This window comes from Peptoniphilus gorbachii (assembly GCF_016908115.1).
Classification (GTDB): domain Bacteria; phylum Bacillota; class Clostridia; order Tissierellales; family Peptoniphilaceae; genus Peptoniphilus_A; species Peptoniphilus_A gorbachii.
Window position 1 is genome coordinate 288,358 of record NZ_JAFBDH010000001.1, and the last position, 57,671, is coordinate 346,028.

Below are 57,671 nucleotides of genomic sequence, written 5' to 3' on the forward strand. Positions count from 1 at the left end.
ATTAATCTCTTTAAGTTCATTTAAAGTTTCGAGTAAGAGATTTTTACTTTCTTCCCCTTGAAGCTTTTCAATATTTTCCAAGATTTTATTTTTTTTCTTTTGGAGATAATTTTTCTCTACAGTTGTAATTAATTCATCGACAACTTTGTCATTTACCTTGATTTTTTTAATTATTTCTAAAATATTTTCTTTAAAATTAAAATCTATTAGTCTATTTTTTTCCAATAAATTTAAAAATTCAGGTATTTCCATTTCATCTTCAAACATCTTAGGAATCTCCTCAAAAACAGCTCTTGTCATTGAACTGGTAAAATAATAAACTTGAACTTTATTTTTGATATAAGTATAAATATCATTATCAAGTAAAGAATAAGATAATAATTCCTCTTGTGCTTTAGTTTTAGAACTTTTCACAACATTTGTATTTTTCTTTATCTTGAACTTTTCTTTTTTAGCACTATTAATTTTATTTCTATTTAAATAATTTATATAATTTTCAATTGCTTTATAAGAAATATTATAGTTCTTCGAGAATTCTTTTACATAAATATCCCTTTCAATAGGATTTTTAATGCCAGATAAAATTTTTGAAGACTCAACAGTAAAATTACTAAGACCTTCAGAATCTTTTAAATTAAAATTTTCCCTTAGTTTTTTTATTTTAAAGTCGATATAGGAAACAGCTTCTTTGATTTTATTTTCGAAGCCCTCAATCCCATATTTTTTTATAAAGTCATCTGGATCTAAGTCAGCTCCAAGTTCAATGATTTTAGGCTTACAAGATTTAGATAGAAATATATCAATTGCTCTTGTAGTTGCGTTTATACCAGCCTTGTCGCTGTCATAACAAATGTATATATCTTTCGCCATCTTCTTAATTCTAGCTGCTTGCTCTTCAGTAAGAGATGTACCAAGGCTTGCTACACTATAATTTATACCACTATTGTATAAAGAAATAACATCCATATAGCCTTCAACTAATATAATTCTTTCGCGGCTTGATTCTCTGGATATAATATTCATATTAAAAAGATTGCTACCCTTATGAAAAATTGGTGTTTCTTTTGAATTTAAATATTTGGGTTTAGCATCACCAAAGCCTCTAGCACCAAATCCTATTACCTTATTATTTCTATTTATAATTGGAAACATTACTCTGTCACGAAATCTATCTATATAATTTCCATTTTTGCTTTTTGAAATTAAATTAAGCTCCAAAAGTTCTTCTTCTTTGTAGCCTAACTCTTTTAAGTGATCGTATAAATCTGTCCAAGTATCTTTAGAATAGCCAAGTCCGTAGGCCCTTATTGTCTTATCATTTAGACCCCTGTCCCTTAAGTACTTTTGTGCCTTTTGTGAGGATTTGAAATTATTTAAAAAATGCATAGCTGCTTCACGATTTATTTCGTAAAGCCTATTTCTTTTTTCTTTAGCTTCTTTATTTTCATCTTTGTATTCAGATAGTCTAACATTATATTTATCAGCCAAAAATTCTACAGCTTCAGGAAAGTTTAAGTTTTCCCTTTTCATAATAAAGGTAATGACATCTCCGCCTACACCACAGCCAAAACATTTGAAAATAGATTTTGAAGGAGAAACAGAAAAGGAAGGAGTCTTCTCAGAATGAAAAGGACAGAGTCCCATATAGTTAGAACCTGACCTTTTTAAATCAACATATTCTCCAATTAAATCAACTATATCTGCTCTGTCTCTTATTTCATCAAGAACATTATCATTTATAACATACAATTAAATGCTCCATCCCTTCGGTATAAAAATATTTTTTATCTGTTTCATGGCATAAGTATCTGTCATACCTGCAATATAATCTGAAACAATATCTTCATCACTGTGAACTCTTCCTTCGTAAAGATCCAAATGATTTTTAGGTATTCTATTTAAATCTTCCATGTAATAATTATATAGCTCTGTTAGTAGTCTCTTTATTTTTACTTCTTCACTTTTGACAATAGAATCCATGTAAACTGTTTTAAACATATACTGTCTAAGTTCCATTGTGGCTTCATAAATCTCTTTTTCCATTTCGATAATAGGCTTGCCATAGGAATTTTTTACTATACCAATAATCATAGTATTTATTCTTTCAGATGACGTGTGCCCTAGGATATCAGTAAGAGACTTTGGAAGTGAATCGGAGGAAATTATGCCAGCTCTAATGGCATCATCAATGTCGTGATTTATATAGGCAATTCTATCGGCAAATTTTATTATTTTACCTTCAAGAGTTTTAGCTTCGCTAGAGCCTGAGTGATTTAAAATCCCATCACGAACTTCTTCTGTTAAATTTAGTCCAATCCTCTTGTCAGATCTTTCTAAAAAGTCTACTACCTTTAGTGATTGCTCTCCATGAATAAATCCACTACTTTTTAATTCATTTAAAACAGCTTCACCAGAGTGACCAAAGGGAGTATGCCCCAAGTCATGGCCAAGTGAAATTGCCTCAACTAAATCTTCATTAAGTCTTAATGCCCTTGCTATCGTTCTTCCAATTTGGCTGACTTCAAGAGTGTGAGTGAGTCTTGTTCTAAAATGATCGCCTTCAGGAGAAATAAATACCTGAGTCTTGTGTTTTAATCTCCTAAAACTTTTTGAGTGAATAATTCTATCTCTATCCCTTTGAAACTCAGTTCTAAGATTACATTTTTCTTCTCTTTCATTTCTTCCCAAAGTTGAATCTGCAAATGTCGCAAAATCAAATAGCATTTTATGTTCAAGTTTTTCTCTCTCAACTCGAAGATTCATCTCATCACATCCTAGATTCCATATGATTAATTATAATTTCAGCAGTTTCTTCAATTGCCTTATCAGAAACATCTATTACAAAACAACCTAGTTCTTCCATAACTTGTTTTGAATAATTTAGTTCTTCCCTTATTCTATCGTAATTTGCATATTTTGCACCTGAAGTAAGTCCAAGGGATTTAAGTCTTTGTTCTCTTACAGAAATAATTTTTTCAGGATTTGCAATAAGCCCAATTACTCTATCCACATCCTTTTCATAAACTTCCTTTGGTACTGGAACTTCAGGAACAAGTGGAATATTTGCCACTTTATATAATTTATTTGCAAGATACATGGAAAGTGGAGTCTTTGAAGTTCTTGAAATTCCAACAAGACAAATGTCCGCTTTTTTTGCACCACGAGGATCCTTTCCATCATCATACTTTACAGCGAATTCAACACATTCAACTTTCTTAAAATAATTTTCATCAAGTCTTCTTATTAGACCAGGTTCTCTAAGAGGTTCATAACCTAAAATATCTTGAATTTGACGCATTGGTTCACCCATAACATCTACTGTATGAAGATTTAGCTCATGAGTTTTTCTTTCAATAAATTCTCTAGTCTCCTTTACTACATTTGTGTAAACTATTAAACTATTGTGAATTTTTGAAGCTTTTTCAAGAACTGGCTTAATTTGCTCAATACTATTGTGATAAGGATATCTAATAATTTCATAATTTTCTGATTCAAATTGTCTTGCCGAACTTTTTGCAATTAATTCACCAGTTTCTCCAATTGAATCAGAGATAACAAAAATAGTAAGTTGTTTATCGTCTTTATTCATTTCTCCTCCTAGATTATCTCTCCGTCACATACATCTACAAAAAGTCTAGTGACATTTGTCTTTGTAAATCTGCCGACAACCTCGAGATCTTTATTATTTTTAACTTCTACAACGGGAAGAGAATCTATTCCCTTTGTCACAATTAAATTTGCAGCTTTATAAACACTATCTTCCACATCGACGTAAAAAACATTAGGCATTCTAGTCATAATTATACTTATTGGAGTCTTTTTTATATCAGCATCTCCAATCATAAATCTAATTAAATCTTTTCTTGAAACAATTCCAGCAAGAAATCCATCTTCTGTAATAAACATAGAAGATAGATCCTCCATAAAAAGACCTACTACCACATCATATACGGAAGTTTTTTGGTCGCATGAAAAAGGAAGTGACATATAATCTCTTAACTTTAATTTTTTTAAATCCTCAGAAAGTTGTGAAATAATAGATTTTCCAGTATAAAAATATCCAAATTTTGGTCTAGCACCTAAAATATTTATCATAGTGAGAACTGAAAGGTCTGATCTAATAGTCGCTCTTGACAAACCTAATTTTTCTGCAATTTCATCGCCTGTAATGGGACCCTCATCTCTTACAATTTCAATAATTTCAGTCTGCCTATCGCTGAATTTCATTTAAACACCGACCTATTCTACAATATTTTCGATTTTTAATATTTTTTGAATATTTTCCTCAATACTATTTATTAGTGCAAGTCTATTTTGTCTAATTTTTTCATCTTCTGCCATTACCATTACGCTATCGAAGAAAGAATCAATTGATGGAACTAAATCATTTAATAGATCCATGGCTCCTTTGTAATTTTCGGAAGAAAGGGCGTCTTTAAATTTATGATCTGACTCTACGAATTTATTATAAAGATTCTTCTCTTCTTCTTCTTTTAAAAGTTCTTCATCTATTTCTGTAAAATCAACATTTTTAGTCAAGTTGTTAATTCTATTGTAGGCATCAACAAAGTTTGTCCTATCATCATTAAACCAATTATTTAATTCTTTTGCCTTTTCAAATATATTGTAAATTTCACTTTCAGGAATTAATACAGCATCAATAATATCGTATCGAATGCCTTCTTCTTGAAGCATTGTCTTAATTCTTCCAAAGAAAAATTCTCTAATATTATTTATAACTTCTTCATGATTAAAAGTAAGTCCTAAATCATTGATGTATTCATATAAACTTGTTTCAATGGCTTCATTTAAATTAAATTTCCAACCAGTATTTCTTATAATGTTAATAATACCAATAGCAGATCTCCTTAGTGCAAAAGGATCTGCAGAACCTGTTGGAATTTCTCCAATAGCAAAAAGACCAACTATTGTGTCAATTTTATCTGCAAGAGAAAAAATTGAACCTACACTTGATTTTGGAAGTTCGTCACCTGCAAATTTTGGAAGATATTGTTCTCTAATAGCAGTAGCAACTATTTCCTTTTCGCCAGAGTTTAGAGCATAAATTTCTCCCATTACACCTTGAAGTTCTGTAAATTCAATTACCATTTTTGTTGTTAAATCAGCTTTTGAAAGGTGTGAAACTCTATCAAGAGCTTCAATTGCTTCATCTGCAAAAGAAAGCGACTTGGCAATTTTCTTTGCAACAACTCCATCTCTCTTTTCCTTTTCAAGCATAGAACCTAATTTGTCGTTAAATAAAACTCCCTTTAGGTTTTCAACATAATCTTCAAGAGGTTTTGAAATATCATCTTCATAGAAAAATTTAGCATCCTCAAGTCTTGCTCCTAGAACTTTTTCATTTCCAGCTATTACAATGTCTTCATAATCCTTAGTTCCATTTCTAACAGTTATAAAATAAGGAAGAAGCTCCCCATCTTGAGAATAAATTGGTGTAAATCTCAAGTGATCAATCATTGTAGTAGTTACTACTTCCTTTGGAAGACTTAAGTATTTTTCCTTAATGCTTCCCTTAATTGGAGTAGGATATTCAACTATAAAAGTTAATTCTTCTAATAAGTCTTCGTTTTCATGAATTTCTCCACCTAGAGATTTTGCAATCTTTGTTGATTCATATTTTATGATTTCACGTCTTTTATTTTGATCCAAAATTACATAGTTTTCTTCAAGTAATTTTTCATAATTATTAACTTCGTCAATAGTAATATCTGAAGATCCTAAAAATCTGTGACCCTTGGTTTTATTTCCAACAGGAATTCCTTCAAAATCAAAAGGAACAACTTCATTATTAAGAAGTGAAACAATCCATCTTATTGGCCTTGCGAATCTAATATTTTTTCCGCCCCAACGCATATTTTTTGGAAAATTAATATCTCTAATTAGTGAAAGCATAATCTCAGCTAAAATTTCAGATGTTTTTCTTCCTATTGATGAGATATTGGCAAAAATATAATCTGTACCCTTTAATTCTTTTATAATTAAATCATCTTCAGTGATGTTTTGTGATTTCATAAAACCTAAGAGAGGTTTTGTAGGTTTTTTGTCATCATCATAGGCAATCTTTACTGAAGGTCCTTTAACTTCTTTTTGTATGTCTTTTTGTTTTTCATCAAGACCTTCTATTATAAGGCTAAGTCTTCTTGGAGTTGCATAAACTTTTACATCTTCAAATCCAATTTCATTTTCTATTAATAATTTTTTTGATTTTTCATTAAGTTGCTCAATTGCCATGTTGACAAATCTTGAAGGCAACTCTTCAACTCCAACTTCAAGTAAATAATTATTCATTTATTTCACCTCTATTAATTAGGGGATAGTTCATTTCTTCTCTGTGTTTTAGGTGTGTCTTTGCCACTAACCTTGCAAGATTTCTAACCCTTTGAATATAACTTGTTCTTTCAGACACAGAAAGAGCCCCCCTTGCATCTAATAAGTTAAAGGCATGAGAACATTTTAAAGTATAATCATAAGCATCAATTACTATGTCATCTTCAATAACTTTATTTGCTTCAGCTTCATACATATCAAATAGCTTTCTAAGCATATCTACATCAGCAAGTTCAAAAGCATATTTTGAATGTTCGTATTCATTTTTCTTAAATACTTCGCCATAAGTTATATTTTCGTTATATTGAATATCATATACAGACTCAACATTTTGAAGATACATTGCAATTCTTTCAAGTCCATAAGTAAGCTCTGCACTTTCAAGATCTAAGTTAACTCCACCAACTTGTTGAAAATAAGTGAATTGTGTTACTTCCATTCCGTCAAGCCAAACTTCCCAACCAAGACCCCAAGCACCAAGTGTAGGAGATTCCCAATTGTCTTCAACAAACCTAATGTCGTGTTTTTTTGGATCAATACCAATTGCAAAAAGTGAATCTAGGTAAAGTTGTTGTACATCTTCTGGAGATGGTTTCAAAATAACTTGCAATTGGTGATGTTGATATAGTCTATTAGGATTTTCACCATATCTACCATCAGCAGGTCTTCTTGAAGGTTCAACATAAACTACCTTCCATTCTTCAGGACCAAGAGATCTCAAGAAAGTATTTGGATTCATAGTTCCTGCGCCTTTTTCAGTGTCATAAGGTTGCATTATAATTGCACCCTTTTCCTTCCAATAATTTTCCAATGTCATAATTAAATCTTGGAAATACATTTTTTCCTCCTTAATTAAACAGCTTGTCTGACTTAAAACTGCTTATATCTAAATTGTATTTTATATACTTTATAATAATATTATGCAAATATTTTTTTCTATTTTCATCAATTATTTTTATTTCTTCAATATTTTCTATTTCTTCAAGCTTACCATATAGAACTTTTTTTAAGTAAATCAAATCTCTTCTTGTTAAGGAAAAAGAATAGGGATCTTGAAAATCAATAATTCCTTCTCTTATGGAAAAGTAGGCTTTTTCTTTGGCTTCAAGTTTTGGTCTGTAACCAATGAAGGAAAGATATTTTAGTTCAAAGGCAAGTGCAAGGGAAATTGGATCCTTGGTATAATTGAAATAACTTAATGTTTTTCTCATAAGATCAAAGACTTTTTTATTTGCTTCTCCTCCAATTGATGATTTTTCTAAAATCTCAAGGAGAAAGGATGCATAAATTAAATTATCATAACTTTCTCTAATTTTAAAATTAGATTCAACAATTTTAGCATCGCCTATATAAAAAAAGTTTTGTCCTTTTTTTAGAAAATATTCATTTACACCAAAGACTTGAGAAACACTTAAATTCTTCGATCTTGGTGTCATTGCACCCTTTACCATAATGGATACTTTGCCATAATTTCTAGTAAATACTCTAATAATTTTCGAGCTTTCACCAAATCCCATTTCATTTAAGACAATCCCCAAAGTATAATTATTTGTCGTAGCCAAATCTCTTTACCAAATTGTCTCTTTCTCTCCAATTTTTTTCAACTTTGACCCAAATTTGTAAATTCACCTTGGCATCTAAAAGTTTTTCGGCATCTTCTCTAGCTTCAGTCCCAATTCTTTTAAGCATTGAGCCAGATTTCCCAATTAAAATTCCCTTGTGAGAATCCCTTTCAACATAAATATTTGCTTCTATGTCATATATATTTTTGTCTTCTCTTTTTTTGAATTTTTCAATTGAAATGGCAAGTCCATGAGGAACTTCTTCGTTTAAATATCTAAGGCCCTTTTCTCTTATAATTTCTGCTACAATAAATCTTTCATTTTTATCTGTAATCATGTCTTCTGGATAATACATTGGACCAGGTTTTAAGTACTTCTTTAGAGTTTCAATATAAATATCAACTCCATCATTTTTCATAGCAGAAATTGGAATGATTTCATTAAAAATTTCTTCCTTGGCATACATAGAAATTATTTCAAGAAGTTCATCTTTTTTTATTGTGTCAACTTTATTTATAAGTAATATTATTGGCAATTTGCCTTCATATTCCTTTAAAATATCTATAATTGACCTTTCAGCTTTTCCAATTCTTTTTGAAGTATCAACTATATAAGTTATTACATCGGCTTCATCAATACTTTCCTTTGATTCAGTTAACATAAATTCGCCAAGTTTATTTTTTGGTCTCTGAATACCAGGAGTATCCAAAAATATGATTTGTGAATCATCATCAGTATGAATAAATGTAATATTTTGTCTTGTAGTCTGTGGTTTTGAAGATATTGCAGAAATTTTTTCACCAATTATTGCATTTAATAATGTAGATTTACCAACATTAGGTCTTCCAACTACAGATACATATCCAGATTTAAAATTATTATCTATCATTTTCATCTCCCATTAGGTCCTCTGGACCAAAGGAATGGGGTAAAATTTCCTCCATCCCATAAATTTTGTAATATTCAGTAGAATTTGCAATTATTATTTCAGGATTTTTTGAAAATTCACGAATAACTTGCCTGCATACTCCACAAGGAAAAGTGTAATCACTGTCCCCAACTATGGCAATTTTTTTTATTTCTCTTTTTCCTTCTGATACTGCTTTAAAAATTGCAGTTCTCTCTGCACAGTTTGTGGGAGAATAAGATGCTATTTCAATATTGCCACCAGAATAAACTGAGCCATCTTCCATCTCTACTGCACAACCCACATTAAAATGTGAGTAAGGCGTGTATGTCATATTATCTCTTGCCTTTATAGCAAGTTCAATTAATTTATTATATTCCATTTTAACCAACTACCTTAAATACAAATATTGCAACGCATACTCCAAGTATTGCACCCACCACTACTTCAGAAACCTTGTGGATTTTTCCTTCTACACGACTTTCAGCAACTAAAAAGGCAAGTCCAAAGGAACAAAGTGTCACAAGAGAATTTTCTGCAATCATAGTAATAATAGTGGCTGCACAAAAAGATACTGCAGAGTGACCACTAAGTCCTCCCCCTTGAAAATATGTACCTCCACTTTTTTTTGCCATTAAAAGTTTTGCCCCAACTGTAGCTATAATTATTATTAGTAGTGACACAAAGGCCAAATGATTTGGCATGTTCTTAATCTTAAATAAAAGTAAATCTCCAAAGGAAGCGAATTTGTCATAAAAAACTAAGTAAAAAACGACAAGAGCATTTATTGCAGTAATTAAAACTGCTCCAGCTGATACATCCTTTACATATTTCGCAATAGGATTATACTCTTGAACAACTAAATCAATTGTCCTTTCAATTGCAGTATTTATCATCTCTGCAAAAACCACTAGAGTTATAGAAAATAACATCAACAAAAATTCTGTAGATGATATATCAAAAAAAAGAGATAGAATAATTATTCCAAGAGCAGCAAGGTAGTGAAACTTCATGTTTCTCTCTGTCTTTAGAACAGAAATAATTCCTTGGACTGCATAATTAAATGAAGATATAAATCGTCCTTTTTTCATAAAATCACCTGTAAATAGAAAGCTCCTTCATTGCGAGTTTTTCTCTCTCTCTCATTTCTTTTTTATCCTCATCTTCCATGTGATCATACCCTAAAAGATGAAGAATGCTATGAACTGTCAAATAAGATAGTTCTCTCTCATTGGAGTGACCAAGTTCTTCAGCTTGCTCCATTACTCTTCTAGTATTTATTATAACATCTCCGAGAATTCTATTGTCTATAATAAATTCATCGTCCATGGGAAAAGATAAGACGTCTGTGCTTTTATCCACGCCTCTGTAGTCTCTATTTAAATCTCTAATCTCATCATCGCCAACAAAAGAAACTGAAACTTCAACATTTTGATCTAAATTTTCCACTTTTAAAACAGCAGCAATAGATTTTTCAATTAAATTTTTTATTTCTTCAGTAATTTCTATATCATTTTGTCTATCGTCGTAATAAATTTCCATTATTTTTCCCAACTTTTTGACTTTTTATCTTCTATTACTTTATCTGCCTTTTCTCTAGTTTTTTCGTATTTTTCGTAGGCATCAATAATTCTTTGAACTAGAGGATGTCTTACAATATCATTTTTATTTAAATAAGTTATTCCTATTCCCTTAACTCCAGCAAGAATTCTAAGTACAGTTTTAAGTCCTGATTGTTTGCCACGAGGAAGGTCTATTTGAGTGACATCACCTGTTATTATTGCCTTAGAACCGTAGCCAAGACGAGTCAAAAACATCTTCATTTGTTCATTAGTTGTGTTTTGAGCTTCATCAAGTATTACAAAGGCAGAGTCAAGAGTTCTACCTCTCATATAAGCAAGAGGTGCTACTTCAATAAGTCCTTTTTCAAATAAATTGTTGTAGGTATCATGTCCAAGTATTTCAAAGAGAGCATCATAAAGTGGTCTCAAATATGGGTCAACTTTATTTTGCAAATCCCCTGGCAAAAATCCTAAGTTTTCTCCAGCTTCTACAGCAGGCCTTGTTAAAATTATTCTATTAACTTCCTTCGACTTAAAAGCACGAACCGCTGCTGCCATTGCAAGATAAGTTTTACCAGTACCCGCAGGTCCAATTCCAAATACAATATCGTTGTTATTAATGCTATCAATATATCTCTTTTGACCTAAAGTCTTTGCCCTTATGGGCTTACCCATAGAAGTATAAACCACAGTGTCCTTTAAAAGTTCAGACACTGGTCTCTTCTCATTATTTTTTATTAGAGAAATAGAATATCTAACATCTGAAAGACTTAAACTTTTTTGTTTTTTAGCAGTTTCAATTAAATTCTTTAGTAAAAGTGTGGCGTCCTCAACTTTTTCTTCTTCGCCATATATTAAAACTTTATCATTTTTTGATTTAATAGATACATCTAATTCCTTTTCAATGAGACCAATGTTTTCGTCTAATTTGCCAAAGACAATTGACAATAAATTAATGTCATTAATATCAATGGAACTTTCCACTTTTGCCAAATATATACCCCCTTAAACTAGACTATTATAATACCACAAAAAGGCTTACTTTTCCATAGATTATGAAAAGCAAGCCACTATTTATCTAAGACCTAAAGGCTCGTCGAAAATTTCTTTATAAACAATAATTTTCGGCAAATCTTCTTCGCCAAAATCTAAAAAATTTATAAAAATATTCTTATCTAGGTCTTCATCATCGTAAAAAACTTGATCTGACTCACATTCTTTTATAAATTCACTGTCAATTATCTTTCCACCATCTTTTTCCAAATTATATGTTTCAGAAAGATTGTAGGTGTTTTCAAGATTGTAAGTTTCAGACAAGTTTTCACCAGAAGTTTTGTCTTCCCTACTTTTTTTCTCTTCTAAAAGTTTTTCCTTTACTTTTCTTTGAGAAAGTTTTGGGTCTTTGTCTATTAAAATATTTTTATGATTTCTCTTAGATTCATCTTTAGAATTCTTTTTATTCTTTTCTTTTTCTCTCTCTTCTTTGATTATTCTTTTTATCTCATTTGCCAGTGTATCTGCGTCTGATCTTCTATCTCTATTTAGATTTTTAGAGTTTTTAATATCTCTTCCATCTTCATGAAAATCTTCCTTAAATTTTTTTTTGCCCCTATTTAAAATAGTAAGCAATATCTTAAAAAAGATTACGAAAATAATTGCAGGCATTAGAGAAATTATTGCAATAAAAATACTAAGCATAGGATTCATTATTTATTGTCCTTTTTAGGATTTTTATCAGAAATTTTTGAGATAGAATTTCTCATATCAGTATCAGAATTTATATTTTTCATTTTATAATAATCAAAGACACCTAAATTACCACTTTTTAAAGCTTCAGCCATGGCAATAGGAACTTGTGATTCAGCTTCAACAACCTTAGCCCTCATAGCTTCAACTTCAGCCTTCATTTCTTGTTCACGAGCAAGAGCCATAGCGCGTCTTTCACTTGCCTTAGCCTCAGAAATTCTCTTGTCTGCTTCAGCTTGATCCGTTTGAAGTCTTGCACCAATATTTCTTGCAACATCAACATCGGCTATATCAATTGATAAAATTTCATAAGCAGTACCAGAGTCAAGACCCTTATCAAGAACTACTCTAGAAATAGAATCTGGATTTTCCAAAACAGCCTTATAGCTTAGAGATGAACCAACAGTTGTTACAATACCTTCTCCAACTCTTGCTATAATAGTTTGTTCACCTGCACCACCTACAAGTCTTTCAATATTCGCTCTTACAGTTACCTTCGCCTTTACAATGACTTCAATACCATCTTGAGCAACTGCAGAGATATTTGGAGTTTCAATAACCTTTGGGTTAACTGAGACTTGTACAGCTTCAAGAACATCTCTACCAGCAAGATCAATTGCAGCAGCTCTTTCAAATTGTAGAGGAATATTTGCTCTTTGAGCAGCAATAAGAGCATCTACAAGAGTATTTACATTACCACCTGCAAGATAATGAGCTTCAAGGCTAGCAATTTCAAGATTTAAACCAGCCTTAGTTGCCTTAATTGCAGGTCTAACAATTCTTGAAGGCTTTACTCTTCTTAGTTTCATACCAATAAGTTCTGAAATTCTAATTTTTACACCAGAGAAAAATGCTGTCACCCATAGTCCAATAGGAACAAAGGACAAAAATATGGATATAAATATAAAAATTAAGACTATAACTATAATACTTCCAAAGGGATAAAAATTCATAAATCCTCCTAATTATTTTTTTCGACGAAAACTCTTGCGCCGCTAATTCTAACTACTCTAACTTCTTCATTTTTTCCAATAAAACCAACATCTGAAATAACTTCTATTTTTTCTTCATGAAAATTTGCATAACCAGTTGGTCTTAATGCTGTCTTTGTTATAAGTACATCTCCAAGTTTTACTTCTTCACTTTTCACTCCCACATAACCTTTTTCAGTTGAGCTTTCAGTAAAAAGTCTAAGTCGATTTATTACTTCTGAATCAATTCCCCTCTTAAAAAGAGCAACCCCCAAAGCTATAGCAATTACAAGGGCAATGGCAAGAGAAAAAATAGCAAAGTAAATATCTTTCATTGATAAAACTATGGCAGCAGAAATTGCAAGTATTCCACTAATTCCTGCAACTCCAAAACCTGGTATCATTATTTCAAAGGCAAGAAGTAAAAGTCCCAAGACAAATAATAAAATCTCGAACCAATTAGTATTTCCCATGTAAATATTGCCCCAAAAGAAAATTGCAAAGGCAGCAATAGAAACAATACCACCAAGGCCAAAACCTGGAGTCAAAATTTCAAGCACAGCTCCAACTATTGCAACAATAAGTAAGATTGTGAAAATGTAATCATTGGAAAAAATACTTTCTGCTAAACTATTCTCCTTAGCTGCGTAAACAAAATTTGTTGCCAGCATAAAAAAAGGAAGAATATAAAAATATTTTTTAAAATTTTTCAAATTGACCTCCTCCACTTATAGCTTTTTTACCCATAATTTTTTATCAATAACCGAAAAAAACTTTAAGATATTGTAAAGTTTTATAATATTTGACAAAAACAAATTAATGTAAAATGAAAATATAACAATTTTTCTATAGTAGTTTCAAAATTAAAAAAAAAGTGTATCACTTAATCGCAAACAAAAGTTGATTAAAAGTGATACACATTCTTGGTGCTAAAGGTGGGACTTGAACCCACACGATCTTGCGACCGCCAGATTTTGAGTCTGGTGCGTCTGCCAATTCCGCCACTCTAGCAAAAAAAAGAAGTGCCAGGCACTTCTAATATTGTGGGGTGGATAGTGGGAATCGAACCCACGATCTTCAGGACCACAATCTGACGCCTTAACCAGCTAGGCCATACCCACCACGAACAATAAATACATATTAACAAAACATATATATTTTGTCAATAAATTTTTACAATTTAGAAAGTTTATCTCGAAGATTTTTTAAAGCTCTTGATCTATGACTAATTTCATTTTTTTCTTCGTGACTCATCTCAGCAAAAGTTTTATCAAAACCTTCTGGTATAAAGATGCTGTCATAGCCAAATCCATTTTCTCCCTTTTCTTCAAGAGAAATTTTTCCAGGACAAACTCCCTCTATAGGAATAATATTTTTTTCTTCGTCAATTAAAATTATTTCTGTCTTAAAATATGCACTTCTGTCATCTTTATCTTTAAGATTATTTAATAGTTTTTCTCTATTTTTTTTATCGTCATGTTCTGATGCATATCTTGCAGAGTGAACTCCTGGTTCGCCAGCAAGGGCATTAACAAATAAACCTGTATCATCTGCTAGAACTGCACAGTCAACTCTTTCTGCCATGGCAGAGGCTTTCTTTAGAGCATTGTCATATAAGGTGTCTCCATCTTCAATAACTTCAAAATCCATGCCATCTATATCAGACTTTCCATAAATTTTTACATCAATATCTTCTAAAATTTCTCTTATTTCTCTTAACTTATTTTTGTTGTCTGTCGATAAAACAATCTTCCTCATATATATTGCTCCAATATTTCAAAATATCTAAATATATCTTCTATGCCTCTTTTTGCACCCTTTAAAAATTCATTTAATTCATCAATGGTAAAAGTGTCTCCTTCACCTGTTCCTTGAATTTCAATTAGTTCAAATTTGTCATTCATGACAACATTTAAATCAACATCGGCATTGGAATCTTCTTTAAAATCTAAATCAACTAAATTTATTCCATTTACTTTTCCAACGCTTATTGCAGCTACCTTAGATTTCATTGGATCTTCTTCAAATTTTCCACTTTCTAGTGCTTTTTTTACTGCAATTTTTAAGGCAATGTAAGACCCTGTAATAGATGCTGTTCTAGTTCCGCCATCAGCAGATATTACATCGCAGTCAATCCAAATTGTTCTTTCGCCAATTTTATCTAAATCTATTGAAGACCTGAGTGATCTTCCAATTAATCTTGAAATCTCGCTGCTTCTTCCATCAAGCTTACCCTTAGATATGTCTCTTACTTTCCTAGTTGGTGTTGATCCAGGAAGCATAGAATACTCACTTGATAGCCAGCCTTTGTTCTTACCTCTTAAAAATGTTGGAACTTTATTTTCAATCATGGCTGTACAAATAACTTTTGTATCTCCACATTCAATTAAGACCGAACCATCTGGGTGTTCCAGATAATTTGGTCTTATTTTAATTTCTCTTATTTCGTCGTTTTGTCTATCTTCTCTCATAATTCCCTTTCTCATTTAATAACATAGCTATTCATGTAGTCTTCTATACCATTATAGATGCCTTTAGCTAATTTATCAATGTAGTCAGGATCCTTAATATTTTCTAAATCACTTTCGTTTGACAAAAATCCTAACTCAACAAGGGCGGAAACATTTTTTGTTTTATTTAACACAATTATAGCTGGTGTATTTTTAATTCCACGATCCACTGCTCCAGTTTCCCTGATGAGTGCCTTTTGTAAACAATTAGCAAAATGTTTTTGAACAGTATCTTTAATTGCAATATTTTTTTCAGATGCATAAAGAACTTCTATACCTTTTGCACTAGAGTTATCAGAACTATTGAAGTGAATTGACAAGAATAAATCTGCATTGTTATCATTTGACACAGAGGCTCTATCTAATAATTTGATGTATTCATCTCTTGTCCTTGTAATTCTTGCATTGATTTCAGAATTTTCATTTAATTTTTCCATTAAATTTTCTGCAACCAATAAACTTAAATCTTTTTCATAAGTATAACCATCGACAGCAATTGCACCAGAATCCTTGCCACCGTGACCAGGATCTATTACAATATTTAGCTTGCCATTAATTTCAATCTTATCTTTTATAACTCTATTCTTCTTTTCTTTAAGGTCAAGATCTGCCTCTTCAAAAATTTTGTCTTCATTACCTTTATTGATTTGATTTTTTATATTTTTAGTTTCTTTTTTTTCAACGTTTGATTGGAAAAAATTGTCATTAAAAATTGATTTTGAATTAACTTTTGAGTTTTTTGAATTTTTAGTTTTTTTCTTATTGTTTTTGTCCTTATTTATTTTATCTTCAACTATGGAATCTGTTTTTTCAGTGCTGATTTCTGCTCTTACTTTATCATTGTTCCAATCAACATTGTAACCAAAAGTCTCAGATATAAATCTAAGAGGTACCATTGTTTTAGTTTCTTTTCTTGGCTTACTATATAAGGCAAGTTGTGGTGCTTGCGCACGGTCTAATTCAATTTTTTTGTCATTAACTGTAACCTTTGAATTGTCAATTTGCATATTTATAACATCACCATTTAAGGTAATCTTTATGCTTTTATCCTTTCCATTCCACTTTACATCGGCACCAAGTTTTTCTGTAATTTCTCTTATTGGTACAAAAGTTCTTCCCTCTTTTACATAAGGAGAAAAATCTGTTTTTAATGAATCTTCATTAATTAGTACTCCTGCTTCTTTTACTTTGTAGTCTTTATTTCCTATACTTACATTAAAAGTATTTGCAGCAAAAACTGGAGTAATTAACATTGATATAAACAAAATTGATATTTTAATAATTTTTTTCATTTAATTCACCTAGTTAAAGTTTATATATGATTAACTAATTTGTCAACATTGTAACCAAATTGTAATATTTAATCGATTACCTTGTAAAGCTCATCAGAACCTGGTTCAGAAAGAATTAATATTTGGTCATTAGCTATTACTTGAGTGGATTTTTCTTCAGTAACTTCTCCAATCTCACTTATTTTTATTCCATTTTTTTCTGCTTCATTTTTAAAATCTTTATACTTATCTTTATCAAAAATCATGAGCATACTTCCACTTGAAATAAGTCTCATTGGATCAATTCCATAAAATTCTGCAATTTTATTTGTCTCATCAAGAAGAGGTATATCATCATAATAAATTCTTAGACCATGACCAAGAGCAACTCCTGTTTCCCAAAGTGCGCCATAAAGACCTCCTTCAGTTATATCATGCATATGCTTTACTCCATATTTTGAAGCAAGTCTTGATTCTTTTAGAACAGAAATATCTTGTGAAAGAGATTTTGCAAATTCTAATTCTTTTTGAGATAAAATTTCTTTAACTTCATCTTTTTCATTAGAAATAATACTTGTGCCTTCTATACCTACATATTTAGATACAGCTATAACATCTCCAGCTTTAATACTTTTTATATCTGGCATATTTTTTTTATTAACCCTTCCTAAAACAGTTGTTGAAATTAAAATTTTATTTACTGCATCAGTTATTTCTGTGTGACCTCCAATTATATCTACATTTAATTTTTTTGCTGTATTATTAGCATCTTCAATAATTTCTTTTAAGTCCTCAAGACTAGCACTTGGTGGAATTAAAACTGTCATTAAAAGACCAACTGGATCAGCGCATTGGCAGCTTACGTCGTTTACAGAAACATTTATTGCAAGGGAACCAATATTTTTTGATGCCCCTGTTATTGGATCTGTTGAAGCTACAATTAAATCTCCAGCAAAATCCATAACAGCACAATCTAGTCCAGTTCCACTTTTTACTATTACTTCTTCTCTATTTGAACTTAATTTGTTAAAAATATATTTTTCTAACAATTCAGTTTTTAATTTTCCTATTTCCAAATTTAACACCCCATAGAATTTTACAATTATTTTATCTGTATTTCAAATTTATAAAATCCATTTTCCTTATAGAAATTTTTACTTAAAATATTTATGTCAGAAAAGACCTTGTTAAAATAGTCTTCGTCTTTAACAATTCCATTAACTATCATCTTTCCATTGTCAAAATAATAATTTGTAATAATTAAATCCTTATCTTCTAATTTTTGAATTTCAGAAATTTTATCAATAAAAATTTTATTTCTCTCTTGAAATTTATCACTTGATGTATCAATTTCTTCTACTTCTTCATTTTTTACATCTTTAATATCTTTTAAACTTATTTCATTTTCTTTTTTTAGATTAAAATAATATAGTACATTAAAAAATATTATAGCTGCCATGGCAAGGGCAAGAATCAAATTAATTGGGTTTTTCTTTTTCCTTATATTTTTTTCTTTTTTCTCTCTTTTTATAGAAGCTTTATTATGGATACCTACTTCTAATATTTTATATTTTAAATTGCTATAGGATAATAGTGCATCTTTAATTTCCTTTGAATCGCAAATATTTCCAAATAAATATACTTCTTCACCTTTAGAAAAATTTTCCATTTCTTTTATGTGATTTATAAAATAATTAATGTATCTAAACAAAAAAATCCTCGTCAATTTTTGTTTCTTCTGGGTCATATCGAAGGTTTATTATGTTACTTGCATTTTCTTCTTCCAAATTGTTGTCATCAATTAATTTTTCTATATTCTCGTCGTAAATCTTTTTATAGAAATTTACAAGATTATTTTTTACAGACATAAATTTTATATATCTTGGATTAATCTCAAGGAATTTTCCATCTTTTTTTATGGACTGTGCTTCTGGAATTATTTCAAAGTTTTTTATTTCTAATTTATCCAAAACTTCCCTTAATTTTAAAATTAATTTCCTAGGAACTAAATCAATGGATAAATTTAAAATTTTATTTTCTTTTTCATAGTCGTAAAAAATTTCATAGTCTGATAAATCAAAATCCCCATAATCTTCAAGTTCTAAGGCGAGAAAATCTTTTATCTCACTATCATCGATTTCAGGAATTTTATAATTTATGTGAATAAAAGAAGAAGAGCCAAATATTAAAATTAAATTATCATTCTTCTCAAAATCTATTTTTTCTAAAATTTTACTAAACTTATAGAAAAAATGATGATAATCTAAAATTTCTCCATCCCTAAAAATTTTATAAGGTAAGGAAATATTTAACTCTTCTTTCTTATTTGTATTTATTTTTATTAAACCGTCATTAATTATAATTTTTGTAATATTTTTTTGAAACATGTTTCACCTGTACAATATGAAAATAATAATTGCTATGCTAATAAAGGGTCCAAAGGCAATTGAATCTTTAAAATTCTTTTTCTTTAATAAAATTAAAATTATAGAAAAAACTGCTCCTATAACAAAGGCATCTTTAAATATTATAAAAGCATCTAAAATATTATTTGCAAAAATTCCCATAATAAAGGAATAAAGTACATCGCCAAATCCCATCATTCCTGTAAATTTATATAAGGCATAAAAAATCATTCCCATGCCAAGGGAGAATTTTAAGGAGTTAAAAATATTTTCTCCTAAAAATAATTTTAAAAGTAAAGTAAAAATTAAAATTATTAAGAGGTCTAGATTATAAATAAATCCAATTTTGTAATCTATTATTCCAATAAAAGTTGCCACTGTAATTATTCCAATAAGTAAAAAACTTTGGATAGACAAATCATATTTTAAAAAAGCAAAAACTGAGAGGCTTGAAATTAAAATTTCAGCTAAAAATTTATCTTTCCCAATTTTTTCTCCACAAGTTTTACACTTTCCGCCAAGAAAAATATAAGAAAAGACTGGTATTAATTCATAAAACTTTAAATTCCTATGGCAGGAGTCGCAGTGACTTCTCTCCCATATAAAATTTTCATTTTTTTCTCTTCTCATGATAAAAACATCATAAAAGGATGCCAAGGAACCTCCCAGCATAAAAATTAAAAAGCCTATAAAAAGTTTGTAAAAATTACTTTCCATTTTCTTCAACTAAAGATTTCCCTGAAACTTTTATCATTCCTGGCTTAACTTCCACATCGCCGTCATCAGTTGCAGTTACTGTAAAATCTTTTGCGCCACTTAAATGTTTCGCAGGCTTAGGAATTTTTCCTCCTTCAAGGTATGGCTTCAAAGCTTTAAGAGAAAGATCATTTTTTACATCAGGATGATCAATTAAGTATAAAATACCTGCACTCTTTAAAACTTTTACATTAGAATTGTGGGCAGCTGCCTCGGCTGCAAGATTTGCTGTGCTGTACTTCATAGCTGCAATTGAAATTAAAATTGCTATAATTGCTATTACTATTACAAGTTCAATAAGCGTAAAACCTCTTTGTCTTTTTTTTAATTTCATAAAAGCCTCCTAAAATTGATTTACCATATCAAAAATTGGAAGTGCAATTGATAGCACTATAAATCCAATTATCAATGCCATAAAAATTATTAAAATTGGACCAAGAATTCCAAAAAATTTCTTATTATAAGAATTTAATTCTTCTCCATAGAATTCCGACATAATTTCAAAAACTTCTTTTAAATTTGAGGATTCTTCTCCAACTCTTATCATAGAAACTAAAATTTTTGGAAATATTTTTATTTTATTTGTACTATTATAAAAAGATTCTCCAGATTTTATGTCAAATAAAATTTCTCGAAATTTCTCCTTTAAAACCACATTATCTTCCATTGATGAAATTATTTCTAAACTTCTATCAACTGTTATTCCCGCTCCTAGTAATAAATCCATATTAAAAGTAAATTTTAAACTTTTTGTCATTTTATAATATTTTGATTTTAAAAATAACTTGTGAAATGTTCTTGGATTTTTTCTGTGATAAATTAATATAATTGTCATGATAATTAATAGAATTATAATCACAAAAATATAATTTTTATACATAAAGTTTGAGAAATTTAATAATATTCTAGTTGGTAGTGGCAATAAATTGTCATTAGCAGAAAAAATTTCGCCAAAACTAGGAATTACGTTTATAATCAAAAAATTAATTACAAAAACAGAAGTAATAAGTAGAATTATTGGATAAGCCAAGGCTTCAATTATTTTTGAATTTGTTTCTCTCTTTTTTATGTAATAATTTGACAAGGAGTTAAAAATTTTTCCAAGGCTAGATGTGTTTTCCCCAACATAAATCATATTAACTACTAAATTGGGGAAGGCTTTTGTAGCCTCTACGGATTCTGTAAGAGAAGTCCCACTTCTCAAATTATCCCTTAGACTATTTAGAATTTTACCCTTATCTTTAGAAAATTCTGAGTTTAAAATTTCAAAGGCAGTTTCTAAACTTATCCCCGAACTTATTAAGAGAGAAAGTTCTCTAAATAGAATGTATAAATCTTCATTTTTAAATTTTCTATTAAAATCTAAGGAATTAGTAGACTCAATATTTTCTTCGATTTTTATTGGTCTTAGTCCATCTCTTTTTAAATTTTCCTTGGCATCTTTTATACTTGTGGCGTCAATATTTCCCTTTATTTTTTCACTGCCTTTAAAGGCCTTATATTTGTAAATCATAATTCACCAACGGTATGAATGTTTTTGTAGTATTCGTCGAAACTAGTTTCGCCCTTTTCAATTAATTTTAAAATTTCACTAGAAAGTGTATTCATGCCCTTTTCTATTGCAAGGTTTTTTATGTTTTTTACATTTTCTTTTCTGCTAATCATGTCGCGAATTTCACTATCTATAATCATAATTTCAAAAACAGCAATTCTTCCCTTGTATCCTCCATTGCATTTACTACAACCCTTTGCCTTGTAAATATATTCACTGTCAATTAAAGGATTTGTGTTTTTTATTTTTTCTCTGCAATGAGGACATAGTTTTCTTATAAGTCTTTGGGAAATTACTCCAATTAAGCCAGCTGAAATTAAATAAGGCTCGATTCCCATATCAATTAGTCTTCCAATTGATGCCGGTGACGATTCTGTATGAAGAGTTGATAAAACTAAGTGCCCAGTAATAGAAGATGAAATTGCTATATGTGCAGTGTCTTCATTTCTTATTTCACCAATCATAATTTTATCAGGGTCCATTCTTAAAATTGCCTTTAATCCTTTTTCAAAGGAAAGACCTGTGTTTGGGTTGACTTCAATTTGATTTATTCCATCAATTTTATATTCAATTGGATCTTCTATTGTCATTATATTTAATTCTTCATTTTGAATTTTTCTAAGAAGTGTATATAAGGTTGAAGTTTTTCCAGAAGATGTTGGACCACAAATAAGAATAAGACCTGATGGCTGACTAATTAAACTCATAACTTTTTCATAATTATCATTAAGAAGACCAATACCTTCTGGTGTGTATGAAATTCTTTGAATATCTAAAATTCTAAGTACAATTTTTTCAGCATTTCCAGTTGGTGTTGTTGCAACTCTAATATCTATTTTTTCCTCCGAAAAAGTAAAACTAAATCTACCATCTTGAGGTAGCCTCTTTTCAGAAATATCTAATCCAGATAATATTTTTATTCTAGTCACAAGGTGAGGATAAATCTTTTTTGGAAGTTCAATTAATTTGTTTAAAGCTCCATCAATCCTTATTCTAACAACAATCTTTTCAAATCTTGGCTCAATATGAATATCGCTAGCGTTTTTCTCGATACTTTCTCTTAAAATATAATCTAGCAAACGAACTGCTGGGGAATCTTCTTTTTCCTCATCACCTATTACTAGTAAATCTTCGTAATTTGAATTTATGTCTTCTAAAAGAAAATCTTTTTTCTCATCTTTATAAATTTTATCTAATTCTTCTAAAATTTTTTCTTTAGAACTTTCTTCTAAAATTACCTCTCTCTGTAATTTTTGTTCAAGGTTATATTTTAAAATATCATCAATATGTATAGAGTAGAAGACAAGACTATTGCCCTCTTCTCTAGCAGGAGCTATAAAATTTTTCCTACAATAATTTTCTCCAAATATATCCTTAATTTCAAAAGAAAATTTATTCACAGCCTATCTCCTGTAATCACATTTGTCGTTACTACACTTAATAATTTTTTTGCCCTTAGATTTCATTTCTGTCAAAATACTATGGCACTTTGGACACTTTTCATTAATGGGCTTATTCCAAGACACAAATTCGCACTTAGGATAATTATCACAACCATAAAAAATTCTACCTTTTTTACTTCTCTTGACGACAATTTCCCCATGGCCACATTTTGGACATTTAACACCAATTTTTTCTACTAGTGGCTTTGTATTTCTGCAATCTGGAAAACCTGGGCAAGCTAAAAACTTTCCATATCTTCCCATTTTTATAACCATGTTTCTGCCGCATTTATCACATATTACATCTGTTACTGGATCTTCTATTTCAACTTTTTCTATATTTTCATAGGCCTTATCCAAATCTTTTTTTAGATCACCATAAAAAGATCTTACAAGTTCCTTCCATTGTTTTCTTCCTGCAGCAATTTCATCTAGTTCAAATTCCATTTCTGCAGTAAATTTTTTATCAACTAAATTATCAAAATTTTCTACCAAAATTTCATTAACTGTGTGACCAAGTTCAGTAGGCACAAATTTCTTTTCTTCAAGCACTACATAGTATCTACTTTTTAGAGTTGAAATTGTAGGTGCATAAGTGGAAGGCCTTCCAACTCCCAAGGCTTCAAGTTCTTTAATAAGGGAAGCTTCGTTATATCTTGGAGGTGGATTTGTAAAGTGTTGTTCCTTATTTATTTCTTTAAGCTTTAAAATTTGTCCTTCTTCAAGTGGAGGAAGGTCAGTATTTTTTTCATTTGAATATTCATAGACTCTTAAAAATCCATCAAAATATAAAGTTGAGCCAGAAACTCTAAATATTTCAGAATTTGATAAAATATCTGAAGAAACTGTGTCGTAAATTGCATCTGACATAAGGGAAGACACAAATCTCTTCCAAATTAGAGAATATAATTTAAACTCATCCTTTGAAAGTGAATCCTTAATTGAATAAGGAGTTTTTGTTACATCAGTTGGTCTAATACATTCATGGGCATCTTGTACATTTTCACTTTTCTTTTTGCTAGCTGTCTTCTTTTTGCCAAGATATTCCTTACCATAACTCTTTTCAATAAAATTTAGACAAGCATTTTTTGCTTCATCTGATATTCTAATAGAGTCAGTTCTCATATAAGTTATAAGACCTACGGAACCTTCTTTTGGAAGTTTCACACCTTCATAAAGACTTTGTGCCACTATCATAGTTTTTTTAGTTGAAAAATTTATTCTCCTAGAAGCCTCTTGTTGCATAGTTGATGTTGTAAAAGGATTTGGAGATTTTCTATTTCTCTTTCCTTTTTTTACAGAATCAACAAGGAATTTATCTCTGTCAATATCATTTAAAACTCTATCTGCATCTTTTTCTGTCTTTAAATCAATTTTTTTAGCCTTGCCCTTTTTCTTTACTCCATAATAATCTGCAAGAAGTTTTTTTCTTCCTGCACGCAAGTCTGCTTGAATAGTCCAATACTCTTCAGGGATGAAATTATTTATTTCATCTTCTCTATCGCAAATTAATTTTAATACAGCAGATTGAACACGCCCAGCAGAAAGACCAGCCTTAACTTTTTTCCATAATAGTGGAGAAATTTTATATCCCGCAAGCCTATCAAGTTCACGTCTAGCTTGTTGAGCATCCACTAGGTCCATGTCTATTGCCCTTGGATTTTTTATTTCTCTCTTAACTGTATCTTTTGTAATTTCGTTAAAGGTAACTCTATTTTTATCTTCTGGATTCATGCCCAAAATATATGAAAGATGCCAAGAAATTGCTTCTCCTTCTCTATCGGGGTCGGTTGCAAGAATAATTCTATTAGCTTTTTTGGCTTCAGCTTTAATCTTTTTTATTAAAGGACCCTTACCGTAAATGTTCATATATTGGGGTTCAAAATCTTTTTCTATATCAATACCAAGTTTGGATTTTGGTAAATCTCTTACATGACCAACAGAAGCTATTACATTATAACTAGTTCCCAACATCTTTTTTATTGTCTTAGCCTTAGTTGGTGACTCCACAATTACAAGATTTTTTGCCAAAATATCATCTCCTTCTTCCTAAAATCTATTTTAAAATTTGAAATTCATTCATAGATATTCTTTCAATAATTCCCTTTAGTTCCAATTTCGTCAAAATCTTATTTATATAAAATACCTCATTCTTTAAATTAATGCAAATATCATTAGTGTTATTTATTCCCTTTTCTATCAAATTGTAGACTAAAAGTTCCTCTGCATCTAAGTCTATATTATCTTCAGTAACTTTGTTTTTAGATAATTCAGGATAATAATCAAAAATATCTTTTACTTCTACAAGAGGAATTGCACCATCTCTTATTAATTTATTTGTCCCAACAGAATAAATTGAGGTAATATTTCCTGGCACTGCAAAAACTTCCTTGCCCTGTTCAGCAGCAAGCCTTGCTGTAATTAAACTGCCACTTTTGTCTTTCGCTTCCACAACTACTACAACCTTTGAAAGACCAGATATAATTCTATTTCTCATGGGAAAAGTAAATTTATTTGCAGAAGTTCCAAGAGGGAACTCACTAATTATGGCACCCTTTTCTGAAATTTCTTCATAAAGAGCCTTATTTGACTTAGGATATACAACATCAATTCCCGTTCCTAAAACTGCAATAGTGTTTAAATTATTTAATAAAGCCCTCTTATGAGAAAGAGAATCAATTCCATAAGCCATTCCACTTACAATAGTAAAATCAAAGGAGCTAATAGCATCAATTATTTTGTTTACAGCCATATTTCCGTAAGAAGAATGACTTCTTGCACCGACAAAGGCAAGAGGATTATAAATATTTAAGTTACCTTTGACATACAAAAGAGATGGAGGATCTTCAATATATCTAAGAGATTCTGGGTAGTCATCGTCCAAAATCGTAATGATTTCAACTCCAATTGAAGTGATTTTTTTATTAATTTTTTCAATTATTAATTCAAAATCTGGGGTCTTATCTATTAGCCTGTCATAACTTCTCTTAGACAAGATCTTTTCTTCTAAATATTCAACCTTATCAAAATCCTCAAGAGGAATGTTTTTATCCAAAAGATAATTTAAAATTTTAAGAGAATTTTCACTGGAAAAATTTATTCCATTTAAAAAAATTAATAAGTCTCTTTCCTTCATTTAATTACCCCAAAACTTCTTATCCATAGTTCTATATTGAATAGCTTCCAAGACATGATCTTCTTTTATGTTTTCACAGCCATCCATGTCTGCAATGGTCCTTGCTATTTTTAAAATTTTATTATAAGTTCTAGCACTCATGCCATATTTTTTAAAGGCAAGTTCCAATATTTTTTCAGAATTAGCATCAAGATGACAATATTTTTTTAATTTCTTTTCAGGAATTTCTGAATTGTATTTAAAAATTTCATCTTTAAATCTATCTTTTTGAATTTCTCTAACATTTTTTACTCTTTCTCTAATGACTTCAGAACTTTCGCCAGATCTTTCAGAAGAAATTTCCTTATAATTAACTTCCGGCACTTCTAAGTGAATGTCAATTCTATCTAAAAGTGGATGAGAAATTCTCGAGAGGTATCTTTGAATTTCATAAGGCGAGCAATTGCACTCATGAGTCTTTGAATTGTGATATCCACAAGGGCAAGGATTTAATGCAACAACAAGCTGAAAATCTGCAGGATATCTTACACTTGCATTGGTGTGGTTTTATAACTTAACCGCCCCTATTAACTTAAACGCCCCTATACTCCCAAATATAGAACTTAAACGCCCCTTATACCCTTTTAATGGCTAGAATCAGCCATTCCTTGACGTAGAACTTAAACGCCCCCATACTTTTTTTTGACTCGTTTTTCCGTAGAACTTAAACGCCCCTATATCCACTGACCCCAATCGCTGATGGGTCCTTACATTTTTAAAAAGCAGTAAAATTTTTCATTTCTAATTAAAAAATTCCAAATCAAATATTTCTTCAAAAAAGTAAAAATAAAAAATAAAATCGTAAAAATATAGGTAATCTTAAATTTTATACTGGGTTATTTTAGCCCACTTCTTGTAAAACGTAGAACTTAAACAGCCCTATACACCTAAATATAGAACTTAAACAGCCCTATACACCTAAATATAGAACTTAAACAACCCTATACAAGAAATAGCAAAAAAATCTATAACTTAATCTCCCCTATATTCATAAATATATAACTTAAACGCACTCATACTTTTTTATTGATTCTTTAATAAAATGTTGTAGAACTTAAACAAACCTATACTTGCAAATATAGAACTTAAACACCCCTAAAAGCCTTATATGAGAAAGATTCTTCCGTTTAAAGAATCTAATATCAAAAATTTTTATTGATTCACAAAAATAAGACCATACAAAATCAACTAAAAACATATTTTCTAGAATTAAAAAAAGAACCTCTTTTAGAGGATCTATTATTCTGCACAAAAAAAGCAGGGTTTCCCCTGCTACTTAAAATTATTTTTCAAAAAACCTTACCCCCATCTTTGTAGGATTGTCGTAAACTAAAAGGTCTTTTCTTTTTGGTTTGTAGGACATCAACAGATAAACCATAACTAGATCTCCACCCGCCCCGATAATAAAAAGAGCTCCTATAATGGTGATTGATGCAATCCCCGCCAAAAGTCCTATAATCGTTGGTATTATTCCTAAGACGATTAGAGGCATCAATACCCCAAGTGTGTATTGCCATCGCTTTAAAGGAACCTTACAGGTACTGTATGGACTCAGATACTTAAGGATAAACCCAAAAGAAATATCCTTTATGCCTCTAGGAGTAAATAATGACCAGGTAAAACCGTGTAAAACCTCGTGAACTATAGCCAAAACAATAATTGTAATTCCTAGGAATAATAGGCTTTTGCTGTCTAATAAAATATATGCTAAATCATATGGAGAATAAATCCGCTCATATATTTTCAGTATTAAAAACACTAAAGGACCCAGCAAAATGATTGTTAGCAAATGAGATTTAAACATTCCTACACTAATATCTTTTGATATATAGCCTTGTTCCAAGAGATCCTCTGTGACCTTATTAAAATTATTAACCCTAATCTCCTCATCTTTTGTCATAAGAACCTCCTAGATCTAATTTTAGCCACAAAAATAACCTATGTCTGCTGCCACCGTTTCTATACTCTCACCACTATCGAAGCCATATTTGCAAAATTCTCCTAAAAAGTAGTTGATATATAAACACTTAATCTGTAAGATACCATTTTTATCTCTATGATTATATAGTTTAAATAAACCTAATATCTTTTACTCTTTAAAAATCACGAGAGCTATAACGCCTTTGTTCATACAAAATTTTCTTACTTTCTATAATTCCAGAGATAATTTTGTCTATTCTATTTCTTAATGCTGTAGTTTAAATTAATCTAACAATATTTTACTCTCTTTTGTCTAATAGAATATAAAACAGATTTTCATGGCCTATCCCCAGCACAAGTTCTCTTGTGTGAACAAGCTCTGGATATTTCATCACAGTTGTATGGGCGGCTTTTCTTCTGACATTTGTATTCAGTTCTGTTAACTTTAAAATCATTTGATCTAATACCCCTGAACTGTCATTAATATTTTTTTCAATAAAATCTTTTAACTCAATTGTTTTATATTTCTTTTTATTACAAGCTTCAAGTAAATATATACACTCACCCAGTGTTAACTCTCTATTTACTTTTAATTTTTTATAATTTAGATTCCTGTGTATGGAAGAATTTTTATCAAATTTTCTTCTAAAGGGTGTAATTATAATATTGTTTATTTCTTTTTCAATAGCTTTACAATATTCCAAGCACATAGGGGAATAATCTGCTTTTTCAACATTTTCTATTCCAGAATATAAAACTTCAGCCATAGCTAATGTTTTTTTCACATCAACATCCATATCATCCCATATATGCGGGAAATGATTCTCTCTAAGAAATTCCATACATTCATCTAATGATTCTTTTAAATTTTTATTACTAAACATTGTAGATATATTTTTGTGATTTGATTCGCTTAGCATATATATAGAATCTTCCAAAGTTGAAAAATCATTAGATTTAATTGCTTTTTGAACTTCTTTTGATGCTTCATTAATTTCATAGTTGGATTTTGCAATAAACTCAGATCTAGTACCATTTAACCCTCTGATATTTAACGCATATTCACAAATTTTAGTAAATCTTTCATCTATCAAACTTTTATCTTTGTATATTCCTGTAGATATGGTTAAAAGACGATTTTCATCGCTTTCTAACTCATCTTCAAACTCTTGTTTATCATTTCTATAAATTAATATTCCTCGATTTTTATATGAATTATCATAGTATTCTTTAAGAAAAGTTCTGAAATTAGAAAAGTACCCAATTACTTTGTATATTTCCTCTGAGTTCTGATTTTTATCTCGTACCTTGTTTTTTACATCAATTAATATAATATTATCTGTTTTATTCCTTACTTTAATTGATATGTCTGGAATTCCAATGAGATAACTATCTTTTACACTGTTTGCATATCTCCAATCTTGCTTAACTTTGTCATTCCAATATAAATCTTTGCCTTTTTGATAATATAATTCTATAATACTCCCCTCAATAGACTCGTATTGAGTAATATAGTTTTTTTGTCCAGATAATAAATCATTTTTATCTTTTTCTATCATATGAAACTTGTTTTTTAATGTATCATTTATTTTAAACAAACACCAAAATTCAAATAGTTTGTTCCTAAAAGAACCATCATAAATAAGCATTTTTATGTTTTCTTCGCCTATCCATGATAATCCATTTTTTAAGAATTTTTCATACCATTGTAATATAGACATGTATGCATATCCATTTTTTACCTTTCCTTTGTTTAGTCTATTCACAACATTATTAATAAGATCGTCATTCATTTTCAGATAAAGATTTCTTCTTGGTACAAATTTTATCAATTGTGAAAATGGATATTGTTTTAGAACAGCAATAAAATAATCCAATTGTTTTTTAAGAAGTATTGACTCTTCAACAATTTCTGTTGTTACTTTTGAAAGCTTGGCTAAACAATCTTCAATTGCATCTATAACTAGATATATAGAAATAGCAATAAACTCGTTTTCTGGGTTTTCTAAAGATTTGTTTTTTACAATAGACGGATATTCCTTTGGCATCCTTATAGTACTTTTGTTTTTTACATATTCATTTAAAAGCAATCTTCCTTTTATACTTCCAGTAGAAATAATTTTTTCGTCTTTGAATGAAGATGAAATGTTCTTTTCTATTATTTTTAAACTTTCAGAAAAGTCATTAACATTAGCCAAAATAATACGGATATATAATTTTAAATTTTCTATTGAATTAATTTCTCCATAAGAACTGTGAAGATCTAATGAATCCATCTTATAACTTGAATAGTAACTTGAAATAAATTCCAAAAAATCCTTATTATTATAAATAAAAAACAGTTGGTTTTCTTCAAAGAAATTATTCTCCATCTCAACCACCTTTTAAACCAATGACTTTATAATTTCAATGCTCTCATTAGACAAAATGTCTCTATATTCAGACTCATCTGAAAGTTTAATTTCATTAAAATCTTTTAATTTTCTATAGTCATAACCTTCCATTTGTGGGACTAGTCTACTAACTATTGAAGAGTCAAAAGCTTCTTTAGTTACATTTTCTACTTGAGAAGAATCTAATTTCAAATAATCATCTAGAATTAATCTAATAATAATATTTTCGTACAAATCTATTATTTGTGCCGTTCCAAACTGTAAGTTTAATCGATTCTCCCCGTCATATCTGATGTCTTTTATAAAATTCTTAAGCTTAGTCTCTAGATCCTTAAACTCGCTTTTTTCATAGACTTTATCTATATAAGAATCGTTTATTGTTAATCCACTATTATTCTTAAATCTTGCATTTAAATTATTTTTAATTATTTCTTTAATATTATTAACTTCTGTTTCAAAATTTCCTTCCGTCGGTGGAAGTACATTAATAAAAGTAAATCTTCTGGCCAAACCATGTGATAAGTCATATACATAATTTTTATCAATATTGTTCATCATGCCAATAATTCTATATCTTTGAGGAACATATAATATTGATTTATTCGGGTCTTTTTCAAACCATAACGGTATTTTTTTATCTTGCAAAGAACTACTTCCAAATACTGTAAATAAATCACCAAAAACTTTATCAATTTCACTTCGATTTAGCTCATCAATAAATAACCATGATGCTTGCTTATCATAATCATATTTTTCTTTTTGTAAAATTGTGTTGCAACATCCTATAATACTATCTACAATGCGTCCATTTTTCCCAGTTATAATCTCATTTCCTTCTTCATCAACATCAGGCTGTAATCCACCGATTGTATCGTAAGTTGTCCAGTCAGACATAGCTGTCACTATCTCATAATCAACATTAAATACATTACTAATAATTTCGGCGAGGGTTGTCTTACCAGTTCCAGGGGGCCCTTGTAAAATTATATTTCCTCTTATTAGTCCTGTTGCAATGTCTTTCATTAAGTTGTCATTATCAAAAAATAAGCCTTTTTTCTGTACTTCTTTATTTAGCTTTTCTACTATTTTCTCTGGAATTTCAAGTGAATAGTCCTGAACATGCTTTGTCGCTATATATGTTTCATCATATTTCTCTGGAAATAAAGTTCCCTTATTATATTGCTCAATCGTATTTAAATTAGACATGGTTTACTCCTTTATATCATTAATAATTTGTTCTTTCTTATCTATATTGATTGGATTCTTTTTACTTAATCTTAACTCTAATTCAGAATTTCCAATTGAGGTTATATCCTCAACCAGATAGGTAGAAGGATATAAAATATCATCTATTGTCGTATTTGTAAATATAACTACATCTCCTATGTTTATAGCCTGCTGAACTCTTGAATCAACTGAAATATTAACAATATTATTATTTTTTGATAAGTCTATTTTTTTAGGATCTACAGCTAATGGTTTGATTACATTAGTGATATATTTGCTGTCACTTTCTAAAAATACAAGTCTATAGACATCTAATAAGTTGTATTTTTCGGCTATATCTTTAATTTCATCATAAGAAATAAGATACTCGTAATTGTAATTTTTTATAATCTTTACTTTATTTCTACTAACTTTTATTGAGTTTAAAAGAATATAGCTGTATAAGGATAATTTAACTCTATTTCTAACATCCTTCTGGACTTGCTTCTTGAAGTAATTTGAGTAATTATAATATTTTTCTTCTCTATCCGTTAAATTTTTAAGAGTTAATGCATCAATTTTAGATACGCTTTCTAGTATTTTATAATATGATTCCCAAGTTTTATTAATTTTGTCTTTTTCCATTCTAAACAATCTTTTAACTTCATATCCAGTAAAATTCATAGCCTGCATGGTATAATAAAAATCATCATTATCAAAGTTAAAAAACTCGTGTAAATCAACCTTATTATTAGAGGGTTCCTTCATTGTATCTATTATATTCACAAAGAAATATTCAATATTATTTATTGGTTCAGAAAATAAATCTCCTTGAATGATATCATTGTCTTCACATTCATCCTTGTCGTTTAACAATTTACTTATTACACAAAATAAGAAGAATTCAACTGTGTAAGGAATATATTCTGGTAATGCTTTTACAGATGTAACTTGGTTAATTTTGTTTATAATCTCATTGTTATTATAATGAATTATTTTTAAAAGCATGTCCCCATATTTAGTAACTTCCTCAGTTTTCGTTATTAAACCACACTTTCTCAATATCTCGGTGTATTGATGATCTATAGTGTTATTAAACTTAACTTCTTCCAAGTTTCTACAAAGATTCGTAATTGCTTTTGTATTTGAATTGTATAAACTCAAGTGTCTTAGTTTGAATCCTTTACCTGGTTTAATAGTTCCGTCCTTGTTGTATCCTTTTTGGTTTCTAGGTATCAAGTGATCTTCTTCAAAAACCATATCTAATAGATCAAGCTCTTCATCTTTAATCCATTTTCCCATAATTTACCTCCTAGCATAAAACAATAATTCATCTACTTCTTTTTTTCTAGCACCAACTCTACTTTGATAATTAAGCCTTGGAATGATATATGGATTTTCATCATATTTTACAATGTCATTCAATTTTTCAAATATACTTAATATTTCTCTCCTTCCTTGCATAGATACCGTTTTTTCTCCATGGTTCCAATGATTGTTTTCATCATAGTAGCTAATTAATATTTCATTTGTCTTTAAGTTATCTATTAAATCTGTTAGCTCGTTTATAAACGAATCTCTATAGCAATACTTTGAAGTAAAATTATCTTCCATGTTTTGACCTCTAACAAATTCAAATCCATTTGCGTATGTTATAACATCTTCTATTTCATGATATTTTGCGATAAAGTTAAGCATGTGATAATAGGCTGAGTATTGTCGGAAATTGTATGGCGGATCAATATACAATATTGATTCTGTACCGTCTTTTATTAGCTTCTGAATTTTAGGCTCTTTATATAAATCATTTGCATCTTTTCTATAAACTTCAAATTCATTTCCTGTAGGATAGATATTAAGTATAATAGGCTTTAACTTAAAGTCTATTAAAGCGTTTGGATAGAGTTTTTTTCTATTGAAATCATGAAAAGTTCCATTCACATTTGCATTCAAAGTTACTTCTTCAATTACGCATGTTAGTAGAATGTAAAACTCATTTTCTTTTAGAATTTTATTCTTTTTCCAAGTTTTTATTGTATAAAGTATTTTCCCAAGTTTTTTTGCATTTTTTTCTGTGAAATAATTTCTATTTCCTTCAGAACCCCTAAGGCTTCTAAAAGAGGATTTTTTCCCATTTTTGCAGTAATAATCAAAGAATAACGACTCCTCTTCATTTAAGTTATCAATATCAAGATTATTTAAATAATTTAACACAATTGCAAGAGGAATAATTTTTTCTTTAAATTTTAGTCTATCAAAATAATTTTCATCAAATATTTTTTCTGCTTTTGCTTTTTTTCTTAGGTTTTCTATATATTCATCGATCTCGTTCTTATTTTCAACAAAACCTTCATCATTTATTTCATCTAAAAGCTTAGTGAATTTTGGAAATTCATTGTTTTTTATATAAGCCATCCCCAAAACATAAGACATTTCGTTAATATCATTACTAACAATTGAGTATCCTCTTTGCTTAAAATATTGACCAACATTTGTTGTCCCTGCAAACACGTCAAGAAAAACTCCACTTTCTAAATTCTTTTTCATTAGAAATTCGTGTATTTCTTTTATAATCGCTTTTTTATTTCCAATATATTTGTCCATTAATCTCTACAAACAATCAGCATTTCGCTGTTATTTATTTCCTTTCTATTACTAGTTTTATGACTTAATTTTCTATATCTGTGATTAAGACTTTTAACTTCAACAGATGAATAATTGTCTTTAAGTATTGAAATTAAGTCCTCTTTGTTCACAACTCTTTTTCTGGTATCTAAGTCTTGATCACTATCTGAATAACTTAACACAATATCTGCTTTTAGTTTTTTTATTTTTCCTATTAACTCTTTAAACTCATCTAATCCTTTTGAAGGAATACTAAAGTTAGATTGAAATCTATCATCTCTATATCTACCATTCATTATTCTTTTCTTGCCAAGATAAGTCTTTTTTTCAAGCTTAGGATAATCATACTTCACCAAAGTTTCCAAGATGTGATAAAACCTGGAATAATGGTCAATTGTATATGGGGGATCTAAGTAAAATAAATTCACATCCTTCATTTCATCTATATCTAAAAGTTTAATTGCATCTTTTGAAAATACTTTATTATTGTCCGCATAAACGTTCAATGTTTCAAGGTTTTCAAGCATCGGTTGAAAATAATCTTTTATTTTTAATTTTCTATCTTTTATGCATCTTTTTATTGCAAAATCTTTTATTTCCCCGTCCTTGTTCGTAACTTTTATTGGTTGTGCAAAGTTTTTGCCCACACTGCTTACAACTTCTGATACAGAGTGTAATAAACAAACCAATAACATATCATAGGTGTATTGGTCTATTTCTTTGTTTTTTAGCATATTATCTAGCGCATACCTTAAAGAATCAATTTCGATAGATTGTTGCAAAGAGAAATAACCATTTGAATAGTAAATCGAAAATAAAGCATAATACTCTCTTGTTTTAGCGATCTCATTAATTTTTTCTAAATCAAAAATTTCTATAGATCTCCCAAATATTTTTTTTGCCATATCTATATTTTCATTTTCTAATTCAGACTTATCATAAAAAACCCCAAGTTCGTTTAATTCTGCAAATTTATCATAATCATTATTTTCTAAAATCTCTTTTTCATATTTTAAGGGCTCTTCAAAGATCTTATTTAGTTTATTTAGATTGTTTTTGTAATAACTTGTATCCACTATATCTTTAAAGGTTAAGGTATTTATTTTATTTTTATCAATGCACAGCAGAACCTTAGTTATTAACTTAGAATACTCTTGTATATCATTCGCATAAACAGTATAGTTTTGCGCAAGCTTATTAGATACAACCCCCGACCCTGAGAACAGGTCGCATACAACACTTCCCTCTTCAACTATTTCTTTTATTTCATCATTTATGTTATCAATTATTCTTAGCTTACTTCCAAGATATTGAATTACTCGTATTTTATTATTATCATTTTGACTATTACTTACCATTTTATAAAATTCCTTATGTTCTTATATTTGTTTAATCATAGGATATCATCCTAATTTATATTTTTTAACAAAAGCCTCATTAGCCTTCAAGATTTCTTTGTATTCAGTGATCATGTTGTAAAAAGTGGCTTTTTTAAGACCAGATTTATCAAGAAATTCCTTAGATGAGATTCCATCCCTCTCCCACCTTTCGTAAAGTTCTTCCCAATTATCTGGAAACTCAATTCTATTTCTCCCTGCATTAGACTTCTTATTTCTAGGTAGCTTAATAATATTTTTATTATTTGAGAGAATAGAGTTTAATACCGTGCTTAATACAGCCTTATTCATCGGTTGAGAAACTCCGTATTCATAGGTGGATTCTATATCAGAAATTACCAGGTACTTTCTATTTTTAATAAAATATTCTAAAGAGTTGGCAATATCCGATTCATTGATTCCAAGAGAAGTTAAACTGCCGATGATTAAAATATCTTCATGGGTCATCTCTTTCATAATTACATCCAGTTCTTGAAAACTTCTTTTATGCTCAACACTGACAAATATATCTTGACTCTTTTTATCTATAACTTCCATGATGTCTTCAAAAACAGATATATCTTCTGTTGTCTTGGTGTAAATATATATTGACACTTAACTACCTCCTAAAGAGCTTTGCAAAATTACTAAATCTAAAGCCTAACGCCTCTTCAAGTTCTTGTCTGTTCACAGTAATTCTTGAACCCTCCATATTTTCTGAATACTGAGCTTTAAGCTCAACTGGAAGAGAATTAGCCCAACTTTCTAGCATCTTTCTAGATCCCTTATCAGAGCCCCATGTAATAATTACAATGCTTGATTTAATTATAAATGATTTTGGTTCATTTTCCCACAATTTACTAATACCCTCTAATGCATCTTTAGATATATACTTAGCATGATATGAAAAGTCATCATTCCAATTAAGCTCCTTTGCATAATCTGGTATTTCATAACCAAAATCTGTGAATATGCTTCTTAAAGTTCTAGAAGATATTGCCATCATGTCAGGATAATAATCATCAGCGATATTACTGGATTTAATCATATAATCTATAAGCTCATCCACTTCCTTTATCATCCTTCTTAAATATTCTCTGTAAAGGGCATTAGTAGCTTTGGCTCTCATATTCTTACTGATTCCATCATAAGCCACTGGGTCTATATCAGTCTTAAGCCCTGCACTATAGCGTAAAAAAGGCATTCTCTTTCTTTCAGGCTCTTCTGGATCACTCACACAATTACTTGCAAAGATAAATAAAGGCTGCTCCTCTCTCTGGCTAAGTTCACAATGATGACTATTCTTTATTTTCTCTTTTAACCTTCCATAATAAGGGCCATCAATTTCATCGACAAATATAGGTATCCCCTTGTAATCTCCAAGCTTCTTATCAATTACGCCTGTAGGAATAGTTTTGACAGAAAAAGCCTTTAAATCTTTATTTGTCATTAGTTTTAAAATAAGCTCTGTCATAAATGTTTTTCCAGAATTAGACCCCTTTGATGCTAGTAAAGTGTATAAGGGTAAACTGGATGTCGGAATATTCTTAATATCAGCCACACATCTTAACTTAGCATGAAATGGCGAAGAAAAAAGAATGTTAAGAAGCTTATAATGCGAATCTCTAACCCTATCTGTCTCTCCAATAAAATCTCTATTGTAATTGTCAAAAGCCTCAAATAACAAACTAATGTCATTTTTTACCTCTTCTTCTTTTGGGTTTAAGTCAAGAGGTTCGTTATCTAAAAAAGCCTCACCAGTACTGAAGTCAAATGTTAGTTTTGGATAATCCTTTTTCGTGTCATTAACATCCATCTTTTGTCTCTTTAATCTTTTTGCGTTGACACCGATTTTCTTTACAAGACTAGGGACTATTTCAATATATCCATTCTTGGATTTTGTCTTTACATTGCTTACAAGCTCCTTGTTCTTAGTCATAATCTTGTCTGCATCTATCGTATACTTAATTCTCTCATAAACTTCAACAACATCTTTTGGTTCTTCTAGAACAATTGTCTTTTGTGTTTTTAATGCATCTTTAATCACAGGTATATCTTTCTCTGGACTATCGGTCTTAACAGATCCAACAACATCCTCTGGTATATCGTCTGATAGTTTCCATGCTGTCTCAAAATCTTCCGTATAGGCTTCATACGCTTCATAAGTATCGTCGACCTCATAGGCCTCCAATTGGTCTCCTGACCAAGCTCCGCTAGTCATATTTGCAGAACCCTTTATTACCCTTGTCCTACCATCATCCGCCGTAAGAAGATAAATCTTTCTGTGGTCTATGATGTATTTTGGAGACCTAATTAACAAAGCTCCTTCGCCCATCATTTTAACCAAGTCTTTTTCCTTTCTTACGGCATCTGCTGCCATTTCAGATAAAGTCATATTTTCTGCAAGTAAATAGGCTTCTGAGGTAAGCTTATGGAGTTCGCTATCTCTCCTAGTCATAAACCTTCCTCCAAGAATGATTTCTCCATAATCGAACATCTTCATAATTTTACTTAAAAATTTAATGTCATAAGAGAAAGTTATTGCTCTAATGTCGTTAAATCCAAAAAACAACTCCTCTACATCACTGTAGCTAATGTCTTTGAACTCAACATGATATATCTTGTGCTTAGTGCTTTCTCTTACCTTTCCATCTTCTGCACCGACAATTCTTAATTTCTCAGCATATTGAACGTCATCAAATAGATTTATTTGATCCATACATACCTCCTCGACCCGATAGTCTAAAAATTCGTAATCATTCTTATACTAATTATATCCCTTATTCTAAAAATAAACAACTATTTTTAGACACAACAATAAAGAAAACCCCCAGAATCTAATCTGGTATTAGTTATTCCATATGTGGCACCGAAATCCTTTGATCTGGAGCTTTTTCTAAGTGTATTGGGATTGTTTGGAAGAAAATTAAAGGGCAGTTTTGAGCTAAGCTCTACAATTGACTTATAGCAACCACATTCGATAAAATAATAGTAGTTACACTTCAACATATTAATTTATTTAAGTCAATTATGCTCAAAATGGATCAAAATGGCTTATATAAGCCACGATTTGATATACAAAATTTTATCAAAGGAGAAAAAAGATGTTTAAAAAAAGAGTAATGTCATTATTACTGGCAGGAACGTTGATATTTACACCTTTATCAACGACTTTTGCTCAACAAGAAGGAAAAGATGTAAATGTAAGTAGAATTTCTGGTAAAAACAGATATGAAACGGCACTTGAAATTAGTAGAAAAAGCTTTACTAGTAGTGACTATGCAGTGGTTGCTAGTGGGGAAGATTTTCCAGATGCACTTGCTGGAGGTCAGCTTGCAATTCAGCAAAATGCCCCTATCTTATTAGTTTCAAAAACTGGTGTTTCAAGCACTGTAAGTTCAGAAATAAAAAGACTTGGCGTGAAGCATATTTACCTACTTGGTGGAACAAGTTTAATTTCAAAATCTATTGAAAAGGAATTAAAATCACAAGTAAAAACAGTGGAAAGACTAGCTGGTAAAAACCGTTATGAAACAGCTAATGAAATTTTCAAAGCAGTACTTAAAAACAACCTAAACGGGCAAACTAAAGAACAGGTTAGCTCTGAAACTTGGAAAGTTGATGGTACTAACTTTCCAGATGCATTAACAGCTGCACCTTTCATTGGAAAATTAAATACCAACAGAAATGAAAACCTAGACATAGTATTCTTAGGACTACAACCTAAAGATGTTGTTTTAAAAGGGGAAAACGCAATTGGCGGTAAATCTTCTGTAAAAGGTAACGCATTAAAAAGACTTGCAGGAACGAACAGATATGAAACCGCAACATTAATCGCTAAAGAATACACATCACAAGTTGGTGGAAGTGTTGATACAGTTTATCTTGCAAATGGATTAAGCTATCCAGATGCACTTGCATCAGCTCCAGCAGTGGCTAAAAACAATTCTGTACTTTTACTTACAGAAAGTGGAAAGTTATCACAAGCTACAAAGACTTATTTAGAAAGCGCTGGTATTAAGAATGTTGTAATATTAGGTGGAGAGTCTTCAGTATCTGCAAATGTAGTGAAGCAAATTAAAGGTGAAGAAAAACCTAAAGAAAATCCAAAAGATGTTTTATATCCTGTAACTAGAGTTGTAGATGGTGACACAATAGTAGTAAACATCAATGGCAAAGACGAAAAAGTTAGACTAATTGGTGTTGACACTCCAGAAAGCGTACATCCAGACAAAAATAGAAATACAGAGTTTGGAAAAGTGGCTTCTAACTTCACAAAGAACTTACTTAAAGGTAAATCTGTAAAACTTGAATTTGATGTTCAACAAAGAGATAAATACGGCAGACTTTTAGCTTATGTATACATTGAAGGCAAGATGGTAAATAAAGAATTATTGATTGCAGGTATGGCTAAAGTAGCAACTTTCCCTCCAAATGTAAAATATGTAGAGAAATTTAGGGCTTTAGAAAAAACAGCAAGAGATGCAAAAGTCGGTATCTGGGAAGACTCATCACCCTTAGAAACACCAAACCCAGATCAAGGTAAAAATCCTGGAAAGAAAAATCCAAACAAACCAGGTGGATACAAAAACCCTAATGATCCAGCTTACCTTTATGCTAAAGGACGTATAATTGGAAACAAAAACTCTATGATTTTCCACCTACCAGGAAATCAAGGATACAAAAAGGTTGCAATGAGAAATGCAGTTTTCTTTAACACTATCGCAGAAGCAAAAGCGGCAGGTTTCAGACAAGCAAAAAGATAATATAATTAAACATAAAGAACCTCAGATTAGCTCTGAGGTTTTTCTTTGGTTGTTAAAACTTCATTTTTTAGCATAATATCTTTCCATTCTGAAAAATATTTCTTTATGTATTATATCCTAAGTCTTAATATATGATTGTATGATATACCTCAATTAGCCTTATTTCGCTCTAGAGGGCTTTTATTTTAACTTTAATTCTTAGGGGTATAATTATATCTCTTTTACATTAAGACCTTATATAAGTTAAAATACGAGCTCACAAGAGGTTTTAAACATAACAAAAGACCCCAGAATTTAATCTAGGGTCTTAATAGGTCTAAGTTTTGTTTTTAAAACTATTTATTAAGTTCTTCTTTTTTCTTTTTGTTTGCTACAACTAATGCACCTGTCATTACAGCTACAAGAATACCTCCACCTATCATTAAGGCTTTAGTGCCTTGTCCACCTGTTGATGGCATATCTATGATACCATCATCAGTAGCAAACTTAGCGACTATTGTTCCAGCATCTTTGTCTGTAATATCAAAGATTAGGTCTTTATCGTTTAGAGTATAGCCTTTAGGGGCTTTGGTTTCTTTAAGCTTGTATTTGCCTGGCATAATGTCTTGTACCACTTGAGATATACCATTTTTTGTAACGAGTGTAGCTACAAGTTCTTCTTTGCCTTCAGTTAGTTTATAAAGTTTATATTCAGCTCCATCAAGGACACTATCCTTTTGAGCTTCTGGAACCTTATATGATGTTAAGATTCCATTTTTATCTTTTACTTCGTCTAAGATAAATGGATCTGAGCCATCTTTAAGTTTAACTAGTTGAAGGGAAGCTGATTTTAATGTGTTAGTAAATGTTGGAGTTTCTCCCTTGTCGTAAACTACATCAGCTTTTAATTTAAAGTCTTTTGTTAGGCTTACATTAATAGTTACATTCTTTTTAGTATTGTCGTATTCGATTGTAGGATCTTTACCTTTAACCTCTTCAATAGTGTATTTATGTTCACCGATTTGATTTGGTTTGAATTCTAATCCTTCAAATACTACCTTACCCTCAGCATCATTAGTAGCCTTAGCTACCTCTTTACCTTCAGCGTCTTTAAGAATAAATTCAAAAGCTCCAGCTTTTGGTTTTTCTTCTAAACCGCCTTTACCGATATAGACCTTCTTAGCTTCAAGGGAAGCTGTAATTGTGTCTACCTCATGGTTATTAAAGGCTGCGCCGTCCTTATCGTAGGTTGTTGTAGCTTTAAGTTCTGAGTCTCCAGATCTTTCAACCTTAACCTTAACGATCTCTTCATGGCTGTCGTAGGCTGTTGTTTCACTATCTCCATTAACCTCTACAATCTTGTATGTGTATTCTCCTACATCCCAAGAATTGTATTTAATTGGGTCAAAGGTGATGTTTCCTTTGTTGTCGTTTGTTTTAGTTTGAAGGACTTTATTGTTTGAATCTCTTAATTCAAATTTAAAGTCATCGCCTTTAAGAGCTATGTCTTTGCCTTCTTTATCTAAGTGTTTCTTAGTAGCTTTAATTTGTGTTTCTGTTGTAACAGGTTTTAGATCAACAGCAGTGTAAGCTGTGTTTATTAGCTTATGTTTAGACACATCGTCTAATACAGTAGTTACAGTTGTATTGGCGTAAATGTCATTTATAGCTTTTGCTTCTGAATCAATGTTATGTTCCTTAACATTCCACGGTGCCTTCATGTGTAGTGTAACACTAATAGATTCTTCCTCGCCTAGTTTAAAAGGTGAACCATCAGGCTTTTCTCTTAAGTCAATAGCTACAGCCTTAACATCTGATAAATCATCACCTTTTTTATATAAAGTCCACACATTACTATCTTTAAGGTTTTGATTGCTTTGTATTTGCAGATCATCTATCTTAGAAATATAAACCTTTGGATTGGCTCCCCTAGTGATTGCATGATTTACATCTATTGAGTCTAGAGTTCCTCTCCATCTTTTAACTCCAAAGTCAGCATCAGTTTTTAGAAGTTTGTAGTTTTCTATAGAGTCATAAAAAATCAAATCATTGACACTTGTACCTTTAATAGCTTGAAGCCTTATGTTGTAAGAGTAAGAACCGCCTTCTTTTGTAGTAGTTTTTAACGAATAAGCGGGGTCTTTACTATCTTTAACGAATTTTGTTAATCCAGTGTTTGCAATTGTGTTGCCTGACACTGATGTTTTATCCGCTGCGTAATAAAATCTTTTTTCGTTATGGTCTAGATTTAAGTCAGTTAATTGTTCAATGTTATAGTCTTTAAATTTTTTAATTGTTTCATCGTCAGGTTTGTCAGGTAATCCAGAATACAGATTATTTATATCCGATCCTGATTCATAGGCAACTATATTTTTTAGTTCTGGCCCAAAATCTTTATAGGAATCCCAAGGGTAAATCATATCGAATAAAACTTCATAGCCCATACTATCAGCAAACGAATAGGCATATAAATTTTTATTTCCTAATTTTAACCCACTTACGTCTATAACAAGCATATTCCTTCCAGAATTATGCCAGTTTTCAATTATTTCAAAAGAAACTTTTTTGTCTTTAGTGTTGTAAAAACGATAATTCCACCTATCATCGTTTCCCTTATTGCTTTTTAAAATCTTCAAATCCTTAATTCCAGTAACTCCCAATGGCAACAAATCATAAAACTTTCCATGACTTTCATATCTCATGTATTCACTTTCTTTATAGTGTTCCTTGTTGCCTACAAACATACTAAATCTCAAAGAAACTGGAATTTCAAATCTTTGTAACAAAGTATTGTTAGTGCTCTTTCCAATCTTCTTATTTAAACTTTCTGAAAAACTAAGTTTTGGAGCTGGCTTGTTTCTAAAAACAATGTATGAGCTGTCATGATATAATTCACTACCATAGTTTTGCAAGTCTAAATCTAGGGTCCTGTCGATTTTTCCATCACGTTTGCTAGTGCCATGTATTCCAACCAGATTACCTTCGCCTGAATATGCTGCTAAGGTTCCGTCATTTCTTAGCATTATATCCATATCGTATTCATCTGTTTTAGAATCTTCGATATACTTTTTAACACTAGGAGAGGTCATTTTTAATACACCAGTTGGTCTTAATGACATGTCTAGTCCAACAAGATTTGTTTCGACATCAAGTTTTACATGTGAATAACCTTTTGGCAAGTGAATCATGGTGTATCCATAATTACCGTACTTGCTGGAAGTAACCCCTTCATGGATAGGTTCCACATTCACCAAGGTATTATCCCCGTCAACCCATGGTTCATAACCTTTAAATTTGACATTTGCTACTTTTTCCCATTTAGAATCACTATCTTTTTTAAGATACAGTGAACCGATAATTTCATCGGTAGATTTTCTATATTCATATTTACTATATTGATCATATTGATCATACTTATAACCCTGAACGCTAAGAGTTAAGTTTTTAAGCTCATAATCTTCGCTATTAAGTTCTTTTGTATAGTCATCTGCCAAATATAAATACTCATCGGTTAATGATAACTTATATTTTTTCTTTCCATATGCATCTTTGTTATCCTTATCCCCAACGCTTGAGTCGTATGTCTGATTAGCCATTCTTGCGCTGCCATCTATTCGCCATCTTACCTCTAGATCTTCACCAAAAATATTTTTATATAGGCTTGACGGTTGTTTCCCAGTTGAAAAATCACCTGGTATACCTTTTTCTGCATAATTACTTCCACTGTTGTTTTTTTTGCTTATTTTGTCAGTAAAGTTATGCTCATCATTATATTTGCCATCTTTATAAAATATAGGGCCAAGATAAGTTCTTTTATTTAATGACAATTTATCTCCAGGGGGAGCCGTAAAGTTAACAGTTGGTTTAGGAGGAGTATATTCATAGTATGCATAGGCAATAGCTTCATCTGTTTTTGGACCATCATCACTATTTAAAGGATACATAGTTGCCTTAGCGGTGTTGTTAAACCTGTGGGATTCATACTTATCTCCCTTTTCTCCTAAACCCAGTTTTTTATAATCAACTTTAGCTATTACGTACATTCCAAAAATATCTATATCTTTATAGCGCCTTGGGCTGTCATAATCGAATACTGTCTCGTAATCCTTATCATTGACATCTTTTATTGCTTTAAATTCTTCGGGTGCTGAAAGCAACTTGTGACCTGTGAGGCCATAATCACCATATAAATTCTCAGCATAATTAGATGTATCTTTTTTCTGCCAAATATACTCTTGTAAATCTATTTTCTTTAAAGGTGCTAGAGCAACAATTTCCTGGTCGTTTTCTATAAGGTCTTCAATTACAATTTTTGATTTTTGTAAGTGCGAATTTACAGCCCCTTGGATTTCGTAAGCTACGTACCAATAATCTTTATCATTTTCTGGTTTTGCAACTGTTCCCCATTCGTCTTGCCAGCTTTCATAAAACTTACCAAATTTTTTTACTCTCACTTCGGATGACAAGTCTTGTTCAACATAAAGTTTTTTATCTACTTTTTCTAATTTCTCGTTGTTATCTAACACTACCTCAATACTTGGCTCTATTTTAGCAATAGACCCATCCTTAATTTTCCTAACATTACCCTCAAGCATGTATTTAAGACTACTTCCATCAAATAAGTATCCGTAATCTATTGTGTAAGTTCCACTGTTGCCTGGAGCTAGCTTTTTAGTGTTTATAATATAAGTTGTGTTATTTTCTTTATCATCTACATAAGCAAAGGTAGCCTTGCCGTAATCAGCGTTATAGTTATAGCTACCGTCAGAATTAATTTTCATTTCTGGGACAGGGTAACCTGATAACCTATAACCCACATCACTTTTTGATCCATCTGCGGTATCAAACAATATATAGCTCGGAACTTTTAACCTTACCATTCCTGGTTCATAAAACCTTTCTCCAGAAATAGCCCAATTTACTTGAAGTTTCATCGTTGTTAATGGTGTTTCTTCGTATCTTATGACGTTACCATAATCAAACATCCCTTTAGATATAGTTTCTTTTGCTGATCTTCTTATTGTGTCAGCGTTTAAACCAGACCAAGAAACTTCAAAATTTGTAATCCTAGTCTTACCATCCTTAGAAGTGACGGTTCCTTCTGGGTCGCCTTCTGTAGTATTGTTTCCAGCCATTACGGCATCACCTACATTAACATTACTGATGTCAAGTTCTTCCTTGTCATCTTTACCGATTAAAGAATTTAAAGCCTTTTTAACAGGATTAACTTTTACATCTTTCCAATTGGCTTTAAGCTCAATGTCTTTAGTAACAACTAACTTATGACCTTCTTTTAGTTCTTCTTTATCCATAAGCCAGTTCTTAAATTCTTTTCCTTCAGGAGCTTTGAATTTGTTTTTAGGTAGAGAGTATTCTTCTCCTTCAGCTACCTCAACAGACTTCATATCTCCTGTACCACCATTAGGGTTAAAACTAATAGTGTGTTTCGTTGGTCCTGTAGTAGGGTCTTTAGACTCACCACTAGAACCGTCTTCACTGATTGTGTTTGAATCAATCACAATCGGATTAGCTGTTTTACCTTGCGATCCTTCTGCAAACACATTAAGTGGTAATGCACCTATTAGCATTATGAGCGCTAGTAAAAAGGCTGAGATCCTTTTTGTTATATTTATGTTCTTTCCAAACATAAAAGATACCTCCTCAATAATAAAATTTTCTCAAACAATAAAACCTTGACCTGTTAGGCCTATTGTAATTGACATGTTTACTTAGTAACCCGCAGACATTCTTTTTCTTAAGTATCAAGGAGTCTCTTAGCGGTTCGAGACCCCTGACACCTTAAAGAGGGTATAATTTATGTCTGCTCCGAGTCTATCGACTCATCTTATATATGTCAGAAAATCTTTTTACACTGACAAATATAAGAAAAGGACCCCTCAAGGAGGTCCTTATCCAAGGAGATTTTTTCTTCACTTGGCCTGTCTCACTAAAATAAATAGCGAGAGCATGAACTTTTCATGCTTGTAATATATATGTCAGAATCTTTTTTAATAGGGGCATAAAAAACAGCCTAAGTTGTCTTCTTTCGTTCTACTCCATATCTTTTCTTTAGGTCATTGATAAAGTCACGAACTTTTGCATAAAATAAGCTCATACCCCTCGGAAACATTGCAAAAGTCCTTACCAGATTTTATTCTTCATTATATGTAAGAAGAAAGAGTAAAAAAACAATCTTTAATAGACACAAAAAAGCCCTAGAGAGAATCTAGGGCTTCAATAAGGAGAAGAGACTAAAGAGGTACAAATTTACAGGTCAGTACAAGTCTTTAGTCAGCATGCTTAGTTAGACATTTTGTGTCTGTATAGAGTATATGTCAGATTCTTTTTTTGAAGAGCAAAAAGGACAAGTAAAGCCCGCTACTGTGGATAACCCACACTCCCTTGGCCACTCACTACTACATATATCAGAATTGACAAAATCATTATTTTCTCCACACAGACAAAAATAAACAATCTTGCTTACTCCTCGATATATTCTTCTTCAAGAATCTCAAATCTTTTAAATTCTTTTTCTTTGGCAAGTTCTAAAGCGTCTTGTAACAACTTAACCTGCCTAGAGCTTATACTCACACCTCTCCCAGCTCCAACAACAGCTTGAGATGCGAACTTCCTTACCATGGATTCCTGCAAACCTGTCACTGCTGCTATATCCGATAGCATAACAGGAGGAGAAACTCTTCTAAGATCACCTATAGCTTCAATTAATTCTTCTGGAACCTCCACTCGTTTAGGTCTAATACTTTTGCTTTCCCTAAAAACCCTATCCAAGAACTTAATGTACTTCGTGACATCAACATCAACATTATAGTTGGTGATATAAACCGCCTTAATTTTATCTAAGCTGAGAGCATAATTAAGTCTCGCATAAGCCTGTGCTCCATTTTTGTCGAGGTCATAAAGTGATGATACAACCAATATCGCTGGACCTTCAATCTCATCCAAGCGAAAGTCGGTATACTTTCCATAACCCTTATTGTCTAAAGGTCTGAAGGAATGCATCCTAATTTTATTAAATTCCACATTTTTATATTTATTTTCTACAGACGCCTTAACCCTCCTTAAAAGCTTTGATTTCTCTACTTTTAAGTCAATCATACATGGGTTCAGGCTCATCTGATAAATGTTAATTTTCTCCATTTTTAAGTTCGCCCTTTTCTTTTTATACTTTTTAGTATATAATTAAGTATACAAGAAAATAGACAAAAAAGGGTACAAAAATTTGTGCTTTTATTTTTCCCCTTTTATGTATCAACTTTAATGTTAATACATTAGTCTACTTTTCTTGTCTCCAAGGATGGAAGGTTTCTTCGATAGTATTATACTTTTTGAAGTTTCGCGTGTTTCTCCTTTTTATTAAATCTAGGATATACTCCTCTTGAGATAAGCTTATATCCACCCCGCGAACATTCGAGTTTTCGTAGTACCTTCCTATTTTCCTTAGGGTTGAATCTTTTAAACCTGAGACCCTAGCAAGGTCTTCGTATTTCACAGGAGGTGAGCACATTCTTAATTTCATAATATCTCTAATTAATTCGTCGTTGTTAAGGGCGCTTTGAGGCTTTCTTTCGTTGGTTCCAGGTGTTTCATATGGGTTAGATGTGTATTTAAACAACTTAAACATTGTGTCATGATATGTTCTTACATCATTAACAGGATCATAGTTATAAAAATACAAAGTCTTAATCTTGTCTGATAAAAGAGCGTAAGACACCCTCCCATAGGCGACCCTATTTGTAGGGGCTATATCAAAGACAGAATAGCAAATCAGAACACAAGGATCCTTCATAAACGGCATATAGCATTCTAAAATTTCTGAGTAAGCGTCGTTATTTTTAGGAGAAAAAGAGAACAAACGCACCTCCCCCAAGGTAGCCGATTTATCTATTTTCTCTTTATAGTTTTCAAATATTTCTTTTATAATCCTTGATTTCTCCTTTGAAAATTTAATTAAACAAGGATTTAAGTGTATAAAGTAAAAGTTAATCTCTGCCATAGGTTCTCCTTTCGGTAGTTGAGATATCTCAATTATACACTAAAAAAGAGACAAATAAGTATATTAACATAAACAAAAACTCCATTCAAAAAATGGATTTTTATTATCTCTCTATTGTTCCGTTGAGTAAGAGAACAAATAACAAACAGAAAGTGTAGGTAAAAAATGAAAAAAAGAATTCCAATTACAATTCCATTCGAAGATGATGAACTTCTAACTTCATGGGAGCTTAGAATGGCAAAAGCTAATCTTTATAACAACAGAAATGACTTTTCAAAGGAATGGTCAAAAGGTCAGTTATTGGCAAGAGACAGTTTTGGATTTAGTAGAGACCTCTTATTAGGATCTTTCTACAAGGACAATCAATTTATGGTTTATGAAAAGCATAGTCTTTATCCCTTCTTTGCACCATTTTTTAACAAGCAAAAGCAAGAGAAAATACTATACGCGCAAAGAACTGGCTTTGATAAAGAATCACCTATTGGTAAATGGGGTCTTAATGTTCCTAGTTATAAGTATTGCCCAGAGTGTGCAAAAGAAGACCCAAGAATCTATCTTCATAGAGCTCACCAACTACCTGGTGTAGATGTATGCCACCTTCATGGATGCAGACTCATTAAACTTGATAAAAAATACAACGGTGAAGAAATGTTTAACATAGTTATGGGTGAAGAGCCTAATTATTTCATAGAACCTATTGATGTAGCACATGCACAATTTGCGAAAGAATTTATGGATTCTGCCTTTGATATAACTGTAAAAGATATTCACAAGATGATTGAAATAAGAGTAAAAGAACTTAAATTAAAAACCATTGACAATGTAAGAGCCATGTTTAGTATGGATCACAAACCAATTTATGATAGAGATGCCAAATATATACTATCAAGTCCACAGCTCTTATCCGAAAAATTTCTTATGAAAAATCTCATTACAATTTTTGGAGATATGTTTACCTTCAAAAGAATCTATAAGAGATATATCAAAAAAGAAGCACCTAAAGTTCTTCCAGAAGAAATAGTTAAACAAGGTTATGAACTAATAAGCCCATATAAAAGAAACATAATGGAGATAAGGCACAAGGGTTGCGCTCAAAGCTTTCTAATAACAGAACATGGACTAAAAGAACTTTCTTTAAGATGTCCAGACTGCACTAATCTTACAAACAAAGAACTTTATGAAAGAATGTTTAATAGCATTGCAAACAATGAATTTACTCTTCTATCTCCCTTTAAGGGAATAGGACAAAAGGTAAAAATTAAACACTCTTGTGGACATAAGTTTAAATCAAATCCAATAGAGTTCTACTACAACGAAAGAGGCTGTCCTAAATGCTTATCTAGACTTACCCAAGATGAAGCTCAAGAAAAAGTAGATCAGGTTGATCCCACATGGAAAGTGCTAAACTACACAACTTTAGAAAATAAGGCAGAATTTCTCCACACAACTTGTAATCATACTGTAGAAAGGCGCTTTGCCGATTTCTTAAGAAAAGGCATGTCTTGTCCAACTTGTAAAAAGCTAGAAAAGACATCTAAAACTCCAGAATTTGTAGAAAAGATGAAAAGATTGGTAGGCGACGAATATGAACTTGTTGGAGACTTCATGGGAGACAGAAGACCTGTGAAGATTAGGCATAAGCCTTGTGGTTTGGTTACAGAGTATCCTAGGGCTTCATACTTTCTTAATGGTCAGAGATGTCCTCTATGTCATGGAACCATATCCCAAGATGATATTAGTGCTTATGTAAGTGCAAGGTCTAAGGGGGCATATATGGTAAGTGGTTTCTTACCTTCAAAGGATTTAGAAATCTTAAACACTGTTACAGATGAGGTCTACACCTTAAAGAAAAAACTTGTTTTACAAGAACTCGCAAGGCCTACAGCATCAGAAATACTACCTTGTAATACTAATGAGGATATAGAAAGACCAATTTCTGTTGGCGGGAAATTCTTTAAAGAGTTACAAAAACACTTTAATGGCAAGGCTTTTAAAGCAAGGGACATTATGGATAGGGGTTGGACTAAAAACCAAACACAACGAAACCTTAGAAGACTTGTGTCCTTGGGTCTTGTCAAAAAGGATGAGGGTTTCTACAGCTTAGTTCAAGATTACAAAATAGAAGATAAAGACTAACAAATAACCTTTAATGAGCTCTCCCCTCTACCCTTGGCAAAGAAAATCAATTCATTTTAAACCTAAAGATAAGTTTTAGCAAAGAACAAATAAAAGGATGTGAAAACAATATGCGCCATATTAAGGAAAAAACTAAATTAAAACAAAAAAGGTGCCAAGGTGAAGGTATAGACTATGTTCCATGGATAATGGCTCACGAGCAGTCATCTGTAGGATCATCGTTTATCGCTAAAAACTATAAAACAGGAAGAGATGTTCATATGCTTTCTAACTCCGAAGCAAAGGTCTTCTTTCTCCTTCTTTGGGATGATGATGTCTTAGACATTAAAGAACAGTATGTTTTGGACTTAGATGAAACGAAGCAAATTGCAGATGACTTAGGATATAGAAAACCCCAACGACACATGTCTACAGATTTTTTCCTAGATATTAATGACCCAGTTTATAGCCACATGGCTATATCAGTAAAAATGAATGAAAAAGATCTTGAAAAAAGAAGATCTCAGGAACTTCTAAAGATTGAAAGAACATATTGGGAATCTAAAGGGGTGTGGTACGAGCTTATCTTTGCCGACAACATAAATCCAATTCTTGTAAAAAACATCAGACTTGTTACCAAAATCAATAAACCAGAAGACATTCAGTCTGATGTAGATGCTTTAAGGTATTTACTAACACACAAAAAGATTTCCACTGACATGCATAAGGAAATCAACTACCAAGAACTATTAAAACTATATAAAAAGGAGGTTGATCAGCTTTATGAAATTTTTACAAGAGACGAAAAAAGAAATTGGAGAAGAAAAGACATTAGATGTTGGTGAGATATATAAAGAAGTTAACACCACTGGAAAACTTATAAACTACCTAGATATAGAATATTTTGTCTTAGGATATGACAGAGATTTGAACATTTATTGTTGTAAAAAAGGTTCACGCACACTCGTAATTGTTATGATGAGCTCTGAAGAAGTTTTCAAAAAAATTGAGGAAGGTAAACTTTATCCTGTTGAAGATACAGATCATGTAATTGTGGATGAAGATCTTTTATCAGAAAAAGAGTTAGAAGAATTCAAACTTCTAAAGGCTGCTATGAATGAAATAGTAGCCTCTTACTCTCCTGATTTTTCCTATATTGTAAGTAAAACCAACAAAAACCATCTAAAAGAATTGGCTAAAAGCTGTAATATGGACTACAACCTTTTTAGAAGAAAGATTACTAAATATCTAAGTTCAGGAATGAAAGACTACTCCCTTCTCTCTAAAAGATCGGAAGTGTTTGGTGATAGGAGAAAAAGAAACAAGCCCTATGAATATAAAGAACTTACAGGAAGAAAAGCTAAAAATTCCAAAGGAGATATAATACCTCAAGGTGTAATTTTAACTGATGAGATAAAGAAAAGTTTTGAGCCCTTTGTAGAAATGGTAAGAAAGGGACTAACTATTCCACAAGCCTATATTCGTTATTGTGCAAGTCTTCAAGTTTTAGAAAATGCATTTCAAGATGGGAATAAGCTTTTGACAAATAAAGATCAAAGACCTACTCTCGCCCAGTTTAGATATTACGTGGAAAGTAAACTAGGTAAAAAAGACAAGATAATTGGTACAAAAGGTTCACTTTACTACCACAACAACTATAGAGCTCTTAATTCTGATAATCTTACCAATACAGGATTTCCTGGCGATATAGTAGAAATAGACGCTTGGGAAGCAGATGTAGCCCTTGTAGATAGAATTAACAACGAGCCTGTAGGTAGGGCCACTGTATATTTAATGATTGACCGCTACACAAGACTTATTTGTGCATGTTCAGTTGGATATGAAGTTAACTCATTTATAGGCCTCTCAAATTTATTTATGAGTCTTGCAGAAGATAAGGTAGAGAAATTCGAAAGAAACGGCCTTCATTTAGATGAATGGAAGATTCCACTACCCGACCCATTCTTACCAAACCTAATTGTTACAGATAACGGTTCAGATTTTAAATCAAATATGTTCAGAGATACTCTTTCAAGACTTGAAATTGAGCATGAAATAGCACCTCCTGGTGTAGGATCTGCTAAGGGACTTGTAGAAAGAACCTTCGGCGAGTTTGCAATTGCTCATAAAGATGTTTTTAAGAAATCGGGACTCATTACAAAAGACTATGGTAGCACCCACCACAAAGACGCTGTATTAACCTTAGACGAGTATGAAAAATACCTTCTATTGGCAGTTGCTGAGCATAACTTCAAAGCCATGGGAGCCTACCCTGTTCACGACAAAGAATTACTTGAAAAAGATATAGCTCTTAACCCATATAACTTATGGAGATACTACACAGAGGAAAAACAACTAAGACCAAGGGAAATCATTGATAAGTCAACATACTACTATAGCTTGATGAATAAAGTTAAGGCTTCTTTAAACATAAAGGGGGTTGTATTTAAAGGCCTTTACTACTCAGTGCAAGGTGAGCCTAAATTTGTAAAGATGCAAGAAAGAAATAAAACAAAGCACTTAGACCTTAGACTTGATCCAAGAGACGTTTCAAAACTTTACTATTTGGATTCAGGAGAGCTTAAGTTTCTTCCACTTAACCCAAATAAGGCTTCTAACCGAATATATTTTGGCAAAACTCTTAAAGAGGCTGAGAAATTAAAAGCATTGGAAAAAGACCTAAAGAAAAAAGGTGCAGATTCCAATGAAGATCTTTTAGCAGCAGGTGTTATGGTTGCAGATGCCATGGTAAAGGATGCTAAGAAAAACAAACCTAAAAAAGATAAAAAAGTTACTAAAGAAAAAATAAGAGAAAATAGAAAAGCTGAAAAGTTGGAAAGAGCCTATGAAGGTAGAATTTCTAATCAAATAGAGTTAGAAGAAGACCCAATACCAGCCCTACCAGAAGCTGAAGAAAAAACATCTAGTGACATTGGTAAGTACAGTTCTTATGAAGAATGGTTAGAAGACTTCGAATCAGCAATGTAAAAGTATAAAGAGGAGGATTTCATGAAAAATTTCAAAAACTTTAAATATGAATATACAGAAAACAAATCATATGAAACAAATGAAGAGTTCTATTCTCAAAAATATGAAAACAGAGACGGGAAAAATGTAGACGCAATCTACACTCCTCCTATCTCACAGCTTGACAAAGGAAATATCTTTGTTGAGGCATTACCAAGGATGAGATCAGAAGATAGATTAATCTTAGATGCCAATGTAGATCTTCCAGAATTTAACCACGACAAACTTATAAGAAGACCCCTATCTGAACAAATAGCTCTTCTTAATGACCTATATAGTCTAAGGATTCTCCTTCCTATACAAAAGAACTTAGATGCAATATTCTACAACCTCATAAGTAGAGTTTATAGGTCAAGAGAATACGAAATCACAAAAGACACTCATAAAGAACATGATGGAAGAGAATGGACAGAAACACTTGCCTATGGAAAATTGGGAGAAGCGCCACCTTCTGGCTTCTCCCTCTTAGGCTATGCAGGCTCTGGAAAAACATCCATGCTACAAACTATGTTTAGCCATTATCCTCAAGTGATTTGGCACAAAAGCGAAGGACATGTTTTCCCTCAGCTTTTATACATTATGTGTAATAGTAACGCATCTTCTCAAAACGACTTTAGCGCCGTGCTAAACGATGTTTGCAGACAGATAGACATAGCTATAGGAAATAACAACTTTTACTACTACAATCAAGTAGTTAAAATGGCTAATTATGACAGAAAAATTGGTCTTATCAAAAAGCTGATTAACCTTTTTAACATAGGTGTCATAGCAATAGATGAAATTCAGTCATTAGACTTTAATAAAAATAACAAGGAAACCTATTCTAAACTCTTACAAATTACCAATGACACTAAAGTTGGCTTCATCCTATGTGGTACAGAAGAGGCTTATGATAACATGTTTTCTTCCCTTCATATGACAAGAAGGTTTTTGCCTATTACAGCATCCTCCTACACTGGCGACATTGCTTTTAGTGAGATGTTTGTTAGAAACCTCTTAAGATTTCAGTGGTTTAATGAAAAAGATATGATTGACATACCGCCTTACGGAGAAACTAACGAAGCATTTCAAGAATTTGTCTCAACCATCTACAACTGTACCAATGGAATCATCGCACTCATGGTAAATCTCTATGAGAAGATAAACTTTGAATATCTTATTAGGAAAAGAAAACCAAAAGTAAACGGTAAGTTTGTAGAAAGTGTATTTGCTAAGTACTTCTCTGGTGTTGATAAAATACTAAGAGGATTAGATAAAGATTTTTCAGCAGCTGCAACTAAGAAAGTACTAACTCAATCCAATACAAGAAAGGAAGAAGCGTTGGCTCAAATAGAAGTAAAAAAAGAATTAGATAAAATAGTATCCTTAAATTATAAGACAGACCAAGAATTAAAAAGAGATCTTTTAAATAACATCACAAGAAGTATAGCTATGGTAATGGGTTCTAATTTTTCAGAAGAAGAAATAAGAACCGCATGTAAGACCGTTCTAGCGAGAAAAGAATCTCAAGGAAAAACAGAAGCTAGTTTAACAAGGGATGTGGTCAATCAACTAAATAGCAAGCCTAAAAAAGCAAAAAAAGTTAATGATATACCTCAAAGCTTAGCTAAAATCACTAGAGGTGAAGAATGAAAAGATTTCCTTATTTAAGACCCCTTTACCCCGATGAGTTGGCCCACACTTATATGCTAAGCATAGCTAGAGATAACCTCATAACAAACGCAGACCTTTGCCAAAATATATTAAAACTTAGAAATGGAAAACTCAGCCATATAGAATATAGATACGACAGCCTTTACTACTTAGGTAACTTCATAGCCCTAACAGGTTCAACAGATCCCTTTGAGTTCTTTACAAAAGCAACCATCTACAATGCGATTTCTCCATTCATAGACCATAAAATCAGAAGCACAACCATAGGATTTTGCTTGTCAGATTTTAAGTTAAGACAAAAAATACGGTCGACCTTTAACCACAACTTTATAAAAGAGCTAAAAATATGCCCTCTTTGCCAAAAAGAAGAAGAGGAAAAGTATGGAGAGTATTATTACCATAGGTCACATCAGCTAGACAGAGTAAAGGTATGTCATAAACATGGAACACCTTTATCGATCGTAAGAGAAAATGGCGAGGGACTGAAGCTAACAGAAATAGAAATAAAAGAAAACTTAGAAAAAGAAAAAGAAATCGCTGAATTCTTCTATCTGCTACTAAACTTAGAAGATAATGAAGAATTAAAAGACAAGTGGTTAAAGAAACTAGATGACTACATCTTTTTCTATACCCTTGCATCAGAAATATGGGTGAACATTCCTAATTCAATATCTTATAGCTCAACCTCACCCTTAGATGATATCATGGAAAATATTATTTTTTACCTTAAAAATGGACACTATCCTTCAGATCCAATAAAGAAGGTAAAAGCTAAAGATTATGAAATCATAGAAGACTTAGGTGATAATATCTATAGGTGCAAATGCTTAATATGCGGAAAAGAATTTATTTCTACCAAAGACATATTATCTGTTCCCTACGCTTGCACATGTGCAAGAGAAGGAAAACCTGATGAGAAAGTAATCAAGGAGCTTTTTAGGAAAAGATATAACAAGAGATTCAAACTCTTATATCTTCACGCCATAAAAAAGAGCTACTTTCTACTACTTTACGATAAAGAATACAGACACATACTCCTAGTCAAGCCGTCAACTCTATTTTTCGGTCAAGTGGATACAATTATGGGAGCAAGTGCTGTGAAAGGAAATGGGAACAGAAAAAGATTGGTAAATGCGGATACTCTAAAGAATCTTCCCTTTACTATTAGTATAGAAGATAACAGGATTCATATCTTTTGTAAAAAATGTGGGCAAACAACTACAACACGACTTGGAGAAAGATATATACTAAGCTGTCCCCATTGTAAAGACACAGAAACCTAAAAAAAGCACCCCTTAGACGAAAGTCTTAGGGGTATTTTGCTATCTACTTTTAAAATTAAAAAAACCAAATAATATCTATTTGGAGTGGACTAAAAGTATGGGGTTATTTAAGTTCTACGTAAAGTTTGTTAGTGGAATATATAGGGTTACTTAAGTTATATATTTCAATTTAAATCCATCGAATTTAGGGAGGATTAAGTTATGCGAGAACAATTGGCACGAGAAATTATTATATCCTTTGATTCCATTGGTTGACGTAAAACTTCTAAAACTGATTTTGAAAATTCTGGCAGTTCGTCTAAAAATAATACTCCCTTATTGGCAAGAGAAATTTCTCCAGGTTTTGGTATTTGCCCTCCACCAATAAGTGAAACTGCTGATGCTGTGTGATGTGGTGCTCTAAAAGGTGGTTTTGTTATAAGTGCATTGTCATCTAAAAGCCCTGATATGGAATAAATTTTTGTAACTTCAATTGCCTCTTCAAAGTCAAGCTCCGGAAGGATAGTTGGAAATCTTTTTGCTGCCATTGTCTTTCCAGAACCAGGTGAACCCAGTATTAAAATATTTGACTTAGCGCAGGCAGAAATTTCAAGAGCCCTCTTTAAATTTTCTTGTCCCTTAATGTCAGAAAAATCAACATCATAAGAAACCTTTTCCCTGATAAAACTTCCTTGACATCTTTCAATTTCAATTTCGCCTCTTATAAAAGAAATTACTTCTTCTAAAGTTTTTACTGGATAAATTTCAACATCACTAACTATGGCACATTCTTTGCGATTTTCGTAAGGCACAATGAATTTTCTATATCCCTTTTCGCGCATAGATATTACCATAGGAAGAGCACCTTGAATTTTATTTATCTTTCCATCTAGGGCAAGCTCACCCATATATGTATAGGGACTGTAATCAAGCTCTAAACTTTCATCGCAGCTCAAAAGGCTTACTGCAATGGCAAGGTCAAGCTGTGTACCATCTTTTCTTAAATTTGCAGGAGCTAAATTTATTGTAATTCTCTTTTTTGGAAAGTCGAAGCCAGAATTTTTTATTGCCGATTTTACTCTTTCAGTTGATTCTTTTACTGCAGTGTCTGCAAGTCCAACCAGTATA

46 protein-coding genes, 2 tRNA genes and 1 pseudogene (2 of these 49 only partly in view) are annotated in these 57,671 nt (G+C 31.3%); 6 read left to right on the forward strand and 43 right to left on the reverse strand.

What is annotated here, in order from left to right; translation table 11 throughout:
* The 39 genes and pseudogenes from dnaG to JOD41_RS01580 all read right to left on the reverse strand — a co-directional run.
* Nucleotides 1-1,749, reverse strand: the 5' portion of a protein-coding gene (gene dnaG / locus JOD41_RS01400; RefSeq protein ID WP_205051273.1) for a DNA primase. It extends 42 nt beyond the left edge of the window; only the first 1,749 of its 1,791 coding nucleotides appear in the window; it begins with the start codon at nucleotides 1,747-1,749; its stop codon lies beyond the left edge, outside the window.
* The gene (locus tag JOD41_RS01405) at nucleotides 1,750-2,763 is read right to left on the reverse strand and encodes a deoxyguanosinetriphosphate triphosphohydrolase (RefSeq protein ID WP_205051274.1); all 1,014 of its coding nucleotides are present in this window, start codon (nucleotides 2,761-2,763) and stop codon (nucleotides 1,750-1,752) included.
* A 4-nt stretch (nucleotides 2,764-2,767) separates the two neighbouring features.
* Nucleotides 2,768-3,589 carry a pyruvate, water dikinase regulatory protein gene (locus tag JOD41_RS01410; RefSeq protein WP_156702197.1) on the reverse strand — a complete coding sequence of 274 codons (822 nt, stop codon included), beginning with the start codon at nucleotides 3,587-3,589 and terminating at the stop codon, nucleotides 2,768-2,770.
* An 8-nt stretch (nucleotides 3,590-3,597) separates the two neighbouring features.
* Complete coding sequence (gene ccpN, locus JOD41_RS01415; RefSeq protein ID WP_156702199.1) at nucleotides 3,598-4,227, reverse strand: transcriptional regulator CcpN; 630 nt, start codon at nucleotides 4,225-4,227, stop codon at nucleotides 3,598-3,600.
* 12 nt (nucleotides 4,228-4,239) lie between these two features.
* Nucleotides 4,240-6,309: a glycine--tRNA ligase subunit beta gene (gene glyS, locus JOD41_RS01420; protein ID WP_205051275.1), complete on the reverse strand. Its 2,070-nt coding sequence runs from the start codon at nucleotides 6,307-6,309 to the stop codon at nucleotides 4,240-4,242.
* Nucleotides 6,302-7,186 (reverse strand): glycine--tRNA ligase subunit alpha, encoded by an 885-nt coding sequence (locus JOD41_RS01425; RefSeq protein ID WP_156702203.1) that lies wholly within the window; start codon nucleotides 7,184-7,186, stop codon nucleotides 6,302-6,304. Before JOD41_RS01425 ends, glyS begins: the two co-directional genes overlap by 8 nt.
* Nucleotides 7,187-7,196: 10 nt before the next feature.
* The gene (gene recO, locus JOD41_RS01430; RefSeq protein ID WP_205051276.1) at nucleotides 7,197-7,910 is read right to left on the reverse strand and encodes a DNA repair protein RecO; all 714 of its coding nucleotides are present in this window, start codon (nucleotides 7,908-7,910) and stop codon (nucleotides 7,197-7,199) included.
* On the reverse strand, nucleotides 7,894-8,799 hold the full coding sequence (gene era / locus JOD41_RS01435) for a GTPase Era (protein WP_205051277.1): 906 nt from the start codon (nucleotides 8,797-8,799) through the stop codon (nucleotides 7,894-7,896). The genes recO and era overlap by 17 nt, the downstream gene beginning before the upstream one ends.
* The gene (locus tag JOD41_RS01440) at nucleotides 8,789-9,199 is read right to left on the reverse strand and encodes a cytidine deaminase (RefSeq protein WP_205051278.1); all 411 of its coding nucleotides are present in this window, start codon (nucleotides 9,197-9,199) and stop codon (nucleotides 8,789-8,791) included. Before JOD41_RS01440 ends, era begins: the two co-directional genes overlap by 11 nt.
* A gap of 1 nt (nucleotide 9,200) precedes the next feature.
* On the reverse strand, nucleotides 9,201-9,908 hold the full coding sequence (locus tag JOD41_RS01445) for a diacylglycerol kinase (protein ID WP_205051279.1): 708 nt from the start codon (nucleotides 9,906-9,908) through the stop codon (nucleotides 9,201-9,203).
* Between the two features lie 4 nt (nucleotides 9,909-9,912).
* Nucleotides 9,913-10,359 carry an rRNA maturation RNase YbeY gene (gene ybeY, locus JOD41_RS01450; protein ID WP_205051280.1) on the reverse strand — a complete coding sequence of 149 codons (447 nt, stop codon included), beginning with the start codon at nucleotides 10,357-10,359 and terminating at the stop codon, nucleotides 9,913-9,915.
* Nucleotides 10,359-11,372, reverse strand: a complete 1,014-nt coding sequence (locus JOD41_RS01455) for a PhoH family protein (protein ID WP_205051281.1) — start codon at nucleotides 11,370-11,372, stop codon at nucleotides 10,359-10,361. Before JOD41_RS01455 ends, ybeY begins: the two co-directional genes overlap by 1 nt.
* Before the next feature lie 81 nt (nucleotides 11,373-11,453).
* Nucleotides 11,454-12,086: a hypothetical protein gene (locus JOD41_RS01460; protein ID WP_205051282.1), complete on the reverse strand. Its 633-nt coding sequence runs from the start codon at nucleotides 12,084-12,086 to the stop codon at nucleotides 11,454-11,456.
* Nucleotides 12,086-13,078 (reverse strand): flotillin-like protein FloA, encoded by a 993-nt coding sequence (floA, locus tag JOD41_RS01465; protein WP_156702219.1) that lies wholly within the window; start codon nucleotides 13,076-13,078, stop codon nucleotides 12,086-12,088. Before floA ends, JOD41_RS01460 begins: the two co-directional genes overlap by 1 nt.
* 8 nt (nucleotides 13,079-13,086) lie before the next feature.
* Nucleotides 13,087-13,809: an NfeD family protein gene (locus JOD41_RS01470; RefSeq protein ID WP_205051283.1), complete on the reverse strand. Its 723-nt coding sequence runs from the start codon at nucleotides 13,807-13,809 to the stop codon at nucleotides 13,087-13,089.
* Between the two features lie 211 nt (nucleotides 13,810-14,020).
* Nucleotides 14,021-14,107, reverse strand: a tRNA-Leu gene (locus JOD41_RS01475).
* Nucleotides 14,108-14,140: 33 nt separating this feature from the next.
* Nucleotides 14,141-14,217 (reverse strand) — tRNA-His (locus tag JOD41_RS01480).
* Between the two features lie 52 nt (nucleotides 14,218-14,269).
* The gene (gene rdgB, locus JOD41_RS01485) at nucleotides 14,270-14,854 is read right to left on the reverse strand and encodes an RdgB/HAM1 family non-canonical purine NTP pyrophosphatase (protein WP_205051284.1); all 585 of its coding nucleotides are present in this window, start codon (nucleotides 14,852-14,854) and stop codon (nucleotides 14,270-14,272) included.
* Complete coding sequence (gene rph, locus JOD41_RS01490; protein WP_205051285.1) at nucleotides 14,851-15,567, reverse strand: ribonuclease PH; 717 nt, start codon at nucleotides 15,565-15,567, stop codon at nucleotides 14,851-14,853. Before rph ends, rdgB begins: the two co-directional genes overlap by 4 nt.
* An 11-nt stretch (nucleotides 15,568-15,578) precedes the next feature.
* Nucleotides 15,579-16,898 carry an N-acetylmuramoyl-L-alanine amidase gene (locus tag JOD41_RS01495; RefSeq protein ID WP_205051286.1) on the reverse strand — a complete coding sequence of 440 codons (1,320 nt, stop codon included), beginning with the start codon at nucleotides 16,896-16,898 and terminating at the stop codon, nucleotides 15,579-15,581.
* Between the two features lie 68 nt (nucleotides 16,899-16,966).
* On the reverse strand, nucleotides 16,967-17,953 hold the full coding sequence (locus tag JOD41_RS01500) for an AIR synthase family protein (protein WP_205051287.1): 987 nt from the start codon (nucleotides 17,951-17,953) through the stop codon (nucleotides 16,967-16,969).
* A 26-nt stretch (nucleotides 17,954-17,979) separates the two neighbouring features.
* Nucleotides 17,980-18,588, reverse strand: coding sequence for a hypothetical protein (locus tag JOD41_RS09130; protein ID WP_239540842.1), 609 nt, complete (start codon nucleotides 18,586-18,588; stop codon nucleotides 17,980-17,982).
* On the reverse strand, nucleotides 18,581-19,264 hold the full coding sequence (locus JOD41_RS09135; RefSeq protein ID WP_239540845.1) for a hypothetical protein: 684 nt from the start codon (nucleotides 19,262-19,264) through the stop codon (nucleotides 18,581-18,583). The genes JOD41_RS09130 and JOD41_RS09135 overlap by 8 nt, the downstream gene beginning before the upstream one ends.
* A 3-nt stretch (nucleotides 19,265-19,267) precedes the next feature.
* The gene (locus JOD41_RS01510) at nucleotides 19,268-19,939 is read right to left on the reverse strand and encodes a prepilin peptidase (protein WP_239540848.1); all 672 of its coding nucleotides are present in this window, start codon (nucleotides 19,937-19,939) and stop codon (nucleotides 19,268-19,270) included.
* A 49-nt stretch (nucleotides 19,940-19,988) separates the two neighbouring features.
* Nucleotides 19,989-20,372, reverse strand: coding sequence for a prepilin-type N-terminal cleavage/methylation domain-containing protein (locus tag JOD41_RS01515; protein ID WP_205051289.1), 384 nt, complete (start codon nucleotides 20,370-20,372; stop codon nucleotides 19,989-19,991).
* Nucleotides 20,373-20,381: 9 nt separating this feature from the next.
* Entirely contained in the window at nucleotides 20,382-21,551 is a 1,170-nt protein-coding gene (locus tag JOD41_RS01520) for a type II secretion system F family protein (protein WP_205051290.1), read from the reverse strand.
* Nucleotides 21,548-22,990 (reverse strand): ATPase, T2SS/T4P/T4SS family, encoded by a 1,443-nt coding sequence (locus tag JOD41_RS01525; RefSeq protein WP_205051291.1) that lies wholly within the window; start codon nucleotides 22,988-22,990, stop codon nucleotides 21,548-21,550. The genes JOD41_RS01520 and JOD41_RS01525 overlap by 4 nt, the downstream gene beginning before the upstream one ends.
* 3 nt (nucleotides 22,991-22,993) lie before the next feature.
* Nucleotides 22,994-25,063, reverse strand: a complete 2,070-nt coding sequence (topA, locus tag JOD41_RS01530; protein ID WP_239540851.1) for a type I DNA topoisomerase — start codon at nucleotides 25,061-25,063, stop codon at nucleotides 22,994-22,996.
* A gap of 25 nt (nucleotides 25,064-25,088) precedes the next feature.
* Nucleotides 25,089-26,168, reverse strand: a complete 1,080-nt coding sequence (gene dprA / locus JOD41_RS01535) for a DNA-processing protein DprA (protein ID WP_205051292.1) — start codon at nucleotides 26,166-26,168, stop codon at nucleotides 25,089-25,091.
* Nucleotides 26,169-26,531: a magnesium chelatase subunit ChlI family protein gene (locus JOD41_RS01540; protein WP_338046845.1), complete on the reverse strand. Its 363-nt coding sequence runs from the start codon at nucleotides 26,529-26,531 to the stop codon at nucleotides 26,169-26,171.
* Nucleotides 26,520-26,696, reverse strand: a pseudogene (locus JOD41_RS09270) (ATP-binding protein); the annotation flags it as partial. The pseudogene JOD41_RS09270 and the gene JOD41_RS01540, both read right to left, overlap by 12 nt.
* Before the next feature lie 793 nt (nucleotides 26,697-27,489).
* Nucleotides 27,490-28,107 carry a DUF3267 domain-containing protein gene (locus JOD41_RS01545; RefSeq protein WP_205051293.1) on the reverse strand — a complete coding sequence of 206 codons (618 nt, stop codon included), beginning with the start codon at nucleotides 28,105-28,107 and terminating at the stop codon, nucleotides 27,490-27,492.
* 319 nt (nucleotides 28,108-28,426) lie between these two features.
* Complete coding sequence (locus JOD41_RS01550; RefSeq protein ID WP_205051294.1) at nucleotides 28,427-30,499, reverse strand: protein kinase family protein; 2,073 nt, start codon at nucleotides 30,497-30,499, stop codon at nucleotides 28,427-28,429.
* A gap of 12 nt (nucleotides 30,500-30,511) precedes the next feature.
* Nucleotides 30,512-31,726: an AAA family ATPase gene (locus JOD41_RS01555; protein WP_239540854.1), complete on the reverse strand. Its 1,215-nt coding sequence runs from the start codon at nucleotides 31,724-31,726 to the stop codon at nucleotides 30,512-30,514.
* A 3-nt stretch (nucleotides 31,727-31,729) separates the two neighbouring features.
* A complete protein-coding gene (locus tag JOD41_RS01560; protein ID WP_205051295.1) occupies nucleotides 31,730-33,028 on the reverse strand; it encodes a hypothetical protein in 1,299 nt (432 codons plus the stop codon).
* A 3-nt stretch (nucleotides 33,029-33,031) separates the two neighbouring features.
* Nucleotides 33,032-34,330: a DNA adenine methylase gene (locus JOD41_RS01565; RefSeq protein ID WP_205051296.1), complete on the reverse strand. Its 1,299-nt coding sequence runs from the start codon at nucleotides 34,328-34,330 to the stop codon at nucleotides 33,032-33,034.
* On the reverse strand, nucleotides 34,330-35,709 hold the full coding sequence (locus JOD41_RS01570; protein ID WP_205051297.1) for a DNA adenine methylase: 1,380 nt from the start codon (nucleotides 35,707-35,709) through the stop codon (nucleotides 34,330-34,332). Before JOD41_RS01570 ends, JOD41_RS01565 begins: the two co-directional genes overlap by 1 nt.
* 45 nt (nucleotides 35,710-35,754) lie before the next feature.
* Nucleotides 35,755-36,342, reverse strand: a complete 588-nt coding sequence (locus JOD41_RS01575; RefSeq protein WP_338046846.1) for a resolvase — start codon at nucleotides 36,340-36,342, stop codon at nucleotides 35,755-35,757.
* Between the two features lie 4 nt (nucleotides 36,343-36,346).
* Nucleotides 36,347-38,446, reverse strand: a complete 2,100-nt coding sequence (locus JOD41_RS01580; RefSeq protein WP_205051298.1) for a phospholipase D family protein — start codon at nucleotides 38,444-38,446, stop codon at nucleotides 36,347-36,349.
* Between the two features lie 385 nt (nucleotides 38,447-38,831).
* Here JOD41_RS01580 and JOD41_RS01585 point away from each other — a divergent pair, with 385 nt between their 5' ends.
* Complete coding sequence (locus JOD41_RS01585) at nucleotides 38,832-40,493, forward strand: cell wall-binding repeat-containing protein (protein WP_205051299.1); 1,662 nt, start codon at nucleotides 38,832-38,834, stop codon at nucleotides 40,491-40,493.
* 335 nt (nucleotides 40,494-40,828) lie between these two features.
* Here the strand turns inward: JOD41_RS01585 and JOD41_RS01590 are convergent, their stop codons facing one another.
* From JOD41_RS01590 to JOD41_RS01600, 3 genes are all read right to left on the reverse strand, one after another.
* On the reverse strand, nucleotides 40,829-46,120 hold the full coding sequence (locus JOD41_RS01590; RefSeq protein WP_205051300.1) for a Spy0128 family protein: 5,292 nt from the start codon (nucleotides 46,118-46,120) through the stop codon (nucleotides 40,829-40,831).
* Nucleotides 46,121-46,952: 832 nt separating this feature from the next.
* Entirely contained in the window at nucleotides 46,953-47,630 is a 678-nt protein-coding gene (locus JOD41_RS01595) for a hypothetical protein (protein ID WP_205051301.1), read from the reverse strand.
* Nucleotides 47,631-47,766: 136 nt separating this feature from the next.
* Nucleotides 47,767-48,486 carry a hypothetical protein gene (locus tag JOD41_RS01600; protein ID WP_205051302.1) on the reverse strand — a complete coding sequence of 240 codons (720 nt, stop codon included), beginning with the start codon at nucleotides 48,484-48,486 and terminating at the stop codon, nucleotides 47,767-47,769.
* A 165-nt stretch (nucleotides 48,487-48,651) separates the two neighbouring features.
* On the opposite strand from JOD41_RS01600, the gene JOD41_RS01605 reads away from it, so the two are divergent.
* The 5 genes from JOD41_RS01605 (at nucleotide 48,652) to JOD41_RS01625 (ending at nucleotide 56,564) form a co-directional block, all read left to right on the forward strand.
* Nucleotides 48,652-50,622 (forward strand): TniQ family protein, encoded by a 1,971-nt coding sequence (locus JOD41_RS01605; RefSeq protein ID WP_205051303.1) that lies wholly within the window; start codon nucleotides 48,652-48,654, stop codon nucleotides 50,620-50,622.
* A gap of 110 nt (nucleotides 50,623-50,732) precedes the next feature.
* Nucleotides 50,733-51,446, forward strand: a complete 714-nt coding sequence (locus tag JOD41_RS01610) for a TnsA endonuclease N-terminal domain-containing protein (RefSeq protein WP_205051304.1) — start codon at nucleotides 50,733-50,735, stop codon at nucleotides 51,444-51,446.
* Nucleotides 51,385-53,589 (forward strand): integrase catalytic domain-containing protein, encoded by a 2,205-nt coding sequence (locus JOD41_RS01615; protein ID WP_205051305.1) that lies wholly within the window; start codon nucleotides 51,385-51,387, stop codon nucleotides 53,587-53,589. Before JOD41_RS01610 ends, JOD41_RS01615 begins: the two co-directional genes overlap by 62 nt.
* Before the next feature lie 21 nt (nucleotides 53,590-53,610).
* Complete coding sequence (locus JOD41_RS01620) at nucleotides 53,611-55,260, forward strand: ATP-binding protein (RefSeq protein WP_205051306.1); 1,650 nt, start codon at nucleotides 53,611-53,613, stop codon at nucleotides 55,258-55,260.
* On the forward strand, nucleotides 55,257-56,564 hold the full coding sequence (locus JOD41_RS01625; protein ID WP_205051307.1) for a TniQ family protein: 1,308 nt from the start codon (nucleotides 55,257-55,259) through the stop codon (nucleotides 56,562-56,564). The genes JOD41_RS01620 and JOD41_RS01625 overlap by 4 nt, the downstream gene beginning before the upstream one ends.
* Before the next feature lie 194 nt (nucleotides 56,565-56,758).
* Here JOD41_RS01625 and JOD41_RS01630 read toward each other — a convergent pair whose 3' ends face one another.
* Nucleotides 56,759-57,671, reverse strand: the 3' portion of a protein-coding gene (locus JOD41_RS01630) for a YifB family Mg chelatase-like AAA ATPase (RefSeq protein WP_239540857.1). 92 nt of this gene lie beyond the right edge of the window; 913 of the gene's 1,005 nt are visible here — the last part of the coding sequence; the start codon falls outside the window, past its right edge; the stop codon is at nucleotides 56,759-56,761.

Coding starts and splice junctions, on each gene's coding strand:
- floA (WP_156702219.1), bottom strand. CDS start 13,078: ATGAATTTTTATCCCTTTGGAAGTATTATAGTTATAGTCTTAATTTTT.
- glyS (WP_205051275.1), bottom strand. CDS start 6,309: ATGAATAATTATTTACTTGAAGTTGGAGTTGAAGAGTTGCCTTCAAGA.
- rdgB (WP_205051284.1), bottom strand. CDS start 14,854: ATGAGGAAGATTGTTTTATCGACAGACAACAAAAATAAGTTAAGAGAA.
- JOD41_RS01570 (WP_205051297.1), bottom strand. CDS start 35,709: ATGGTAAGTAATAGTCAAAATGATAATAATAAAATACGAGTAATTCAA.
- JOD41_RS09135 (WP_239540845.1), bottom strand. CDS start 19,264: ATGTTTCAAAAAAATATTACAAAAATTATAATTAATGACGGTTTAATA.
- JOD41_RS01440 (WP_205051278.1), bottom strand. CDS start 9,199: ATGGAATATAATAAATTAATTGAACTTGCTATAAAGGCAAGAGATAAT.
- JOD41_RS01445 (WP_205051279.1), bottom strand. CDS start 9,908: ATGAAAAAAGGACGATTTATATCTTCATTTAATTATGCAGTCCAAGGA.
- JOD41_RS01560 (WP_205051295.1), bottom strand. CDS start 33,028: ATGGGAAAATGGATTAAAGATGAAGAGCTTGATCTATTAGATATGGTT.
- JOD41_RS01615 (WP_205051305.1), top strand. CDS start 51,385: ATGAAATTTTTACAAGAGACGAAAAAAGAAATTGGAGAAGAAAAGACA.
- JOD41_RS01410 (WP_156702197.1), bottom strand. CDS start 3,589: ATGAATAAAGACGATAAACAACTTACTATTTTTGTTATCTCTGATTCA.
- JOD41_RS01610 (WP_205051304.1), top strand. CDS start 50,733: ATGCGCCATATTAAGGAAAAAACTAAATTAAAACAAAAAAGGTGCCAA.
- JOD41_RS01590 (WP_205051300.1), bottom strand. CDS start 46,120: ATGTTTGGAAAGAACATAAATATAACAAAAAGGATCTCAGCCTTTTTA.
- ccpN (WP_156702199.1), bottom strand. CDS start 4,227: ATGAAATTCAGCGATAGGCAGACTGAAATTATTGAAATTGTAAGAGAT.
- JOD41_RS01605 (WP_205051303.1), top strand. CDS start 48,652: ATGAAAAAAAGAATTCCAATTACAATTCCATTCGAAGATGATGAACTT.
- JOD41_RS01555 (WP_239540854.1), bottom strand. CDS start 31,726: ATGTCTAATTTAAATACGATTGAGCAATATAATAAGGGAACTTTATTT.
- JOD41_RS01625 (WP_205051307.1), top strand. CDS start 55,257: ATGAAAAGATTTCCTTATTTAAGACCCCTTTACCCCGATGAGTTGGCC.
- JOD41_RS01520 (WP_205051290.1), bottom strand. CDS start 21,551: ATGATTTACAAATATAAGGCCTTTAAAGGCAGTGAAAAAATAAAGGGA.
- era (WP_205051277.1), bottom strand. CDS start 8,799: ATGATAGATAATAATTTTAAATCTGGATATGTATCTGTAGTTGGAAGA.
- JOD41_RS01405 (WP_205051274.1), bottom strand. CDS start 2,763: ATGAATCTTCGAGTTGAGAGAGAAAAACTTGAACATAAAATGCTATTT.
- JOD41_RS01565 (WP_205051296.1), bottom strand. CDS start 34,330: ATGGACAAATATATTGGAAATAAAAAAGCGATTATAAAAGAAATACAC.
- dprA (WP_205051292.1), bottom strand. CDS start 26,168: ATGAAGGAAAGAGACTTATTAATTTTTTTAAATGGAATAAATTTTTCC.
- JOD41_RS01595 (WP_205051301.1), bottom strand. CDS start 47,630: ATGGAGAAAATTAACATTTATCAGATGAGCCTGAACCCATGTATGATT.
- JOD41_RS01580 (WP_205051298.1), bottom strand. CDS start 38,446: ATGGATCAAATAAATCTATTTGATGACGTTCAATATGCTGAGAAATTA.
- JOD41_RS01600 (WP_205051302.1), bottom strand. CDS start 48,486: ATGGCAGAGATTAACTTTTACTTTATACACTTAAATCCTTGTTTAATT.
- JOD41_RS01585 (WP_205051299.1), top strand. CDS start 38,832: ATGTTTAAAAAAAGAGTAATGTCATTATTACTGGCAGGAACGTTGATA.
- JOD41_RS01515 (WP_205051289.1), bottom strand. CDS start 20,372: ATGAAATTAAAAAAAAGACAAAGAGGTTTTACGCTTATTGAACTTGTA.
- JOD41_RS01545 (WP_205051293.1), bottom strand. CDS start 28,107: ATGACAAAAGATGAGGAGATTAGGGTTAATAATTTTAATAAGGTCACA.
- JOD41_RS01550 (WP_205051294.1), bottom strand. CDS start 30,499: ATGGAGAATAATTTCTTTGAAGAAAACCAACTGTTTTTTATTTATAAT.
- JOD41_RS01620 (WP_205051306.1), top strand. CDS start 53,611: ATGAAAAATTTCAAAAACTTTAAATATGAATATACAGAAAACAAATCA.
- ybeY (WP_205051280.1), bottom strand. CDS start 10,359: ATGGAAATTTATTACGACGATAGACAAAATGATATAGAAATTACTGAA.
- JOD41_RS01425 (WP_156702203.1), bottom strand. CDS start 7,186: ATGTATTTCCAAGATTTAATTATGACATTGGAAAATTATTGGAAGGAA.
- JOD41_RS01460 (WP_205051282.1), bottom strand. CDS start 12,086: ATGAATCCTATGCTTAGTATTTTTATTGCAATAATTTCTCTAATGCCT.
- rph (WP_205051285.1), bottom strand. CDS start 15,567: ATGAGAGAAGATAGACAAAACGACGAAATAAGAGAAATTAAAATAAGA.
- JOD41_RS01495 (WP_205051286.1), bottom strand. CDS start 16,898: ATGAAAAAAATTATTAAAATATCAATTTTGTTTATATCAATGTTAATT.